Origin of the sequence: Hydrogenophaga aromaticivorans (assembly GCF_013387465.1) — a bacterium.
Taxonomy (GTDB): domain Bacteria; phylum Pseudomonadota; class Gammaproteobacteria; order Burkholderiales; family Burkholderiaceae_C; genus Hydrogenophaga; species Hydrogenophaga aromaticivorans.
Map to the genome: position 1 here is coordinate 242,501 of NZ_VYGV01000001.1, position 57,671 is coordinate 300,171.

Annotated in this window: 46 protein-coding genes and 1 tRNA gene (1 of these 47 cut by a window edge); 19 read left to right on the forward strand and 28 right to left on the reverse strand. The window is 66.3% G+C overall.

The window, feature by feature from the left end; translation table 11 throughout:
- The first annotated feature begins 191 nt into the window (after nt 1–191).
- Nucleotides 192–2,093: an ATP-binding cassette domain-containing protein gene (locus F3K02_RS01165; protein ID WP_177132407.1), complete on the forward strand. Its 1,902-nt coding sequence runs from the start codon at nt 192–194 to the stop codon at nt 2,091–2,093.
- A gap of 42 nt (nt 2,094–2,135) precedes the next feature.
- Nucleotides 2,136–4,301 (forward strand): hybrid sensor histidine kinase/response regulator, encoded by a 2,166-nt coding sequence (locus F3K02_RS01170; RefSeq protein WP_177132409.1) that lies wholly within the window; start codon nt 2,136–2,138, stop codon nt 4,299–4,301.
- On the opposite strand, the gene F3K02_RS01175 is transcribed toward F3K02_RS01170, so the two are convergent.
- The gene (locus F3K02_RS01175; protein ID WP_177132411.1) at nt 4,279–5,748 is read right to left on the reverse strand and encodes an aminotransferase-like domain-containing protein; all 1,470 of its coding nucleotides are present in this window, start codon (nt 5,746–5,748) and stop codon (nt 4,279–4,281) included. The two genes, F3K02_RS01170 and F3K02_RS01175, sit on opposite strands and share 23 nt — an antisense overlap.
- Nucleotides 5,749–5,919: 171 nt before the next feature.
- On the opposite strand from F3K02_RS01175, the gene F3K02_RS01180 reads away from it, so the two are divergent.
- Genes F3K02_RS01180 through F3K02_RS01210 form a run of 7 tightly spaced genes read left to right on the forward strand, consistent with a single transcriptional unit; the run spans nt 5,920 to nt 11,908 of the window.
- Nucleotides 5,920–6,582, forward strand: a complete 663-nt coding sequence (locus tag F3K02_RS01180) for a LysE family translocator (protein ID WP_177132413.1) — start codon at nt 5,920–5,922, stop codon at nt 6,580–6,582.
- Nucleotides 6,579–7,544 (forward strand): DMT family transporter, encoded by a 966-nt coding sequence (locus F3K02_RS01185; protein ID WP_177132415.1) that lies wholly within the window; start codon nt 6,579–6,581, stop codon nt 7,542–7,544. Before F3K02_RS01180 ends, F3K02_RS01185 begins: the two co-directional genes overlap by 4 nt.
- On the forward strand, nt 7,541–8,716 hold the full coding sequence (locus F3K02_RS01190; RefSeq protein ID WP_177132417.1) for an aminotransferase-like domain-containing protein: 1,176 nt from the start codon (nt 7,541–7,543) through the stop codon (nt 8,714–8,716). Before F3K02_RS01185 ends, F3K02_RS01190 begins: the two co-directional genes overlap by 4 nt.
- A gap of 5 nt (nt 8,717–8,721) precedes the next feature.
- Nucleotides 8,722–9,339: a glutathione S-transferase family protein gene (locus tag F3K02_RS01195; RefSeq protein ID WP_177132419.1), complete on the forward strand. Its 618-nt coding sequence runs from the start codon at nt 8,722–8,724 to the stop codon at nt 9,337–9,339.
- Nucleotides 9,340–9,354: 15 nt separating this feature from the next.
- Nucleotides 9,355–10,230, forward strand: coding sequence for a PhzF family phenazine biosynthesis protein (locus F3K02_RS01200; protein ID WP_177132421.1), 876 nt, complete (start codon nt 9,355–9,357; stop codon nt 10,228–10,230).
- Nucleotides 10,227–10,922 (forward strand): VOC family protein, encoded by a 696-nt coding sequence (locus F3K02_RS01205; protein ID WP_177132423.1) that lies wholly within the window; start codon nt 10,227–10,229, stop codon nt 10,920–10,922. Before F3K02_RS01200 ends, F3K02_RS01205 begins: the two co-directional genes overlap by 4 nt.
- Nucleotides 10,923–10,936: 14 nt before the next feature.
- Nucleotides 10,937–11,908 (forward strand): threonine dehydratase, encoded by a 972-nt coding sequence (locus tag F3K02_RS01210; protein ID WP_177132425.1) that lies wholly within the window; start codon nt 10,937–10,939, stop codon nt 11,906–11,908.
- Between the two features lie 98 nt (nt 11,909–12,006).
- Here the strand turns inward: F3K02_RS01210 and F3K02_RS01215 are convergent, their stop codons facing one another.
- A complete protein-coding gene (locus F3K02_RS01215) occupies nt 12,007–14,346 on the reverse strand; it encodes an ATP-binding protein (protein ID WP_177132427.1) in 2,340 nt (779 codons plus the stop codon).
- Between the two features lie 204 nt (nt 14,347–14,550).
- Here F3K02_RS01215 and F3K02_RS01220 point away from each other — a divergent pair, with 204 nt between their 5' ends.
- Entirely contained in the window at nt 14,551–15,222 is a 672-nt protein-coding gene (locus F3K02_RS01220; RefSeq protein WP_177132429.1) for a histidine phosphatase family protein, read from the forward strand.
- On the opposite strand, the gene F3K02_RS01225 is transcribed toward F3K02_RS01220, so the two are convergent.
- Nucleotides 15,223–16,056 (reverse strand): creatininase family protein, encoded by an 834-nt coding sequence (locus F3K02_RS01225; protein WP_177132431.1) that lies wholly within the window; start codon nt 16,054–16,056, stop codon nt 15,223–15,225.
- Between the two features lie 53 nt (nt 16,057–16,109).
- On the opposite strand from F3K02_RS01225, the gene F3K02_RS01230 reads away from it, so the two are divergent.
- Nucleotides 16,110–16,886 carry an alanyl-tRNA editing protein gene (locus F3K02_RS01230; protein WP_177132434.1) on the forward strand — a complete coding sequence of 259 codons (777 nt, stop codon included), beginning with the start codon at nt 16,110–16,112 and terminating at the stop codon, nt 16,884–16,886.
- Nucleotides 16,887–16,982: 96 nt separating this feature from the next.
- Here F3K02_RS01230 and F3K02_RS01235 read toward each other — a convergent pair whose 3' ends face one another.
- Complete coding sequence (locus F3K02_RS01235) at nt 16,983–18,203, reverse strand: SAM-dependent methyltransferase (protein ID WP_177132435.1); 1,221 nt, start codon at nt 18,201–18,203, stop codon at nt 16,983–16,985.
- 271 nt (nt 18,204–18,474) lie between these two features.
- On the opposite strand from F3K02_RS01235, the gene F3K02_RS01240 reads away from it, so the two are divergent.
- Nucleotides 18,475–20,685 (forward strand): protein-disulfide reductase DsbD family protein, encoded by a 2,211-nt coding sequence (locus F3K02_RS01240; RefSeq protein WP_177132437.1) that lies wholly within the window; start codon nt 18,475–18,477, stop codon nt 20,683–20,685.
- 142 nt (nt 20,686–20,827) lie between these two features.
- Nucleotides 20,828–21,454 (forward strand): thioredoxin family protein, encoded by a 627-nt coding sequence (locus F3K02_RS01245; RefSeq protein ID WP_177132439.1) that lies wholly within the window; start codon nt 20,828–20,830, stop codon nt 21,452–21,454.
- 104 nt (nt 21,455–21,558) lie between these two features.
- Here the strand turns inward: F3K02_RS01245 and F3K02_RS01250 are convergent, their stop codons facing one another.
- The 4 genes from F3K02_RS01250 to F3K02_RS01265 form a co-directional block, all read right to left on the reverse strand.
- A complete protein-coding gene (locus F3K02_RS01250; RefSeq protein ID WP_210829822.1) occupies nt 21,559–21,834 on the reverse strand; it encodes a hypothetical protein in 276 nt (91 codons plus the stop codon).
- The gene (locus F3K02_RS01255) at nt 21,831–22,526 is read right to left on the reverse strand and encodes a phytochelatin synthase family protein (RefSeq protein WP_218179316.1); all 696 of its coding nucleotides are present in this window, start codon (nt 22,524–22,526) and stop codon (nt 21,831–21,833) included. Before F3K02_RS01255 ends, F3K02_RS01250 begins: the two co-directional genes overlap by 4 nt.
- Nucleotides 22,527–23,288: 762 nt before the next feature.
- Nucleotides 23,289–23,792, reverse strand: coding sequence for a DUF4396 domain-containing protein (locus F3K02_RS01260; protein WP_177132445.1), 504 nt, complete (start codon nt 23,790–23,792; stop codon nt 23,289–23,291).
- Nucleotides 23,793–24,000: 208 nt separating this feature from the next.
- Nucleotides 24,001–24,810 carry a class I SAM-dependent methyltransferase gene (locus F3K02_RS01265; RefSeq protein ID WP_177132447.1) on the reverse strand — a complete coding sequence of 270 codons (810 nt, stop codon included), beginning with the start codon at nt 24,808–24,810 and terminating at the stop codon, nt 24,001–24,003.
- Nucleotides 24,811–25,052: 242 nt separating this feature from the next.
- Between F3K02_RS01265 and hemE the strand changes: the two genes are divergently transcribed.
- Entirely contained in the window at nt 25,053–26,147 is a 1,095-nt protein-coding gene (gene hemE / locus F3K02_RS01270) for a uroporphyrinogen decarboxylase (protein ID WP_177132449.1), read from the forward strand.
- A 398-nt stretch (nt 26,148–26,545) separates the two neighbouring features.
- Entirely contained in the window at nt 26,546–28,747 is a 2,202-nt protein-coding gene (gene priA, locus F3K02_RS01275; protein ID WP_177132451.1) for a replication restart helicase PriA, read from the forward strand.
- A 75-nt stretch (nt 28,748–28,822) separates the two neighbouring features.
- On the opposite strand, the gene F3K02_RS01280 is transcribed toward priA, so the two are convergent.
- Both F3K02_RS01280 and F3K02_RS01285 read right to left on the reverse strand, forming a co-directional pair.
- On the reverse strand, nt 28,823–29,236 hold the full coding sequence (locus F3K02_RS01280) for a response regulator (protein WP_177132453.1): 414 nt from the start codon (nt 29,234–29,236) through the stop codon (nt 28,823–28,825).
- Entirely contained in the window at nt 29,233–29,733 is a 501-nt protein-coding gene (locus F3K02_RS01285; protein WP_177132456.1) for a GAF domain-containing protein, read from the reverse strand. The genes F3K02_RS01280 and F3K02_RS01285 overlap by 4 nt, the downstream gene beginning before the upstream one ends.
- Before the next feature lie 226 nt (nt 29,734–29,959).
- Between F3K02_RS01285 and F3K02_RS01290 the strand changes: the two genes are divergently transcribed.
- Nucleotides 29,960–30,271 carry a DUF167 domain-containing protein gene (locus tag F3K02_RS01290; RefSeq protein ID WP_210822573.1) on the forward strand — a complete coding sequence of 104 codons (312 nt, stop codon included), beginning with the start codon at nt 29,960–29,962 and terminating at the stop codon, nt 30,269–30,271.
- A 3-nt stretch (nt 30,272–30,274) separates the two neighbouring features.
- On the opposite strand, the gene F3K02_RS01295 is transcribed toward F3K02_RS01290, so the two are convergent.
- The 4 genes from F3K02_RS01295 to F3K02_RS01310 form a co-directional block, all read right to left on the reverse strand.
- On the reverse strand, nt 30,275–30,835 hold the full coding sequence (locus F3K02_RS01295) for a histidine phosphatase family protein (RefSeq protein ID WP_177132460.1): 561 nt from the start codon (nt 30,833–30,835) through the stop codon (nt 30,275–30,277).
- 105 nt (nt 30,836–30,940) lie between these two features.
- The gene (gene katG / locus F3K02_RS01300; protein WP_177132462.1) at nt 30,941–33,157 is read right to left on the reverse strand and encodes a catalase/peroxidase HPI; all 2,217 of its coding nucleotides are present in this window, start codon (nt 33,155–33,157) and stop codon (nt 30,941–30,943) included.
- 31 nt (nt 33,158–33,188) lie between these two features.
- Nucleotides 33,189–33,344: a hypothetical protein gene (locus F3K02_RS01305; RefSeq protein ID WP_177132464.1), complete on the reverse strand. Its 156-nt coding sequence runs from the start codon at nt 33,342–33,344 to the stop codon at nt 33,189–33,191.
- Between the two features lie 22 nt (nt 33,345–33,366).
- On the reverse strand, nt 33,367–34,329 hold the full coding sequence (locus F3K02_RS01310) for an AEC family transporter (RefSeq protein WP_177132777.1): 963 nt from the start codon (nt 34,327–34,329) through the stop codon (nt 33,367–33,369).
- A 124-nt stretch (nt 34,330–34,453) separates the two neighbouring features.
- Between F3K02_RS01310 and F3K02_RS01315 the strand changes: the two genes are divergently transcribed.
- The 3 genes from F3K02_RS01315 (at nt 34,454) to F3K02_RS01325 (ending at nt 38,270) form a co-directional block, all read left to right on the forward strand.
- Complete coding sequence (locus tag F3K02_RS01315; protein ID WP_177132466.1) at nt 34,454–36,526, forward strand: ATP-dependent helicase; 2,073 nt, start codon at nt 34,454–34,456, stop codon at nt 36,524–36,526.
- A complete protein-coding gene (locus F3K02_RS01320; protein WP_177132468.1) occupies nt 36,523–37,041 on the forward strand; it encodes a hypothetical protein in 519 nt (172 codons plus the stop codon). Before F3K02_RS01315 ends, F3K02_RS01320 begins: the two co-directional genes overlap by 4 nt.
- Nucleotides 37,042–37,316: 275 nt before the next feature.
- Nucleotides 37,317–38,270 carry a cytochrome-c peroxidase gene (locus F3K02_RS01325; RefSeq protein ID WP_218179318.1) on the forward strand — a complete coding sequence of 318 codons (954 nt, stop codon included), beginning with the start codon at nt 37,317–37,319 and terminating at the stop codon, nt 38,268–38,270.
- Nucleotides 38,271–38,342: 72 nt separating this feature from the next.
- Here the strand turns inward: F3K02_RS01325 and F3K02_RS01330 are convergent, their stop codons facing one another.
- From F3K02_RS01330 to rplA, 14 genes are all read right to left on the reverse strand, one after another.
- Entirely contained in the window at nt 38,343–38,741 is a 399-nt protein-coding gene (locus F3K02_RS01330) for a hypothetical protein (protein WP_177132471.1), read from the reverse strand.
- 215 nt (nt 38,742–38,956) lie between these two features.
- A complete protein-coding gene (locus tag F3K02_RS01335; RefSeq protein ID WP_177132474.1) occupies nt 38,957–39,919 on the reverse strand; it encodes a hypothetical protein in 963 nt (320 codons plus the stop codon).
- A gap of 173 nt (nt 39,920–40,092) precedes the next feature.
- Nucleotides 40,093–40,168 (reverse strand) — tRNA-Phe (locus F3K02_RS01340).
- Nucleotides 40,169–40,225: 57 nt separating this feature from the next.
- Complete coding sequence (locus tag F3K02_RS01345; protein WP_177132477.1) at nt 40,226–40,918, reverse strand: response regulator; 693 nt, start codon at nt 40,916–40,918, stop codon at nt 40,226–40,228.
- Nucleotides 40,919–40,948: 30 nt separating this feature from the next.
- Nucleotides 40,949–43,198, reverse strand: a complete 2,250-nt coding sequence (locus tag F3K02_RS01350) for a sensor histidine kinase (RefSeq protein ID WP_343066937.1) — start codon at nt 43,196–43,198, stop codon at nt 40,949–40,951.
- 41 nt (nt 43,199–43,239) lie between these two features.
- Complete coding sequence (locus F3K02_RS01355) at nt 43,240–43,917, reverse strand: DUF4390 domain-containing protein (protein ID WP_343066938.1); 678 nt, start codon at nt 43,915–43,917, stop codon at nt 43,240–43,242.
- A 7-nt stretch (nt 43,918–43,924) separates the two neighbouring features.
- Nucleotides 43,925–45,274 (reverse strand): 16S rRNA (cytosine(967)-C(5))-methyltransferase RsmB, encoded by a 1,350-nt coding sequence (rsmB, locus tag F3K02_RS01360; protein WP_246309053.1) that lies wholly within the window; start codon nt 45,272–45,274, stop codon nt 43,925–43,927.
- Nucleotides 45,275–45,299: 25 nt separating this feature from the next.
- Nucleotides 45,300–46,370: a M48 family metalloprotease gene (locus F3K02_RS01365; RefSeq protein WP_177132483.1), complete on the reverse strand. Its 1,071-nt coding sequence runs from the start codon at nt 46,368–46,370 to the stop codon at nt 45,300–45,302.
- A 1-nt stretch (nt 46,371) separates the two neighbouring features.
- Nucleotides 46,372–46,965, reverse strand: a complete 594-nt coding sequence (locus F3K02_RS01370) for a LemA family protein (RefSeq protein ID WP_177132485.1) — start codon at nt 46,963–46,965, stop codon at nt 46,372–46,374.
- A 181-nt stretch (nt 46,966–47,146) separates the two neighbouring features.
- Nucleotides 47,147–51,361: a DNA-directed RNA polymerase subunit beta' gene (rpoC, locus tag F3K02_RS01375; protein ID WP_177132487.1), complete on the reverse strand. Its 4,215-nt coding sequence runs from the start codon at nt 51,359–51,361 to the stop codon at nt 47,147–47,149.
- Between the two features lie 27 nt (nt 51,362–51,388).
- Nucleotides 51,389–55,513, reverse strand: coding sequence for a DNA-directed RNA polymerase subunit beta (rpoB, locus tag F3K02_RS01380; RefSeq protein ID WP_177132489.1), 4,125 nt, complete (start codon nt 55,511–55,513; stop codon nt 51,389–51,391).
- Between the two features lie 345 nt (nt 55,514–55,858).
- A complete protein-coding gene (gene rplL, locus F3K02_RS01385) occupies nt 55,859–56,233 on the reverse strand; it encodes a 50S ribosomal protein L7/L12 (protein WP_177132494.1) in 375 nt (124 codons plus the stop codon).
- Between the two features lie 41 nt (nt 56,234–56,274).
- Entirely contained in the window at nt 56,275–56,841 is a 567-nt protein-coding gene (rplJ, locus tag F3K02_RS01390) for a 50S ribosomal protein L10 (RefSeq protein WP_177132497.1), read from the reverse strand.
- A gap of 254 nt (nt 56,842–57,095) precedes the next feature.
- On the reverse strand, nt 57,096–57,671 hold the 3' portion of the coding sequence (gene rplA, locus F3K02_RS01395; RefSeq protein ID WP_177132498.1) for a 50S ribosomal protein L1. The gene runs 120 nt beyond the window's last position; the window shows 576 of its 696 coding nt (coding positions 121–696); its start codon lies off the right edge, out of view; the stop codon is at nt 57,096–57,098.

Sequence of the window (57,671 nt, forward strand, 5' to 3'; positions counted from 1 at the left end):
CCCTGCAGGAGCGCGGCAGCTGCTGTCTATATATCTGAGGGGAGGACTGTGGCCACAGCCCTTGACCTGGGGTCAACTGCGCACCTCCATACATATAGGGCACGTGATCACTCCGTGCTCAAGACCCGGGTTTGCACGCACCACTTGGAGCGCACAGGGATAATCGCGTCTCCTTTGACTCTGGCTCCTCCATGGCACTCATCACCCTGCAAGACGCTCAGCTGGCTTTTGGCCACGTGGCGCTGCTTGATCACACCGACTTTTCTCTTGAGGCCCAGGAACGGGTTGGCCTCATCGGGCGCAATGGCACGGGCAAGTCCTCTCTACTGAAGATACTGGCGGCATTGGAAAAGCCCGACGACGGCACCCTGCAGACCCAGACCGGTTTGCGCGTCGCTTATGTGCCGCAAGAGCCGGTGCTGGACTTGAAGAGCACGGTGTTCGAGGCGGCCAGTGTGGGTCTGGCCGATGCTCGTGCCGCGCGCGACCTTTATTTGAGCGGTGAAGACGGCCTCGATCTGGACGCCCTGCAGAACCGCATCGAGGCGCTGGACGCCTGGAACTGGGAACAACGGGTGGAGGAGACGCTTCACCGCCTGCATCTGGAGCCCGACGTGACCGTGGGCACCTTGTCAGGCGGCAACAAGAAACGTGTGGCCCTGGCACAGGCCCTGGTGAGCCGACCCGACGTGCTGCTGCTGGACGAGCCCACCAACCACCTGGATCTGGACAGTATCACGTGGCTTGAAGATCTTCTGCTGGAATACAAAAGGAGCGTGGTCACCATCAGCCACGACCGGGCGTTCCTGGACCGCGTCGCAACCCGCATGGTGGAACTGGACCGTGGGCGTCTGCTGAGCTACCCGGGCAACTTCGCCCAGTACCAGCTCCTGAAAGAAGAGCAACTGGCCCAGGAGTCCGTGATCAACGCCCGCGCCGACAAGTTGCTCGCCCAGGAAGAGGTGTGGATCCGAAAGGGCGTGGAAGCCCGGCGCACCCGGGCGCAGGGGCGCATCACCCGGCTGGAAGGCCTGCGCGCCCAGCGCGAGCAGCGCCGCAATGCCCTGGGCAGCGTGAAGTTGGAAGTGGCCAGTGGCACGGCCAGCGGCAAGATCGTGGCGGAGCTGGAGAAGGTCTGCAAGTCCTTCCCCACCGCCGATGGCGGGCAACGCATGGTGGTCCGCGATTTCACCGGCACCATCCTGCGGGGTGACAAGATTGGTCTGATCGGGCCCAACGGCGCGGGTAAAACGACACTGTTGAAGATCATCCTGGGTGAGCTGGCCCCCGACAGCGGCACGATCCGCCAGGGCAGCAAACAAACCGTGGCGTACTTTGACCAGATGCGCGACCAGATCGACCTGGACGCCACGCTGGAAGATTTCATCAGCCCAGGTAGCGAGTGGATCGAGATCGGCAACAAGCGCACCCACGTCAAGAGCTACCTGAGCGACTTCCTGTTTTCGCCCGCGCGTGCCAACGCCCCCGTGCGCACGCTCTCGGGCGGCGAGCGCAACCGCCTGCTGCTGGCGCGCCTGTTTGCCCGCCCGGCCAACGTGCTGGTGCTGGACGAGCCCACCAACGATCTGGACATCGACACGCTGGAGCTGCTGGAAGACCTGTTGCAGCAATACGAGGGCACCGTGTTCCTCGTCAGCCACGACCGGCGCTTCCTCGACAACGTGGTCACCAGCACGCTGGTCTCAGAGGGCGAAGGCCGCTGGCGTGAATACGTGGGTGATGTGCAGGACTGGCTCACGCAGTCGGCGCGTGCCGAAGCGCTGCAACGCGAGCGAGCGCCTGCCGCAACGCCAGCAGCGCCGGTTGCCCCGTCGGTCGCACCTGTTGCGGCCGCCAACTCCGCGTCCCCGAAACGCAAGCTCAGTTACAAGGAACAGCGCGAGTTCGAAGCCCTGCAAGGGAAAATCGCCGCACTGGAGGCCGAGCAGGCCGACATCGACCGCGTGCTGGCGGGTGGTCAACTCTTTGCCACCGATCCGGCCCGCGCCACTCAACTGGGCGCCCGACACGCCGAAATAGAGTCTGAATGGATGCAGGCCTTGGAGCGCTGGGAGCTGCTCGGAGGCAGTTAAACGCCCAAACCGGACGGGCTGCACCCCGCACACCACCCGCTCATGCCCACGACACCCCAACGCCTCGCACACGATTTCCAGCGAGCGCTGCAAGACCTGCAGAAGGAACGGGAACGCACCCGCCAGCTCATGGCCGAGCTGGACCGGCAGAACCACGAACTGGACCGGTTGCGCAGCTCGGTGCACCGCGAATCCAACAGCCGCCTGCTGGCCGAAGAGGCGCTGGACGAAACCAGCGACCGATTGCAACTCGCGGTTGAAGCCGCCGGCCTGGCGCTGTGGGACTGGCAGTTGCCGTCACAACAGGTTTTCCTGACGGCGCGCTGGGGCGAAATGCTGGGCGACATCGCTGTCGATGGCTACTGGGACACATCAGCCCTGATGGATCGGGTACACCCCGACGACCGCGCCCGTGCACAAGCGACCGCAGGCGAACTGCTGCAGGGCCGGCAGCAGCGCACGGTGGTTCAGTACCGCGTGCGCACCGCCGACGGATGGCTGTGGATCGAAAGCCATGGCATGGTCGCCGAGCACGACGCCAAGGGCCGCCCGCTGCGGCTGATGGGATCGCACGCCGACATCAGCGAACGCAAGCGCGTGGAAGCCGAAGGTGCACAAGCCCGCGCCCAGGCGGAGCAGGCGAGCCAGGCCAAAAGCGAGTTCCTGGCCAACATCAGTCATGAGGTACGCACACCGCTCAATGCCCTCATGGGGCTGACCCGCCTGCTGATGGATTCGCCGCTCAACACCGAGCAGAAAAGCTGGCTGGACCTGATGGACAGCTCGGCCCACGCCCTGCTCGACCTGCTCAACGACGTGCTGGACCTCTCGCGCATCGAGGCCGGCAAGCTCAGCATGGAGAACGTGCAGTTTCCGCTGCGCGAAACGCTGGCGGAAGTCAGTGCGCTCTATGCCGAGCAGGCGCGCGCCAAACCGCTGAGCTGGGAACTCCAGTTGTCGGCCCGGTTGCCCGACCACATGCAAGGCGATCCGGGGCGCCTGCGGCAGGTGCTGAACAACCTGCTCTCCAACGCGCTGAAGTTCACTCCCCGCGGCGGGCGCATCCGCCTGACCGCAGACTTGCTGACCGGCAGCGCTGGCGGCGCGCACCAGTTGCGCCTGCAGGTGCAGGACAGTGGTGTGGGCATCGCGAAAAAGCACCAGTCCACCATCTTTGATGCTTTCACCCAGGCCGATGCTTCCACCGCGCGCAAGTTCGGCGGCAGTGGCCTGGGTCTGGCGATCTGTTCGCGCCTGGTCCAGCTCATGGGCGGCCGCATCGACCTGGTGAGCGAACTCGGCCAGGGCAGCACCTTCACCGTCACACTGCCGCTGGGCGAAACCGCGGTGGCCGACACCGGCCCGCTGAGCGCCCCCATGGAGCTCAACGAGGTGGCGCAGGCCGGACAACGCTTTGCCGGTCTGTGCGTGCTGGTGGCCGAAGACCACCCGGTCAACGAACTGCTGATGAAACAACTGTTGCAGCGTCTGGGCTGCAGCGTGCGGCTCGCTCGCGACGGCGAGCAGGCGGTCGCGCAGTGGGAACTGGGTGGCGTGGACCTCGTGCTGATGGACGTTCAGATGCCCGGCAGCAACGGCCTGGAGGCGACGCGGCGCATCCGTGAGCGAGAGATCCAGCTGGGCCGTCCGCACACACCGATCGTGGCGGTCACGGCCAACGCCATGAACGGCGACCGCGAAGCCTGCCTGCTGGCCGGGATGGACGGCTACTCGTCCAAGCCCGTCAGTCCACAAACGCTGATCCGCGCCATGGACGAAGCCCTGATGCGCAGCGCCCGCCGCGTCGTCCCGCGCGCCGCAACGCCGGAGCCTCCCCCTGCGCACCAGCCCGCTGTGGCGGGACCGCTGGACATCGACAAGCTGCGCCGGCGGCTGGATGGCGACGAAACCACCCTGCGCCAGCTCGCCCAGGCCATGCGAACCGATCTGCGCCAGCGCTTGCTGGCGCTGCAACAGGCGCTTCTGGCGCAAGACATCGACATGGCCGTGGCCCATGCGCACGGGCTCAAGGGTTCGCTGGGCAGCATGACAGCCGAGCGCGGCGCCCGCCTGGCCAAGGGACTGGAACTGGCCGCGCGTTCACGCGACTGGCCACTCTTCGGCCGCGCCTTGCCGCTGATGCAGGCCGAGGCAAAGCAGATCGATGGCGCGTTGGCCGCGCTGCTCAGCGCGCCGCCAGTCGCTTGAAAACTTTCCAGAACGCCGCGTCCTGCGTGGTCGCGAAGTTGATGCGCATCAGCGTGCTGGGCGCACGCGCGGCATGGAACAGCGAGCCGGGCGCGATCAGGTAGCCCTCGTCGAGCATGCGCTGCGCCAGCGCCTCGGTGTCCACACCCGTGTCCACCCAGCCAAACAGGCCCGCGGGCTCCGAAACGAAATGGCAGCCCGCCGCCTGCGCGAGCTTCACGCTGCGGCCGCGCGCCTCGTCGAGCCGGCTGCGGATGCGTTCGGCGTGGCGACGCAGCTGGCCCTGCTCGATGCAATGCGCCAGCGCCCGCTCCAGCAGGCTGGGCGTGGTGAGCGTGGTGAGCAGCTTGGTGTCGAGCAGGCGCTCCACCCAGTCGGGCGGCGCCACCAGGTAGCCCACGCGCCAGTTGGGCGCCAGGATCTTGGCAAAACCGCTGACGTAGATGGTGCGCTGCAGACCGTCGAGCACGCTCATGCGGGTGGCGTGCTCGGGTGCGATGTGGCCGTAGGTGTCGTCCTCCACCACATAAAAGCCGTGCTGCTGCGCGAGTTGCAGCACACGGTGCGCGCTCGCCGGCGAGAGGCTGTAGCCGGTCGGGTTGTGCAGCACGCTCACGCTCACGAACAGCTTGGGTGCGTGTTCTTCGCAGTAGCGCGCCATCACCGCCAGATCGGGCCCCGCCGGTCCGCGCGGCACCGGCAGGATGCGCATGCCCATGGCGGCCAGTCGCGCGAACTCGACCGCCCAGCCCGGCTCTTCCACCATCACACAATCGCCCGGCTTGAGCAGGGTGCGGCTCACGATGTCGAGCGCGTGCGTGGCGCCCACCGTGGTGATGATCTGCTGCGGCCCGGCGGGCAGGCCTAGCACCTGCAGGCGGTCGGCCAGCACGCGGCGCAACTGCCCATCGCCCAGCGGTTCGCCGTAACGCAGCGAGTTGTCGGCCAGCGCCGGCCCCGTGGTGACGCGGCGCACCGCCGCCTGCATGAAAGTGGAGACCATCCAGTCCGGCGGAAAGGCGCCCATGCCGGGCTGCGGCCGCGAGCCCGCCGGATGGAACATGCCGCGGATCAGCGCCGCTGCGTTCACCGGAGCGGCCATGCGGTCGGACGACTCGGCGCCCGGTGCCGGAGCCGCACGCCCGGCACCCGTGCCCCGCAGCGGCGTGCGTTCACGCACGAAAAAGCCGCGGTAACGCTGCGCCTGCACCAGGCCCTGCGCCAGCAACAGGTCGTACGCCGCCACCACCGTGGACGGGCTCAGACCCTGCTGGGCGGCGCACTGGCGCACGCTGGGCAGTCGCGCGCCGGGTGCGAGCAGGCGGTCGCGGATGCGGGCGGCAAAGCGCTCGGCCAGCTGCACGGCCAGCGTCTGCGCCGCCGTGCGGCTGAGGGCGGGCGCGCTGGCCAACGCATCGCCGGGACTGGCGTCGGGGGTGTTGAACATGGCAGTGTGTGGGCAGAAAGAACCACACAGTTGTTGAACTGAATGCCCAAACTGTATGGCTTGTGTATTGGTGTGAAAGGATAAAGTGTCTGCCATGCGCCCGCAAGCCCTTTTCACTCACAACCGTCCGTTCAAGGCACTGGACCGGCGTGCACACGCGAAGGGCCGCCCATGAACGCCACCGAGTTCAGCGCCCTGCTGGTGCTGGCCACGGCCACCAGCTTTACCCCGGGGCCCAACACCACGCTGTCCACTGCGCTCGCGGCCAACTTCGGCCTGCGCCATTCGCTGCGCTTTGTCTGCGCGGTGCCGGTGGGCTGGGGTGTGCTGCTGGCGCTGTGCGCCGGTGGTCTGGGCACGCTGATCGTGGCGCAGCCGGCCTTGCGCTGGGCCATCCTCATCGGTGGCTGCGCCTACCTGCTGTGGATGGCATGGAAGCTCTGGGGCAGCCGCTCGCTCAGCCAGGTCAAGGCCGAGCGGCTGCAAGTCACCTTCCTGCAGGGTGTGATGCTGCAGTTCCTCAACATCAAAGCCTGGATGCTGGCGCTGTCCATCGTGGCGGGCTGGATCGCCGGGCGGCCGGACGCGCTGGAGCGCTTCGTGCAGGTGCTGCCGCTGATGCTGGCCTATGCGTTTTTCAGCAACCTGCTCTATGCGTCGGTCGGATCGCTGCTGCGGCACTGGCTGGTCGGGCCGGTGGTGGACGGCGTGCCCACAGGCGCGCGCCTGCTGGTGTTCAACCGCGTCATGGCCAGCGCGCTGGTGCTCACCGCCGCGTGGATGCTGGCGAGCAGCCTGGGCGCCCCCATCGCTGCCACGGTGTCCACGCCATGAGCCACAGCACCGCGCTGCCCGCACTGTTGCCCAGCCACCGCGAACAGACGCTGGGCCTGTGGCTCGGCCTGATTGGCGTGGTGGTGTTCGCGCTCACCCTGCCCATGACGCGGCTGGCCACCGGCACGGCCGACGCGCCCCAGCTCTCGCCCTGGTTCGTCACCTGGGCGCGCGCCGCGCTGGCCGGTGGCCTGTCGGCCATCTACCTGCTGGCGACGCGTTCACCGCTGCCGGCGCCCGAGCACCGCCAGCCGCTCGCGCTCTCGCTGCTGGGCAACGCCATCGGCTACCCGCTGCTGCTGGGCTGGGCGCTGCGCCACGTCACCGCCAGCCACGCCGCCGTGATCACCGCCCTGCTCCCGCTGGCCACCGCCGCAGCCGCGGCCTGGCTGCTGCACCAGCGCGCGCGCCTGGGCTTCTGGCTGTTCGCCGGGCTCGGCAGCCTGCTGGTGGCGGCGTACAGCGTGCTGCGCGCGCACCAGCTCGGCCACGGCTTCGGTCTGGCCTGGGCCGACCTCCTGCTGGTGGGTGCCGTCATCGCGGCCGCGCTCGGCTATGTGGCGGGCGCCAAGGTCACGCCGGTGCTGGGCGCCGAGCGCGTGATCAGCTGGGTCTGCGTGATGGCGCTGCCGCTCACCGTGCCCGGCGCGCTGCTGACCTGGCCCGATCAACCCATCAACACCTCGGCCTGGTGGGCGCTGCTCTACGTCGGCGTGTTCTCCATGTGGGCCGGCTTCTTTGCCTGGTTCCGCGGGCTGGCGCTGGGCGGCGCGCTGCGCGTGAGCCAGCTGCAGTTGCTGCAACCCTTCGTCAGCATCCTGGCCGCCGTGCCGCTGCTGGGAGAATCGCTGGATGCGATGACGCTGGGCTTTGCCGTCGCCGTCGTCGCCACCGTTTTCATGGGGCGCCGCATGGCCGCCCCGCCCATCGCATATCCGAAATCCAACAAGGAGACTTCATGAGCAGCACCTGGACCCTCGCGAAACGCGCCCACAAGATGAACCCGTCGGTGATCCGCGAGATCCTGAAAGTGACCGAGAAGCCCGGCATCATCAGCTTCGCGGGCGGCCTGCCCTCGCCCAAGACCTTCCCGGTCGAGGCCTTCGCCGCCGCCTGCGAAACGGTGCTGCGCACCGACGGCCGCGCCGCGCTGCAGTATGCCGCCAGCGAGGGCTACCGCCCGCTGTGCGAATGGGTCGCGGCCAGCATGCCCTGGGACGTCTCGGCCGATCAGGTGCTGATCACCACCGGCAGCCAGCAGGGCCTGGACCTGGTGGCCAAGGTGCTGATCGACGAAGGCAGCACCGTGCTGGTGGAAACGCCCACCTACCTGGGCGCGCTGCAGGCCTTCACGCCGATGGAACCGAACATCGTGAGCGTGGACAGCGATGCGGAAGGCGTGGACGTGGACGACCTGGCCTCGAAGGCCAAGGGCGCACGTTTCCTCTACGTGCTGCCCAACTTCCAGAACCCCACCGGCCGCAGCATGAGCGAAGCACGCCGCCAGGCGCTGGTGGAACGCGCCGCCGCCATCGGCCTGCCGCTGGTGGAAGACAACCCGTATGGCGACCTGTGGTTCGACCAGCCGCCTCCGAAGCCGCTGACCGCGCGCAACCCCGAAGGCTGCATCTACCTGGGCTCGTTCTCCAAGGTGCTCGCGCCCGGCCTGCGCCTGGGTTATGTGATCGCGCCCAAGGCCATCATGCCCAAGCTCTTGCAGGCCAAGCAGGCGGCCGACCTGCACAGCCCCAGCTTCAACCAGCGCATGGTGTCCGAGGTGCTGAAGGACGGCTTCATCGACCGCCATGTGCCCACCATCCGCGCGCTCTACAAGAGCCAGTGCCATGCGATGCTGGAAGCGCTGCAGAAAGACATGGCCGGTCTGGACGTGGTGTGGAACACGCCCGACGGCGGCATGTTCCTCTGGGTGCGCCTGCCCGAGGGCATGAACGCCGTGGAGCTGCTGCCGAAGGCGGTGGACAAGGGCGTGGCCTTCGTGCCCGGTGCCGCGTTCTACGCGGACCATGCGGACCCGCGCACGCTGCGCCTGTCCTTCGTGACGGCGAGCGTCGAGCAGATCCACATCGGCATCGCGGCGCTGGCGCAGGCCATCCGCGAAGCGGTGAAGGGCTGACCACCATGCTGCGCCTCTGGGGCCGCATCAGCTCGATCAATGTGCGCAAGGTGGTGCTGTGCGCGCAGGTGCTCGGGCTGGAGGTGGAACGCATCGACGCGGGCCTGAGTTTCGGCATCGTGAACACGCCGGACTACCGGACCAGGAACCCCAACGGCCTGGTGCCGCTGCTGGAAGACGGCGACTTCATCCTCTGGGAATCGAACGTGATCGTGCGTTACCTGTGTGCACGCGCGGGTTCACCGCTGTACCCTCAAGACCTGCAACAACGCTTCAACGCCGAACGCTGGATGGACTGGCAGCAGACCGAGCTGAACCCGGCCGGCAGCCCCGCCTTCAAGCAGTGGATCCGCACGCCGGCCGAACAGCGTTGCCCGCAGGTCATTGCCGCGTCGGTGGCCGCGACCGAGCCGCTGTTCGCGCAGCTCGATGAGCATCTGTCAAAACAAGCTTTCATGGCCGGCGACGCGCTGACCATGGCCGACATCCCCATCGCCTGCGAGGTGCACCGCTGGTGGGGCCTGCCGCAGCCGCGCCCGGCCTGGCCAAACCTGGAACGCTGGTACGCGCAGTGGCTCAGTTTGCCCGCGAGCCGCGGCGTGCTCAATCTCCCCCTGTCCTGACACCGGAAGCCCACCATGCAGCAACGCCCTTTCAAACAGGTCGATGTCTTCACCGCCACGCCCTACCGCGGCAACCCACTGGCCGTGGTGCTCGACGGCAGCGGCCTGTCGGCCGACGAGATGCAGCACTTCACCAACTGGACCAACCTGTCGGAGTGCACCTTCCTGCTGCCGCCCACACCCGAGGGCGCTGCCGCCGGTGCCGACTACCGCGTGCGCATCTTCTGCCCCGGCCGCGAGCTGCCCTTCGCCGGCCACCCCACGCTGGGCAGTTGCCACGCTTGGCTCGAAGCCGGCGGTGTGCCGCGCGGTGAACACGTGGTGCAGGAATGTGGTGTGGGCCTGGTGCGGCTGCGCCGCGATGGTCAACGGCTGGCGTTTGCGGCGCCACCCCTGATCAAGAGCGGTCCGCTGCCCGAAGACGACGTGGCGCTGATCGCACGCGGCCTCGGTGTGGCTCGCAGCGAAATCACGGCGCACGCCTGGTGCGACAACGGACCCAACTGGCGCGGCGTGATGTTGCGCAGCGCCGAGCAGGTGCTGGCGCTCAGGCCGGACGGCGCGGTGCTGGCCGGGCTGGACATTGGCGTCGTGGGCCCGCGCGGCAAGGTCGGCGTGGTCGGTGCCCGCGAGGAACACGACACACTGTTCGAAGTGCGCGCCTTTTTCCCCGGCAACAACGGCCTGTGCGAAGACCCGGTGACGGGCAGCCTGAACGCCGCGCTCGCGCAATGGCTGATCGGCGCGGGCCTGGCGCCCGAGCGCTACGTGGCCGCGCAAGGCACGGCGCTGGCGCGCGAGGGCCGCGTGTTCATTGAGCGGGACGCCAGCGGCACGATCTGGGTCGGCGGCCAGTCCGTCACCTGCATTCACGGCCACGTGACACTGTGACCACCCCGCACAGCGCGCAGATCGACCACCTCGTGGTGGCCGCGCGCACGCTGGACGAAGGTGTGGCCTGGTGCGCGGCCACGCTGGGTGTGGTGCCCGGACCGGGCGGCGAACATGCCCTGTTCGGCACCCACAACCGGCTGTTGCGGCTGCACTGCGAACACGCCCCGCGCGCCTACCTGGAAATCATCGCGGTGAACCCGCAGGCCACGCCCACGCGCCCCGCCCCGCTGAAGCGCTGGTTCGATCTGGACGATCCATCCTTGCGGGCGCGGCTGGCGCAGCGCGGGCCGCAGCTGGTGCACTGGGTGGCCAGCGTGCCCGATATCGACGTGGCTGCCGCGGAACTGCGGGTCCTTGGCATCCAGCGCGGCCCGGCCATCGCCGCGTCGCGCCCCACACCGTCGGGCCTGCTGCAATGGCGCATCAGCGTGCGCGATGACGGTCAGCGCCTGTTCGACGGCGCACTGCCCACACTGATCCAGTGGGGTGACGTGCATCCGGCCGACACCATGCCCGCGAGCGGGCTCGCGCTGGAGAGCCTCACGCTCAGCCACCCCGATGCGACTGGGCTGCAACAGGCGCTGGACGCGATCGGCCTGGACCCCAGGGCGGTGGCGCCAGGACCTGCCGCACTCACCGCCTTGTTCGACACACCCCTGGGCCCGCGCACGCTGAGCTCGGCCATCTGAACACGGAACTTTTCATGCCCCTCCAGCTGCCCCACCTGCAAGACATCGAAGCCGCCGCCCAGGTGGTCTACCAATCCTTCCAGGCCACGCCGCAATACCGCTGGGGCACGCTGTCGCAGCGCCTGGGCGCGGACTGCTGGGTCAAGCACGAGAACCACACGCCGGTGGGTGCGTTCAAGATCCGCGGTGGCCTGACCTATTTCGATCAGCTCCAGCAGCGCGGCGAGCTGCCGCGCGAGGTGATCAGCGCCACGCGCGGCAACCACGGCCAGAGCATCGGCTGGGCGGCGCGCGCAAACGGCGTGGCCTGCAGCATCGTGGTGCCGCAGGGCAACTCGCTGGAGAAAAACGCCGCCATGCGTGCGCTCGGCGTGAACCTGATCGAACACGGCGACGACTTCCAAGCAGCGCGCGAACACGCGATGCGCTTGGCCGCCGAGCGCGGCGCGCACATGGTGCCGAGTTACCACAAGGACCTGCTGCGCGGGGTGAGCACCTACTGGTGGGAATTCTTCCGGGCCGTGCCGCAGCTCGATGTGGTCTACGTGCCCATCGGCCAGGGTTCGGGCGCCTGTTCGGCCATCGCGGCCAAGCTCGCTCTCGGGCACCAGGCCCGCATCGTCGGCGTGGTCAGCGCCCACGCCACCACCTACGCGGACTCGATCACCGCGGGCCGGGTGGTCGAAGCCCCCGTGAGCACCGAACTCGCCGACGGCATGGCCTGCCGCGTCGCCGACGCCGCCGCACTCGCCGTGTTGATGCCGCACCTGGAGCGCGTGGTGAAGGTCAGTGACGACGAAGTCGCCCAGGCCATGCGCACGCTGTTTGCCGACACGCACAACGTGGCCGAAGGCGCGGGCGCCGCGAGTTTTGCGGCCGCGTGGCAGGAGCGGGAAAGCCTGAAAGGAAAGATCGTCGGCACCACGCTGTGCGGCGGCAACGTCGACAGTGAAGTGTTCGCCAAGGTGTTGGCCAACACCAACTGAAAACGAGGACCCTCCGGCGCGAGGGTTCGTACCCAGGATGCCGCGGAACCGGCTTTGCCGGGCCGCCAGCATCGCCCCCCTGGGGGGGTGACCCGCCCTTAGGCGGGGCGCGGGGGGGACACCAATCTTGCCACCACCTCGCAAAACGCATCCACCGCGTCCGTCTTGAACACCACTTCGCGCACCCCGCAGGCCAGCGCTTCGGCCTGCAGTTCGTCGGTGATGTACCCCGAGGCCACGGCCACCGGCAGATCCGGGTTGATCGCCAGCACGGCCCTGGCGACTTCCAGACCCGACATGCCGGGCATGTTGTAGTCGGTCATCAGCAGATCAAACCCGGTGGGCTGGCTGCGGACGGCCTCGATGGCCACACTCTGATCGGTCACGGCGGTGACCTTGTAGCCACGACGCTCCAGCAGGCGGCGCACCAGAAACACCAGGGTGTCATCGTCGTCGAGGTAGAGGATATGGCGCGGTTCGGTGATCGCATCAGGAGCCATGACGGGGTTCTCCACTGAAGAGGGGCCGGGCAACTCGGTGTTACCACTTGTGTTGGCCACCATTGTGCCCGCATCCGAGGCAAGTCCGGTATCGGCTACAGCCGCGGGCAGCGCCCGAACTGCGGGGAAATACAGTGTGAAGGTGGTGCCCACGCCGGGCTCGCTGTCCACCTCGATGGCACCCCCGTGGGCCTGCACGATGCCCAGCACCACCGGCAGCCCCAGGCCGGTACCGGCACCCACCACGCGGGTGGTGAAAAACGGTTCGAACATGCGCACGCGCGTGGCCTCGTCCATGCCGCAGCCGTTGTCCTGCACCTGCACCCGGACCGCCCCGTTGCCGGCACACGCCTGCACCATCGCAGCGGGCAGGCGCGGATCCTCGGACGCCAAGGCGTCGATCCGGTATTCGATGCGCCCGGCCCGACCTTCCAGCGCGTGCGCGGCGTTGGTGCCCAGGTTGAGCAGCACCTGGCTCAGTTGCGTGGCGTCGGCGAGGATGGGCAACACGCCGTCCGCACAGGTCTGCACCAGCTCAAAAGGCGATGCTGTGGCCGCCCGCAGCAAACGGCCGGATTCGGCCACCACCTCGGCCACCTGCACCGGTCGGCGTTCCATGGGTTGCTGGCGGCTGAAGGCCTGGACCTGGCGCACCAGCTCGCGACCGCGCCGCGCCGCGGTGCTGATCTCGTGCAGGCTCTCGCGGGCCGGTGCCCCGGGCGGCAGGTCCTGGCGCGCGAGGTCGGCGTTGCCCAGGATGGCGGCCAGGATGTTGTTGAAGTCGTGCGCCACGCCGCCCGCCAGCGTGCCGAGCGCTTCCATCTTGTGCGACTGCGCCAGCTGGTGTTCCAGCGCCTGCTGCTGTTGCTGGGCGAGTTTGAGCGAGGTGATGTCAACGAAGGTGAACACCACGTGGCGCAGGCCGCCGAGGGCGTCGTTCTCGGGGTAGGCATTGCAAAGCACCCAGCTCACCGCGTCGCCCGCCCCGGTCTGCACGCCGATCACGATGTTGCTCAGCGGCTGCCCGGTCGCCAGCACGCGCTCGAACGGTATCTCGTGGCGCGGCAGGGGCCGACCGTCTTCGCGCAGCAAGCGCCAGTCCGGTGCCTGCGGTTCGGGCATGGCGCTGTTGGCGCCGCTGGTGCTCCAGCCCAGCAGGCGGCGCGCCGCGGTGTTGATGGTCGCCAGCGTCTGGTCGGGCCGGAACACCATCACGCCAGCGCTCAGGTTGTCCACCAGCGCGCGCGACTCCGTCTCGCGTGTCAGCACCAGTTGGCGGGCCCGGTCACTCTCCTGCTGCAGCCGCGCCGTCACCAGCGCGAAGCTGACCACCATGCGCAGCAGCAGGTCGACCATGAAGAACACCAGCAGCGAGGGTACCAGGGCACCGAAGCGCGCCGGGGAGGTATCGGGGACGAACCAGACCGCCACCCCCACGAACCCGAGCAACACCAACTCGACCCAGGTCAACCAGCGCAGGAATTGCAGCACGGGCTGGCGGCGCTGCGGGTCGTGCGTCTGTATGTCGCGCAGCGTGCCGATGCGCACCACCACACCGGTCAGGGCAAACAGCGCCTGCCGCGCGGGCGCCGAGTCCCACACCACATAAAACAGCACCTGGCCCAACAGAATGACCAGCATGCCCGCCACCGTCCAGCGCAGCGAACGGTGCAAACCGAGATAGCTCCGCAATCCCAGCCAGGCGAACAACGCCGCACCGCACAACAAAGTATTGGCGACACTGACCGTGAGCAGGTTCAGGCTGTGGATGCGCAGCCCGAAACCGAGCGAGCCCAGCGTGGAAAACACGACGGCCGCAGCCCACCAGCCCGGGCCACCCACCGTGGGATGACGACGCGCCTGGACCACGAAGGCGCCGGCCACGACCAGCTCAACGCACAGCCGCAGCACCAGAATCGTCTGCAGATCAAATGGCATGTGATGTTCTAAAAGAGAGACCCCAACCGGTCGATTGAAGCACAGGGGGAGCACCCGCCATCGCCGGAAATGCACCGCCAATCCGGCGTTGTCCCTGCGGGTCACACATCCGGTGACTGCCACAGACACGCCTGCGACAGCAGCGCAACGGGCAGTCGCTGTCGGGACAAAGCCACACGGCCCTGCGCCCACAGAATCCGGCCCATGGGAACCCTCTACCTAGTGCGCCATGGCCAGGCCTCGTTTGGCGCCGACTACTACGACCAGCTCAGCGCGCTCGGCCAGCGCCAGAGCGAACGCCTGGGCCGCTACTGGGCCGAGCGCGGCCTGCGCTTCGACGCCGTGCTCACCGGCACCCTCAAGCGCCACGCCCAGACCTGGGCCGGCATCGCCAGCGGAGCGGGCCTGGACGCCCAGCCCCTGGTCTGGCCGGGCCTGAACGAATACGACAGCGAGGCGGTGATCCGCAGCATCCACCCGCACCCGCTGCAAAAGCCCGACAGCCCGGAGGCCTACCGCGCCCATTTCCGACTGCTGCGCGACGGCCTGGCCCAGTGGATGGCGGGCACCGTGAGCCCGCAGGGCATGCCGGAGTACACCGATTTTGTGCACGGCATCACCAGCGCCCTGGACCATGTGCGCTCGCACCACCACGGCCAGAACGTGCTGCTGGTCTCCAGCGGCGGGCCGATCGCCACCGCGGTGGGCCATGTGCTGGGCCTGAGCCCGGACGCCACCATCGAGCTCAACATGCGCATCCGCAACAGCGCGGTGACCGAGTTCCAGTTCAGTGCCCGGCGCCACACCCTGCTGACCTACAACACGCTGCCGCACCTCGACGGCCCGGACTACCAAGAATGGATCACGTACGCCTGATCAGTCGAACGCGGTGCGTTCGGTGAGCGTGTCGGGCGGCAGGCGGTCGATCTCACCCAGCAGCTGCGCCAGCGCGCGGCCCGCGGCGTCGAGCACGGCGTGGCCGTTCGCGGCGGTGGCGGCGCCCGCATTGCCCACCGCGCCGTTGGCGTTGTAGTCCTGCATCATCCAGCCGAGCTTGGCGCTCCGGCCGTTGCCGAGGATGGGAAAGTGCATCGCGCGGTCCTGCGAGGTGGAGCGGAAATACTCCGCCTGATCCATGTGCACCCGCTCAGGGCGCAGCGCCAGCATCATGGCCGTTTCGATCTCGCCGGCGTGGATGCCGAAGCGGTGCTCTTCGGCGCTGAAGCGCGCGTTCACGTCCTGCCCCTGCGCATCGGTCAGCGGCAGGTTGAACCAGTTCACGCTGTAGACCAGCATGCCCAGCCGCGCGCGCAGGTCGCGCGCCACCAGGTCCATCAGGCCCACCTGCCCGCCATGGGCGTTGAGCAGCACCAGCTTCTTCACGCCGCTGGCGGCCACGCATTCGCCGATCTCGGTCCACAGGCGCAACACGGTGTCGGCCTTGAGCGTGAGCGTGCCGGCGAAGCGGGTGTGCTCCGGGCTGAAGCCCACCGCCTGCGTCGGCAAAAACAGCGCCGGCAGGTCGTGCGGAATGTGCGACAGCGCGGCGGCGATCACGCCGTTGACCAGATCGGTGTCCACCGACAGCGGCAGGTGCGGCCCGTGCTGCTCGGTGGCGGCCACCGGCAGCACCGCGATGGCGCGCGCGCGGTCGAGCGCGGCGAAGTCGGCGGTGCTGAGGTCGGACCAGTGGCGGGTGGGCGCTTTCATGGCTGGCAGTTTACGGCTTGTGGCGGCCCCGCACGGCCCCGTAAGATGCCGCCATGACCCAGGACCTCTTCCGCCAGGACGCCTACCTCACCGAGTGCAGCGCCACCGTCACCGGCATCCACGAGCACGGCATCGTGCTCGACCGCAGCGTGTTCTACCCGCTCGGCGGCGGACAGGCGGGCGACGCGGGCGAACTGCGGCTGGCCGACGGCACCGTGATCACCATCGCCGACACCCGCAAGGGCAAGGACGCCGAAGGCCGGCCCACGGCCGACATCGTGCATGTGCCCGCCCCGGGCCAGGACGCGCTGCTCGCCACCCTGCAGCTGGGCACGGCCCTGACCGCGCGCATCGACTGGGCGCGGCGCCACCGGCTGATGCGCTTTCACACCACCACCCACCTGCTGTGCCACCTGGTGCCGGTGCCTGTCAACGGCTGCTCGATCACGCCCGACTACGCGCGGCTTGATCTGGCCCTCACCGATCCGCTGGACAAGGATGCGCTCAACGCCGGCATCGCCGCCCTCGTGGCCGCGGCCCACCCGGTGACCATCGGCGCCATCACCGACGCCGAGCTGGACGCCAACCCCTCGCTGGTGAAAAGCATGAGCGTCTCGCCGCCGCGCGGCAGCGGCACGGTGCGCACCGTGCGCATCGGCGAGACGACGCTGGTCGATCTGCAGCCCTGCGGCGGCACGCACGTGGCCAACACCGCCGAGATCGGCCGCATCGTGGTCACCAAGATCGAGAAGAAGAGCGCCACCACGCGCCGCGTGATATTGGGATTTCAGGAAGCACCCCCCGCGTCGCCTTCGGCGCCACCCCCCTGAAGGGGAGCGACACCTGCGGCCCGGCCAAGCCGGTTCCTCGGTGTCCCCGGGATGGGCCACCTCACACAGTGCGTGTCAGCCGTAGCGCTGGGCTAGCTAGCCATACATCCAGTTCCGCGACCACGGCAGCCCCGTCGCCGCCTGCCCGGACGGCCGGCACAGCACCTGGTACAGCGCCACCTCGTCGTTTTCAAACGCCCAGGCGCAACCCGCAAGGTAGATGCGCCAGATGCGCCAGCGCTTCTCGTCCACCAGCGGCCGGATGCCCGCGCTGTGGGCTTCAAAAGCGGCGCTCCAGAGCTGGGTGGTGCGCTGGTAGTGGCGGCGCAGGTTCTCCACATCGAAAGCTTCGAGCCCCCCTTCCTGCAGGGTGCGCAACACGGTGCTGATGTGCGGCAGCTCACCGCGCGGGAACACATAGCGGTCGATGAAATGCCCCCCGCCCAGGCTCGTCTCGCCGTCGAAGGCGTCGGTGCTGGTGATGCCGTGGTTCATCACCCAGCCATCGGGCTTGAGCAGGCGCCGGATGTGGCCGAAGTAGCCCACCAGGTGCTCCAGCCCCACGTGCTCGAACATGCCCACGCTGGTGATGCGGTCGAACGGCGCGTCTTGCACGTCGCGGTAGTCCTGCAGGCGGATGTCGACGCGGTCCTGCAGCCCGGCGGCTTTCACGCGCTCGCGCGCCAGGTCAAACTGGTTCTGCGACAGCGTCACGCCCACACACTGTGCACCAAACCGCTGCGCCGCGCGCAGCACCAGTGCGCCCCAGCCGCAGCCGATGTCGAGCAGGCGCTGGCCCGGCTGCAGGCGGATCTTGCGCAGGATGTGGTCGATCTTTTTCAGCTGCGCTTCGTCCAGCGTCTCGTCGCCATTTTCGAAATAGGCGCACGAATACACCATGCCCTCACCGAGCCACTGGGCGTAGAACGCGTTGGACACGTCGTAGTGGTACTGGATCGCCTCGCTGTCGCTCGCGCGCGTGTGGGCGAAGTGGCGGCGAATGCGCCCCAGCACACCCGCTTCGGGCTGGGCTGTCTCGGCCAGCCGGTGCGCCACGGCGAGGATGTCGGACACCGAGCCGTCCACGTCCACCAGGCCCTCCACATAGGCCTGGCCCAGCGTGTCCAGCCCCGGGTCGATCAGCAGCGGCAGCGCCGACGCATCGCGCACGCGGATTTCCACCATCGGCTGCTCGAAGTCGCCCAGCGCCAGCGACGAACCGCCACCCGCGCCCCAACTCAGGCGCACCGGCAGGTTCACCTGGGTCTTCATCCGCTGCGCCCACGGCAGCAGCGCGCGTTCGACGATCGATCCCATGCACGTTCCTCCATGCAGATCCGTCCAGGATTCGGTTTTTACATAAAGCTTCTGCTTCTGTGAACCCTTTGACCACCCCAAACGTTCCATGATTCCGATAGACGGCCTGCATGACGCCGCCCGGCACCCCCGAGACAAGCCAACAGCCCTGACTTATATTCAGCCGATGCCCGGACACACCGGGTCCCAGGAACTTGGAGCCGGCGGCGCCCTCATACTTCACCGGCACCGCCCGCACACCGCTGCGACGCCCCCACTCACCCCGCTCCCGATGCTCCAGAAGCTGCTTTCCTGCGCCACCCGCTCTGCCCGGCGACTGCTCCCGGCCTTGTCGCTGAGCCTGCTGCTGCCACTCGCCGTGCAGGCGCAGGGCATCCTCGGTGGCGCCACCAGCCAGACCCCGCCCCAGATGGTGCAGGCCGAGCTGCTGGCCCACGCGCCCGACGGCGCCGCGCCCGGCGCCAAGCTCTGGGTCGGCCTGCAGCTCACCCACACCCCCGAGTGGCACACCTACTGGAAGAATTCCGGCGACTCCGGCCTGCCCACCGAACTGCAGTGGACCCTGCCCGAGGGTGTGACGGCCGGTGACATCGCCTGGCCCACGCCGCGCAAGTTCCCACTCGGCACGCTGGCCAACTACGGCTACGACGGCACCGTGCTGCTGCCGGTGCCGCTGACCGTCGCGCCCGACTTCAAAGGCAGCCACGTGGACGTGCAGCTTTACGCCGCCTGGCTCGCCTGCCGCAAGGAGTGCATTCCCGAAGAAGGCCGCTTCACGCTGCGCGTCCCCGTGCAAGGATCCACCGCGCTGAACGGCCTGGCGTTCGAAGCCGCGCTGGCCGCCGGCCCGAAAGACCAGCCCGCCGCCGACAGCACGCTGACGCCCGAACCCGGTTTCCTGAACGCCTCGCTCGCCGGCCTGCCCGCGGCCTGGCAGGGGCAAAAACTGGAGTTTTTCCCTGAAACCACCGGCCTGATCGAACCCGGTGCCGCCTGGACCCAGGCCTGGGACGGCGCTCGCTGGACCGCGCGCGTGCCGCTCTCGCCGCAGCGCAGCGACAGCCCGGCCCAGTTGGCGCTGGTAGTTGCCCAGGCCAACCCGCCCGGTGAAGGCGCGGGCCGTACCGGTGCGCGGATGACCGTGCCGGTGCAGGGCAACTGGCCCGCCGCCGCGGCCCTGCCGGTGGCCGTGCCCGACGCGCTGCAGGCCGCGCTCGACGCCAACGCCGCCCGCGCCACGGCCCCGGCGGGCCCGACGGGCGCCCCGATCACGCTCTGGGCCGCGCTGATCGGCGCCCTTTTGGGCGGTGTGATCCTCAACCTCATGCCCTGCGTGTTCCCGGTGCTCGCGATCAAGGTGCTGGCGTTCGCCAAACACGCCGGCGACCGCAGCGCCCACCGCGCCAACGGCCTGGCCTACACCGCCGGTGTGGTGCTCTCCTTCCTGGCGCTCGGCGGCCTGTTGCTGGGCCTGCGCGCCGCGGGCGAACAGCTCGGCTGGGGCTTCCAGCTGCAAAGCCCGGGCGTGGTGGCCGCGCTGGCCGTGCTGTTCACCCTGATCGGCCTCAACCTCGCCGGCCTGTTCGAATTCGGCAGTGTGCTGCCCAGCGGCCTGGCCAGCCTGCAGGCCAAAAACCCCACAGCCGATGCCTTCCTGACCGGCGTGCTCGCCACGGCCATCGCCTCGCCCTGCACCGCACCGTTCATGGGCGCTTCGCTCGGCCTGGCCATCGGTCTGCCCACGGTGCAGGCGCTGGCCGTGTTCGGCGCGCTCGGTCTGGGCATGGCGCTGCCCTATCTGGTCGCCAGCTGGTGGCCCGCCGTGGCACGCGCGTTGCCGCGTCCCGGCGCTTGGATGGACACCTTCCGCCGGGGCATGGCCTTCCCCATGTTCGCCACCGTGGTCTGGCTGCTCTGGGTGCTGGGCCAGCAGAGCGGCATCGACGGCGCCGCGGCGCTGCTCATGCTGCTGGTGGTGTTGGCGCTGCTGGTGTGGGCGCTCGGCCTGCGCGGCAAGAGCCGCACCGTGCTGGCCAGCCTCTCGCTCGCCGGCCTGCTGTGGCTGGGCTGGAGCGTGGGGCCGAACGTCACGCGCCTGCAGGACGCGAGCCCCGGCGCCGAGGTCGCCACCGCCGTGCAGGGCGTGAGCTGGCAAGCCTGGAGCCCCGAGCGCCAGGCCGCGCTGCTGGCCGAAGGCCGCCCCGTGTTTGTGGACTTCACCGCCGCCTGGTGCGTGACCTGCCAGTACAACAAGCGCACCACGCTCGCCAACGCCGATGTGCTGGGCGAAATCGCCGCCAAAAACGTGGCTCTGCTGCGCGCCGACTGGACCCGCCGCGACCCGGCCGTGACCGCCGAACTCGCCCGCCTGGGCCGCAACGGCGTGCCGGTGTATGCCATCCACCAGAACGGGCAGGCGCCGCAGGTGCTGTCCGAGGTGCTGGGCGTGGACGAGGTTCGCGCCGTGATCGCTGGGCTGTAGGCGCCCCCCCGCGCCGCCTGCGGTGTCACCCTCCCCAAGGGGGCGCACCTGGCGGCCTGGCGAGACCGGTTCCGCGGGTGCCTTGAACCAAAACGTCTCCGCGCTTGTCATAGGTTCTCTGTCATCCCACGGAGCCAAGACCATGCTGCAACGCCGCCAACTCGTCACCCTGGGCACCGGTGCCCTGGTTCTGCCCCACCTGCTGGCCCTGCGCTTGGCCCACGCCGCCGCCAGCGTCGGCCAGCCCGCGCCCGACTTCACGCTGAGCGACACCGCGGGCAAACCCGTCAAGCTCTCGCAATTCAAGGGCAAACCGGTGGTGCTGGAGTGGAACAACCCTGGCTGCCCCTTCGTGCGCAAGCATTACCAGGGCAACATGCAGACGCTGCAGAAAGACTTCACCCGCCAGGGTGTGGTCTGGCTGGCCATCAACTCCACCGAAGACGCCAGCGCCGACTACCTCAGCCCGCCCCAGCTCGCGCGCTGGATGCAGGACAAAGGCGCCAGCCCCAGCGCCACGCTGATGGACGAAGACGGCCAGGTCGGCATGGCCTACGGCGCGCGCGTCACGCCCCACATGTACATCGTCAACGCCCAGGGCCTGCTGGCCTACGCCGGCGCCATCGACAGCATCCCGACCGCGCGCGTGGCCGACATTCAAAAAGCCACCAACCACGTGCGCCAGGGCCTGGGCGAACTGCTGGCGGGCAAACCCCTGAGCACCACCACCAGCCAGGCCTACGGCTGCAGCATCAAGTACAAGAGCTGAGCCCCGGGCGCAGCCTCGGCGGCAGCGCTTTCTTCATGCCGCTGGGCCACCATCCGCTTCAACGGAGATGCCTTGGGTCTCGGCCCAAGCCAGCAGCGCCTCGTTCACGGCCGCTTCCTCGAACGCATACCCGGCCCGCAGCTTTCCTCCAGCGCAGCCAGGACCGGACTGTCGGGATCCACGGGAACACCGGCCTCAAAGCAATGGATCGCCCTGGACGCGGGGCAGACGCAGGCTTCGTTGTCGCCACCTGCGCCGGCGGAGACCCCTTCGTACGCCAGCACCAAGTCGTCGAGTTTCACGCTCATGTCTGCCTGTGTCGAGTGGGTTGCCTCACCCCGTTCGTCCGCCGAACCGGGGAAGCAAGTGGTGTTCTTCATTCATGGGGCGCCGCGGTGGTGACCAGAAGGTAACCCCTGGTTCTCCCGGAATCGGCGTCAACCGTGTTCATCGCGTCCCAGAGTCTGGACACCGGAACCCAAGCGTAAGGGTACTTGTGAGCCGCGACATCGAGGACCAGCAGGCGGTCGGTTGCCGGACTGAAGGCGCCGATGGGCGAAATGTGTCCGGCACCGGACTGGCCAAGCCCCCGGCGGTCGTAGTTGGCCACCAGGAAGGTGTGCGGTTCGGAGAGGGTCGCTTGTGCGGCCGTTCGAAACGAAGCAAGGTCGGTGTTTTCGGCGTGGACGATGCGGACCTGCAGGCCGTGTGCGCGCAGGACCCGGGCGAGTTCCTCGAGGGTGAGCCCGGCAAACGACACCGCCAGTTCGCTCTTGATCGCACGGACCGCGGGGCTGAAGAGCGTCGATTGATTGACCCGGGGTTGGGGACCGAGCGCAGCGTTGATGACCGCCGCACCTGTGGCAGGGCCGCAAAAGGCACGGCGCTTCTGGGGTAGCAGGAAGGGTTCGAGTTGTCCATGGTCGGTCTTGCTCGGAGACGCCAACAGCAGCGCCCGACCGTCCCGCGAAGAGGCGGCGATCAGCTCGGCCCCGAGAGGCAGGTTCTCGACCGGGGGTGCGGAGAACGCGTACCAGGCCACGCCCGCGGCCATCAACAGGGCTGTCGCCAACACCCCAAAAGCCCCCCACCGGAGCACCCGTCTCATGGGTACGCGGCGTCCGTTGTGACGCGTGGTGAGGTGACCGGCTTTGGCATGGCATCGAATTCATTCCGCCGGAGAGCGACACGCCCCACAGCGCTGGTTTCCATCGGGGTCCCGAAAGCAGGCGCTGGCACGATGCCCGCGGTGCTCAGGCCTCGACCCGGCTGACCTTCGGGAGGCTGCCCTTGGGCGGGAGCGCCGCTGAACCGCTCTCGGCAGAAAACGCGAACATGTTGCCAACGCGGGTGGAGGGCGTCAATCTGCGACCCAACGTGGCAAGGGGTCGTCCGCCAGAGAAAACCCTGCAAAAAGGGCATTTGGCAGCGCTCACTTATGCACAAATTCTGTGCCACGGACCCGCAGCGAACGCCAGGAGGAAAAACCACCCTCCCAGGGTGGCGCATCGGGTGCACATCCGCGAAGACCGTTGATTTCATTGGCTTCTGGAGCCTGCTTTTTTTCCGTGCAATTCAAGCAAGCCCTTGATTTAAAAGGCCTCCCGGCCTGTGCCCAGACACTATCAACAAAGTTATCCACAGAAACTCTGGACAGCGGCAAAAGCCAAAGCAAATCAAAGACTTACACCGCATTCCCACAGTTCAACCGAAGAAAGAGACCGCGCGGGGTCTGCTGGCACCCGGGCAGCGAAGCGCGACCGGGCCTTGGCGCGCGGTGGCCCTGCCGGAAGGGACTCTGGATGGAACGCAGGTGCCGGTCTGTGCGCAGCGCTCAATGGTGAGCATGAGCCACTGCGTGGCCCCGACCTCGGGCAATGAGCCAACGGTTGACCGGGTACGCGGCCAGGCCTGCGACGGCGAGTGAAACCGCCATGCTGACCCAGAAGAACAGGGAGTCGATGGAAGCGTCCATGGCGCCGGGAATGGCCAACATGAGGGCGTTGTCAACGATCTCCATGAGGGTGATGGAGGCCGCGTCGGCGGCGAGCGCGATCTTGAGTGCGGCCTTGAGCGGGTATCCCCGGCGGAGGAAGGGGAGCGCGGTGAGCGCAAAGCCGGCAAAAAATGCAAGACCGACCGCCAGGGCGATGGTGGCGCTGTTGCTCCACCCCCAGGCGGTTCCGATGAGCAGGCCCGCCACTTCGCCGATGGCGCAGCCCAGAAGGCAGTGCAGTGTGGCCACCAGCGCCGTGCGGTTCAGTGAGTCGCCACCCTGGCTGGCTGGGCGCTGCCCGCCATGGCCGGCGGGATGAGGAACGGGGTGCGCGTGATCCATGTTGAAGCTCCTTGGTCGAGTCGGGGACCACAGCCTGGACGTTCCCATCATGGGAAGGTCAAGCGGCACGTTCAAAGCAGGGTTATCCGACGCGCGACCTTGGGTCCCACCACACCGTTGCGGCCACGGGTTCAGAGCCCAGGATGAAACGGCGGGCACACAGGACGCAGGCCGCAGCGGGTCCGGGTCCGGGTCCGGTTGGACAAAATCAGGTGTCGCGGCGCACCCTGCCGCGGACGGCCCAGGCCCGCGAACTGAGCGAGATGGCACCGTCCGCTGCCTGCGGCAACGCCGACTTCAGCTGGTCTCTCAGACTGGCGCGTTGTGCTTCGGGCAGTGACATCGCATAGGCTGGCGCGGGCCCCTGTCCGCCGAGAAAGGGACGCCAGTAGTCGTCGAAGTCGGCGAACGCCGCTGTCACTTGGAGAGGGCCCGTTTCCACCTCGGTGAGTCCGGCGAACTCGAAGGCCGCGTTCAGGGCGGATGGCTCGCACAGTGGGAAGCGCGAACCTTCGTGGAGGGGTGCGGCCGCTGGATCCAGAGACACCGCAACGTCCCAGAAGACCCTGATGATCTCCATGCCATCGGCGTAGTCCCAGACATAGGCGGCGATGGTGCCACCGCTGGCAGCGACCCGTTGCATCTCCGCGAGGGCGGCCGGCAACGCAGGAACAAAGTTCAGCACCAGCCCCGAGACGACGACGTCACATGCGGCGTCATCCAGCGGGAGCGCTGCCGCATCGCCAGCCAGGAAGCGGGCTCGGCCGGCGAGGTTCTGGGCCGCCAGCTGGAGGAATCCCTCAGAAGGTTCGACGCCCACCAGACTGCTGGGGCGGCAGTGATCCAGGATGGCGGCGGACAGCGCGCCCGTGCCGCAGCCGACATCCAGCCACCGCTGGCCGGCGGGCTGGTCCAGCCAGGCCAGGAAGAGCGGGGCCATCCTGCGGCTCCAGCGGCCGATGTACTGTTCATACGGGTTGCCGCGTGCCCAGGTATCGGAAACAGGGGGGGTGTTCATCGCTTGCGACCTCCGCGGATTCGATTTGCGAGGGCTGGCGAGCTGATTGGCGAGCAGCGGGCATCAGCCGCGAAACGGGCGGTTTGTTTTCTTCTTCTGAACAGGCAGTGTAAGTTTCAACCACCGATCCGGGCAATGGCCGATACCGCCTGACCCGCCTGCCTGCGCTGGCTCAAAGTGCGGACAAAGCCCAGGCGGGATAATCGCGGCTTCCCTTTGACGCCACCGCACCGGACACCCCCATGAGCTTTGCCCCCCTGCAGAACGACACCTTCCTGCGCGCCTGCCTGCGCCAATCGACCGACCACACGCCGGTGTGGCTGATGCGCCAGGCCGGCCGCTACCTGCCGGAGTACTGCGCCACGCGCGCCCGGGCGGGTTCGTTCATGGGGCTGGCGACGAATGTGGACTACGCGACCGAGGTGACGCTGCAGCCTCTGGAGCGTTATGCGCTGGACGCGGCGATCCTGTTCTCGGACATCCTGACCGTGCCGGACGCGATGGGCCTGGGCCTGTCGTTCGCGCAGGGTGAGGGCCCGAAGTTTGCCAAGACGGTGCGCACCGAGGCCGACGTGGCCACGCTGGCCGTGCCGGACATGGCCAAGCTGCGCTACGTGTTTGACGCCGTGACCAGCATCCGCAAGGCGCTGAACGGCCGGGTGCCGCTGATCGGTTTTTCGGGCAGCCCCTGGACGCTGGCCTGCTACATGGTGGAGGGCGGCGGCTCGGACGACTACCGCGCCGTGAAGAGCCTGATGTACAGCCGTCCGGACCTGATGCACCGCATCCTGGCCATCAACGCCGACTCGGTGGCGACGTATCTGAACGCGCAGATCGAAGCGGGTGCGCAGGCCGTCATGATTTTCGACAGCTGGGGTGGCGTGCTGGCCGACGGCAAGTTCCAGGACTTTTCGCTGGCCTACACAAAGCGCGTGCTGGCGCAGCTGAAGACCGAGAAGGACGGCGTGAAGATCCCGCGCATCGTGTTCACCAAGGGCGGCGGCCTGTGGCTGGACGACATGAAAGACCTGGACTGCGAAGCCCTGGGCCTGGACTGGACGGTGAATCTGGCCAAGGCGCGCGCGGCGGTGGGCGACTCGAAAGCCCTGCAGGGCAACATCGACCCCAATGTGCTGTTCGCCCCGCCGGAGGCGATCGACCGCGAAGTGGCGGCCGTGCTGGAAAGTTTCGGCCCGCCGCACCAGGGCGCCGGCACCGGCCCCACGCACATCTTCAACCTGGGCCACGGCATCAGCCAGTACACCCCGCCAGAGAACGTGAAGGTGCTGGTGGACGCGGTGCACACGCACTCGAAACGCCTGCGCACGCAAGGCTGAACACGGTCCTGGCCAGACCGGCCGGGCGGTCCCGGACCGTCACAGGTGGGTCCAAAAACCGGCCGGCGACAAGCCCTTAGCACAAAAGCCGGAAAAAAACCGCTTGACACATCTCACTTATGCACAAATCTTGTGCTGCGGCGCCGCAACAATTTTTCAGCGCTGGCGAATCGGTTCGGCGCCAGTCAACTCCCGCAAGTTGTTGATTTGATTGACTTTTGATTTCTGCTTTTTTTCCGGGCAGTCTAAGCAAACCCTTGATTTACAAGGCTTCCCGGCCCGCAAAACGCACCTATCAACAAAGTTATCCACAGAAAGTCTGGATAGCCCCGGAAGCCATGACAAATCAAAGACTTACATCGCTTTCCGACAGTTGAACTGAGGAAATCCCGCTAACCATGGTTTTTTGGCCCAGCATCGTCGTCGCCACCCCGGCCCACAGCGGCGTGGGTGCGACGCTCACCTACCGAAGTGAGTTGTCGCTCGCACCGGGCGCGCTGGTGCGCGTGCCGCTGGGCTCCCGCGAGGTGCTGGGCGTGGTCTGGGACTGCCCGGATACCCCGCCAGAAGGGCTCACCGAAGCCCGGACCAAGGTGGTCGCGGGCGTGCTGGAGGGCCTGCCGGCATTGAACGGGTGCTGGCGCCAGCTGGTGAAATTCAGCGCCCAGTATTACCAGCGCAGCCTGGGCGAGGTGGCGCTGGCCGCCCTGCCGCCCCAGTTGCGCGAGCTCGACAGCACCCAGCTGGCGCGTCGGCTCAAGCGCCGCGCCAAGGCGGCGGCAGGGGTGCCGCCCACAGCGCCCGAGGCGCTGCAGGGCCACGACCTGAGCGCCGAGCAGGCCGAAGCGCTGCAGGCGCTGGCCGCGGCCACCGCGCCGGTGCTGCTGTATGGCGCCACCGGCAGCGGCAAGACCGAGGTGTATTTGCGCGCCACGCAGGCGGTGCTGGAAACCGCCGCGCCCGAAAACGAGGCACCCACCCAGGTGCTGGTGATGGTGCCCGAGATCAACCTCACGCCGCAGCTGGAGGCGCGTTTTCGCGAGCGCTTCGAACCCGCATTTGGCGCCGGCTCGGTGGTCTGCCTGCACAGCGGCATGACACCGGCGCAGCGCCTGACCAGTTGGCTGGCCGCGCACACCGGCAGCGCGCGCATCGTGCTGGGCACGCGCATGGCCGTGTTCGCCAGCCTGCCGGGGCTGCGGCTGATCGTGGTGGATGAGGAGCACGACCCGAGCTACAAGAGCCAGGAGGGGGCGCGCTATTCGGCGCGGGATCTGGCGGTGTACCGGGCGAAGGTGGAGAGCGAGGCGCTGGCGGCTGGCGGGGCACTACTTCAAGCGGGCCCTCACCCCCGCCCTCTCCCAGAGGGAGAGGGGGCAAGAGGGGGAGGCGTCGTCAACCCGCGTTGCCAGGTGCTGCTGGGCTCGGCCACGCCTTCGCTGGAGAGCTGGCACGCGGCGGACCAGGGGCGCTACCTGCGACTGGAAATGCCGGGTCGCATTGGCGGCGGGGCGCTGCCGCGCCTGCGCCTGGTGGACATGAACCACCAGCCCAAGGGCGCGGTGCTGGCGCCCCCGCTGGTGGCGGCCATGGGCGAGCGCATCGCGCGTGGCGAGCAGTGCCTGGTGCTGCTCAACCGCCGCGGCTACGCACCGGTGCTGGCCTGCCACGACTGCGGCTGGAAGAGCGGTTGCCCGCACTGCAGCGCCTACCGCGTGTTCCACAAGCTCGACCGCACCCTGCGCTGCCACCACTGTGGCTTCACCGAACGCGTGCCGCGCGCCTGCCCGGACTGCGGCAACCTCGACATCGCACCCGTGGGCCGCGGCACCGAGCAGATCGAAGAACAGCTCGCCGGCCTGCTGGTCGACGTGAAACGGCCCGACGGCCAGCCCGCGCGCGTGGCCCGCATGGACGCCGACTCGACCCGCCTCAAGGGCAGCCTGGAAGTGCAGCTCGCGGCGCTGCACAGCGGCGAGGTCGACGTGCTGGTGGGCACGCAGATGATCGCCAAGGGCCACGACTTCCGCCGCATCACGCTGGTGGCCGGCATCAATGCCGACTCGGCCCTGTTCGCCAGCGACTACCGCGCACCCGAGCGCCTGTTTGCCCTGCTCATGCAGGCGGCGGGCCGCGCCGGGCGCGACGCCGCGCAGAGCGGCGCGAGCGAGATGTGGATCCAGACCTGGTACCCGCAGCACCCGCTGTTTGTCACGCTGAAAAAACACGACTACCCGGCCTTCGCCGCCGAGCAGCTGACCGAACGCGAGCAGGCCGGCATGCCGCCCTACGGCTTCCAGGCGCTGCTGCGCGCCGATGCACGCACCCAGCAGGCGGCGCAGGCGTTTCTGAACATCGCCGCCGAGCAGGCCGCCGGCCTGCCGCACCGCGACCAGATCACGCTCTACCCCGCGGTTCCGCTGACGATCCAGCGCGTGGCCAATGTGGAGCGCGCGCAGATGCTGGTGGAGACCGATTCGCGCGGTGCGCTGCAGCGCTTTCTGTCGGCCTGGCAGCCGGTGCTGCACGCCTGCCGCAGCGCGCCGGAGGCCAAGGGCCTGGTGCGCTGGGCGGTGGATGTGGACCCGCTGTCGATTTAGGGCGACGCCGCAGACCGCCCGAGAGCGGGATGCCCGCGCCACGAGGGACTTTTTCAGCGTTGCCTTAGGGGCTGTTCACGCCGGGAGCGCTTCCCGCGCAGGCCAGAGCTGCTCCAGCGTGTGGATCACGTCGTGCAACCTGAACGGCTGCAGCAGCAATCGGCGCACATCGAGCTCCTTGAGCCGGGCCACCAGCGCCGCGTCAACCACACGCGTCATCGCCACCACCGGCATGTCCGCCTCGCAGCGGAACGCGCCGGCCCGCAGCCGGGACAGGAAATCCAGCGCGGCGTCGCCTTCGACCAGCGAAATCAACACGGCCTGCGGCGCTCCGGTCTTGAGCCATTGTTCGGCCGACGCGACGCTGATCGTCTGGCGCACGCGCGCAATCTGCATCTCGCGGCACACCGAAGCCACTGTGCCGCGCACCAGGCCGTCGGGTTCGATCAGCAGCACCTTGCGAGCGAGGGCGCCTCCCGGGGTGGTCATGCTGCAGCCTCCTCACGACGGAACAGTTCCTCCACCACCATGTCGCGCAAGCCGCCCAGGATGGCCACATCGAGCCGGTCGAACTCACGTGGTCGCCGGTCCATGATGCACAGTGTGCCGACCACCTGGCCGTAGGGCAGGCGCAATCCTGCGCCGGCGTAGAAGCGGACGAAAGGGTGGCCGGTCACCAGCGGGTTGTCGACAAAGCGCGGGTCCTTCAACGCGTCGGGTACCACCAGCGTTTCCGACTTGGCGATGGCATGGCCGCAGAAGGAGACGTCTCGCGGCGTCTCGCACACCTCCAGGCCGAAGTGGGACTTGGACCACTGCCGGTCCCGATCGACCAGAGACACGAGCGCGATCGGCACGTCGAATTCCTTCGCGGCGAAGGCCGAGATGCGGTCGAAGCGCTCTTCGGGCGCGGTGTCCAGAATCAACAGGGAGCGAAGCGCCACCAGGCGCTTGGCCTCGTTTCGGGGCAAGGGAGCAAAGAGCATGGGATCTCCGGGGTCTGTACACACCCCTCATCGGCACGCCAACGCCAAACGTGAGCCTGAACCCGCACAAAACACAAGCCAGCGGCGATGCCCGCGGAAAACAGCACAATGCCCCCGATGGAAACACCCCCTGCGAGGGAACACCATGGCACGCAAATCCAAAACACAAGCCCTGACACCAGCGCCCGACGACGAAGCCGAAGAGCCGGGCTCGGCCGCGCCGCGCATGAAGATGAACACGCCCTGTGCGTGGGATGGCGACACGCTGGTGGTCAACATCCTGGGCACGCCGGCGGCCAAGCGCGACGCGATCGGCAAGACCAAGGGCCACCAGCTCAAGGTGAGCGTGACGGCCACGCCGGTGGCGGGCAAGGCCACGGATCACATGGTGAAGTTCCTGGCGGAAGAATTCGACGTGCCGGCCAAGGCCATCACCGTGGTGTTCGGCCGTTTCAACGTCAACAAGCAGCTGCGCATCCTGGCGCCGAAAAAGATCCCGGCGGTGCTGGCCAAGCTGCTGGAAGACACGGGCCCGTAGGGCTCAGGGCAGCTGTCGCGTCAGGAAGGCGCCGTTCGGGATGCGCTCGGCTTCAAAAAAGGCCGCATCGCTCAGACCGTCGATCAGGTAACGCAGACAGCGCACCACGAAGCCGTGCGACACCAGCAACACGGTCTGGCCGTCGTGCATCGCGCGCAGCAGTTGCAGCCCGCGCTCGACCCGGTCCACCACCGCGCGGGTGGCTTCGGCACCGGGGGGTTCTGCGTCCCAACGATAGGCCACATTGCGCACGGCGAGTTCGGGGAACTGCTGCGCGACTTCGTCGGCGGTGAGGCCTTCGAAGAGGCCGAAATCGCGCTCGCGGAAATCGGCGTCCATACGCGGCACCATCCCGCGCGCGAGCGCCACCGGTTCGGCCGTCTGGCGCGCCCGCAACATGGGCGAGACCACCAGTGCGTCGATGCCACCGGGCAGAGACAGCGCAAGCTGCTCGGCCTGGGCCAGGCCGGTGGCGTTGAGCGGCAGGTCGAGCCGACCCTGCCAGCGCTCGTCGGTGTTGAGGTCGGTCTGGCCGTGGCGGGCCAGCAGAAGGGTCAGGGCCATTCGGAGGGGGTCGGGTGGAAAGCCCTGATCTTCGCACCGGCACAAAAAAGCCCCCGGAGCCAAAGCTGCGGGGGCCGGGGCAAGACAACCTGCCGGATCAATGCATCACTTCTTCAGATCAAAGCGGTCGAGGTTCATGACCTTGCTCCAGGCAGCGACGAAGTCTTTGACGAACTTCTGGCCGCCATCGTTCTGCGCGTAAACCTCTGCAATCGCCCGCAGTTGCGAGTTGGAGCCGAAGGCCAGGTCCACACGGGTCGCCGTCCACTTCACAGTGCCGGTCTGGCGGTCGCGGCCTTCGTAGGCGTTGTCGCCGCTGGGCTTCCAGGCGGTGGACATGTCCACCAGGTTGACGAAGAAATCGTTGCTCAGCTGACCCGAGCGGCTGGTGAACACGCCCGCCTGGCTGCCACCGTGGTTGGCGCCGAGCACACGCAGGCCGCCGACCAGCACCGTCATCTCGGGTGCGCTGAGCGTGAGCAGCTGCGCCTTGTCGAGCAACAGGGCTTCGGGCGAGACGCTGTAGGCGGCCTTGCGGAAGTTGCGGAAGCCGTCGGCCTGCGGCTCCATCACGCTGAAGGACTCGACATCGGTCTGTTCCTGCGAGGCGTCGCTGCGACCCGGGGTGAAGGGCACTTCAACGGTCTGGCCCGAGGCCTTGGCCGCGGCTTCCACCGCGGCGCTGCCGGCGAGCACGATCAGGTCGGCCATCGACACCCGTTTGCCACCCGCCTGCGCGCTGTTGAAAGTGGCCTGGATGCCTTCAAGCACAGCCAGCACCTTGGCCAGCTGCGCCGGCTGGTTGGCTTCCCAATCCTTCTGCGGCGCCAGGCGGATGCGGGCACCGTTGGCGCCGCCGCGTTTGTCACTGCCACGGAAGCTGGACGCCGAGGCCCAGGCCGTGGACACGAGCTCGCCCACCGACAAGCCGGAGGCCAGCACCTGCGCCTTGAGCGCAGCGATGTCCCTGGCGTCGACCAGCGGGTGGTCCACGGCGGGCACCGGGTCTTGCCAGATCAGGTCTTCGGCGGGCACTTCGGGACCGAGGTACAGCCGTTTCGGCCCCATGTCGCGGTGGGTCAGCTTGAACCAGGCGCGGGCGAAGGCGTCGGCAAACTCGTCGGGGTTCGCGGCGAAGTGGCGCGAGATTTTTTCGTAGGTCGGGTCGAACTTCAGCGACATGTCGGCTGTGGTCATCGTGGGTGCGTGTTTCCTGGACGGGTCGTGCGCGTCGGGGATCATGTCTTCCGGCGCCACGTCCTTGGCGCGCCACTGGTGGGCGCCGGCCGGGCTCTTGACGAGCTCCCACTCGTACTTGAACAGCACCTTGAAATAGCCCATGTCCCAGGTGGTGGGGTTGGGTTTCCAGGCGCCTTCGATGCCACTGGTGATGGTGTCGCCGCCTTTGCCGCTGCCGTGCTGGTTGATCCAGCCAAAACCCATCTGCTCAAGGGGCGCGGCCTCGGGCTCGGGGCCCACATTTTTGACATCCCCCGCGCCATGGGATTTGCCGAAAGTGTGGCCACCGGCCGTGAGGGCCACGGTTTCGTAGTCGTTCATGGCCATGCGGGCAAAGGTTTCGCGCACGTCGCGGCCGGAGAGCACCGGGTCGGGGTTGCCGTCCGGGCCTTCGGGGTTCACGTAGATCAGGCCCATCTGCACGGCGGCCAGCGGGTTCTCCAGATGCCGCTCGCCGCTGTAGCGGCTGTTAGCCTTGTCGCTGGTGGCGAGCCACTCCTTTTCGGCGCCCCAGTAGACGTCTTCTTCGGGTTGCCAGATATCGACCCGGCCGCCACCGAAGCCGAAGGTCTTGAAGCCCATGGATTCCATGGCCACGTTCCCGGCCAGGATCATGAGGTCGGCCCAGGAGATGGCGTTGCCGTACTTCTGCTTGATCGGCCAGAGCAGGCGGCGCGCCTTGTCGAGGTTGCCGTTGTCGGGCCAGCTGTTGACGGGTGCAAAACGCTGGTTGCCGGTGCCCGCGCCGCCGCGGCCGTCGGCCGTGCGGTAGGTGCCGGCGCTGTGCCAGGCCATGCGGATGAACAGGCCGCCGTAATGGCCCCAGTCGGCGGGCCACCAGTCCTGGCTGTCGGTCATGAGCGCGGTCAGGTCATGCTTGAGCGCGGCGAAGTCGAGCTGCCTGAAGGCTTCGGCGTAATCAAAGTCGGGGTCCATCGGATTGGACGCCGGGGTGTGCTGGTGCAGGATGCCCAGGTTCAGCTGGTTGGGCCACCAGTCGGCGTTGGACTGGGCGCCTTGCGTGGCGCGCGCGCCAGCGGCGGCGTGGAAGGGACACTGGGATTCGGGGGCGGGGTTGCTCATGGGGAGTCTCCGGTGGGTTGAGCGGACGGATTCAGTGCGCGAGAGCCAGTGCAGCGAAACGTTCCACACAGTCGGCCAGGAAGCTGGTGAAGGTGTCGGGGGATGTCATGGCAGGGCTCCAGCGGGTGATCGAAGCCTCACTGTAGATCTCGACCACCCATTTGACCACTTGATTGTCACTAGACAATCGATAGTCAATCTCTATATCGTCAAGTCATCAGCGCAACGGCGCCCGAGAACGTGAGGAAGGCCGCCGCGGTGGTCACCAGGATGATGCGGGCGATGCGCCCGTTGTCGGCGCCGAAGCGCTCGGCCAGCAGCGACACGTTGCTGGCGCTGGGCAGTGCCGACACCAGCACCATCACCGTGAGCGCGAACGGCGTCAGTGGCACGCCGAGCTGGATCGCCGCCGTGCCCACCGCGAGCACCAGCAGCGGGTGCAGCAGCAGCTTCATGATCGCCACCGGCAGGTAGTCGCTGGTGGGCATGGGGTGGCTGGACTGGATCTGCGAGCGCGCCAGCACCGCGCCGATGGTGAACAGCGCCACCGGCGAGGCCGCATCGGCCAGTAGCCAGACGGTTTTTTCCACCGGCCCGGGCAAGGTGAACTGCAGCGCCGAGGCCACGCCACCCAGCATGATGGCCCAGGGCATGGGATTCACCACCACGCCGCGCAGCGCCTTGCGCCCCGCCACCAGCATGGCCTGGCCGCCATGGCCCTCACCCTCGTCCAGCCGCGAGAGCGCGATGCACAGCGAACTGGTGATGACCATGTCCACGACGATCAGCACGATCACCGGACCCGCGCTCTGCGGCCCCAGCAGCGCCGCCAGCAGCGGCACGCCCATGAAACCGGTGTTGGGAAAGGCCGCCACCAGCGCGCCCATGGCCGCGTCGTTCCAGCGGATGCGGCTGTTCATCGTCATGACGATGGCAAACGCCACCATCACCAGCGCACACAGCAGATAGACACCGGCCACCGAAGCGTCGAGCAGCTGCGCGATCGGCGTGGTCGAGCCGAAGCGGTACAGCATGCAGGGCAGCGCGAAGAACAGCACAAAACCGTTCAGGCCCGGGATCGCCTCCAGCGGCAGCATGCGTCGGTGGGCGGCCAGAAAACCGGCCAGCACGAGCGCGAAGAAGGGGAAGGTGACGAGCAGGATGTTGAGCACGGTGGGCGATTGTCTCAGGATCACATCGGGCCCCCGGCATGCCGGCGACATGGCCGGCCCCCGCGCCCGGCCGGTGCCGCCGGTATCATCAGACGCTTTGCCGAATGCCTGCGATGAAGTTCCCATGTCCCACGGCCTGAACCTTGCCCAACTCGAAGCCGTGAACCACCTGGGCGGCCCCTGCCTGGTGCTGGCCGGCGCGGGTTCGGGCAAGACGCGGGTGATCACACACAAGATCGGCCGCCTCATCAACGCCGGACTCGCGGCAGACCGCATCGCCGCCATCACCTTCACCAACAAGGCCGCCGCCGAAATGCGCGAACGCGCCAAGCAGCTGGTGGGCCGCGACGCCAAGAAGGTGCTGATCTGCACCTTCCACGCGCTGGGCGTGCGCCTGCTGCGCGAGGACGGCGCGGCGCTGGGACTGAAAAAGAACTTCAGCATCCTCGACACCGACGACATCACCAGCATGCTCAAGGACTGCGGCGGCACCACCGACGCCAACACCGCGCGCGGCTGGCAATGGGGCATCAGCGCCTTGAAGAGCGCGGGCCTGAATGCGGCCCAGGCACTGGCGCAGGCGAAGGACGAGAACGAGCGGGTCACCGCAACCATCATGGCGCGCTACGAAGAGCGCCTCACGGCCTACCAGAGCGTGGACTTCGACGACCTGATCAGTCTGCCGCTCAAGCTGCTCACCGAGCACCTCGATGTGCGCGAGCGCTGGCAGAAGAAGATGGGCCATGTGCTGGTGGACGAGTACCAGGACACCAACGCCACGCAGTACGAGCTCTTGAAACTGCTGGTGGGTGAACGCGCGCGCTTCACCGCCGTGGGCGACGACGACCAGTCGATCTACGGCTGGCGCGGCGCCACGCTGGACAACCTGAAACGCCTGCCGCAGGACTTTCCCGAGCTCAAGGTCATCAAGCTGGAGCAGAACTACCGCTCCACCAGCGCCATCCTGCGCGCGGCCAACAACGTGATCGGGCCCAACCCCAAGCTGTTTCCCAAGACGCTGTGGAGCGACCTCGGCGAGGGCGAGCCGGTGCGCGTGGTCGACGCCGACAACGAGGAGCACGAAGCCGAGCGCGCGGTGGCGCGCATCCAGAGCCTGCGCACGATCTCGCCGCACAAGGAGTGGCGCGACTTCGCCATCCTCTACCGCGCCAACCACATGGCGCGCTCGTTCGAGCAGTCGCTGCGTCGCGCGCAGATTCCGTACAAGGTCTCGGGTGGCCAGAGCTTTTTTGACAAGGCCGAGATCCGCGACCTCTGTGCCTGGCTGCGCCTGCTGGTGAACAACGACGACGACCCGGCCTTCCTGCGTTCGGCCACCACGCCCAAACGCGGCATCGGCCACACCACGCTGCAGCAGCTCGGCAACTTCGCCACGCAATACAAGCTCAGCCTGTTCGAGGCCCTGTTCTCCAACTCGCTGGGCGCCACGCTGCCCGCGCGCGCCGTGGCGACGCTGCACGAGTTCGGCCGCGCGGTGAACGATTTGGAGTACCGCGCCAAACACACGGTGGGCCACGAGGCCGCGCGTGCCTTCCTCACCGAGTGGCTCAAAGACATCGCCTACGAAAAGCACCTGGTCGACAGCGAAGACAACGAGAAGGTGGCGGCGGCGCGCTGGACCAACGTGGTGGAGTTCTGCGACTGGGTGGCCGGGCGCTGCGGCGGCCAGATAGAAGACGAAGCCGGTGTGCAGACCGAAACCGAGCGCAAGACCCTGCTCGAAGTTGTGCAGACCATCGCACTGCTCTCCACCTTGAGCGAACGAGAGAAAGACCAGAACGTGGTGACGCTCTCCACCCTGCACGCATCGAAAGGCCTGGAGTGGCCGCACGTGATGCTGGTGGGTGTGAACGAAGGCCTGCTGCCGTTCAAGATGGACGAAGAGAGCAACCGCGACGCCAGCGCCGAAAGCCTGGCGCAGCGCCTGCAGGAAGAGCGCCGCCTGATGTACGTGGGCATCACGCGCGCGCAGCGCACGCTGGCCGTGAGCTGGCTCAAGCGCCGCAAGAAGGGCCGGGAAAGTGTGCCCGGCATGGCCAGCCGCTTCATCAAGGAGATGGCGCTCGACCAGAACACGGTCAAGGAAGACCCGCGCGAAAAACTGCGTGCGCTGCGCGCCGAGTTCGCCCAGCGCGCCACCGACCAGGCCGCGCAGAAAGCCGCGGAAACACCATGAGCCTGTACCGCTCGCCCAGGGATCGCGCCAAGGCCGCGTGTATCGGCACCACGCTGCTGGCCTTGTTGGCGGCAACACCCTCACCCGATGCCACCGCCCAGAGCCGGCCCACCCCGCCGGCAGCCGCCTGCGCCGAACCGGCTGACATGACGCCGGCCCATCTCTATGGCCTGTGGCAACTCACGTTGTGGCCACTGGACGGACGGGAGTCCGAGCCGCAATCCCGCGGCGCCGTGCTGTTCGAGCGCCACCCCGACTATCCCGGCAGCGTGCGAGGTCACATCCGGCGATCCACCATCGGTAACGATGTGCAGGCCCAGGTGTCAGGCGATGTGGTGGACGGTGAGTTCAACCTCGACGAATCCGCCGACGGCGTGACCATGCAGGCGGTCTGGACGGGCGCGCCTCTGGCGTGCGGACAGGTCCTTCGTGGCATTCGCCGTCCGGCAGAGGGCAGCGCCACGGCCCAGCCCAGCCTGTATTTCCGACTGGACAAGACGCCCGGCTGGCGCTGATCCCACCGCGCGCGCCACCCGGTGGACGCGGAAAAAAGCGATAGTCCACGGCTAAAACACACATAGCCAAGACCTATTGATACCGCCGATCACGTTGATCGAGGTCAAACGTTCTAGGTGAATACCCCATACATTGAAGCCGTCACAAGCCAGCGTCTGCGGACGGTCATCCCGCCACCCTGCCGTGATTCTTCTGACACTTTGAAAGTATGGACATCATGAAAACCACGAAATCTCTCGCATGGGCTCTGCGCGCCGTCGCTGTTGCGGCCCTCATGACCACCGGTTCCGCCATGGCTCAAAACCAGGAGCCCGTTTCCCCGGTGCCCGCACCCAAAGCGGTCAATCCCGCGGCGGTTGAGCTGGGCAAAAAACTGTTCTTTGATCCCCGCCTGTCCAAGTCCGGCTTCATCTCCTGCAACAGCTGCCACAACCTGAGCATGGGCGGCACCGACAACCTCAAGACCTCCATCGGCCACAACTGGCAACAAGGCCCGATCAACTCACCCACCGTGCTGAACTCGCGCCTGAACCTGGCCCAGTTCTGGGACGGCCGCGCAGCCGACTTGAAAGCCCAGGCCGGCGGCCCGATCGCCAACCCCGGTGAGATGGCCTTCACGCACGAACTCGCCCTCGAAACCCTGAAGTCCATCCCCGGCTACGTCGAAGAATTCAAGCAGGTCTTCAAGACCGACCAGCTCACCATCGACGAAGTGACCACCGCCATCGCCGCCTTCGAGGAAACCCTGGTGACGCCGAACGCGCGCTTCGACCAGTGGCTCGACGGCGACAAGAAGGCCCTGACCAAGGACGAACTCGCCGGCTACCAGCTGTTCAAGGACAGCGGTTGTGTCGCTTGCCACAACGGCCCCAACCTCGGCGGCAATTCGTTCCAGAAAATGGGCGTGGTGCAGGCCTACAAAACCGCCAGCACGGCCGAAGGCCGCAAAGGTGTGACCGGCAAGGACGCCGACCGCCTGAACTTCAAGGTGCCGACGCTGCGCAACATCGAACTCACCTACCCCTACTTCCACGACGGCGCCGCGGAAACCATGACCCAGGCCGTGGACCTGATGGGCCGTCTGCAACTGGGCCGCGAGTTCAGCAAGAACGAAAACGCCAAGATCGTGGCCTTCCTCAAGACCCTGACCGGCCAACAACCGCAGATCGCGCTGCCGATCATGCCGCCCTCGACCGACAAGACGCCGAAGCCCCGTCCGTTCAACTGAGCATCGGCGGATGCCCCATGAAAAAACCGGCCTCGCGCCGGTTTTTTTCATGTCAACGGTCGGAACCGCCTGTCAGGATGCGATCCCGGCCGCCAGAGCGGGCTTGTCGACGAACCAGGCCTGCAACAGACCGCCCAACTGCTCGGGCACATCGTTGTCAAAACTCATCAACACATCGGGCGCCAGCTTCTCGGCGGCCGAGGACAGAACCGCCGCGACGCAGTCCCGGTGCTCGCCCGTGGCCTCCCGCTGGAGCCCGGCCTCCAGCACCGCCACGGTGGCGTCGCGCATCCGGTCCGAGCCCAGGACATGCCAGGCGTAGTCGATCTCATAGCGGTCGAGCGCGTCTTTCAGGCTTTCCCCATCCAGGCGGGATTCTTCGGCAAAGCGGTTCAGGGTGCGGGTGCTGAGCTGGCTCACAAACTGGGTGACCAGTTCGGTGTGCGCATGCACAAAAGTTTCAATGGCCACAGGGAGTCCTTGAATGATGGTGAGCCGGAGCCCGGCGGGTTCGGTCGTCCCTAACGTGAATCCTGAGCGGCCATGGACCGGTTGAAAACCGAACCGGTCCGGGGCACACCGCCCCGAAAGGACGACCCAGAAAGTCAAAAGCCCATCTCGAAGGATGGGCTTTTGCGAGGTGTTGGTTGGCCTGGGACGAAAACGAGGGAGAAGCGGAAGGCCATTCAAGCCGCAAAGTCCTGAAAGCACATTTTAGCAGTTTCCGCATGCGTGCTGCCTTGTGTGAACCAAGGGAGGTGGGGGCGGGGATTGCCGTGGTCAAAGCCGATTCGGTGCAGGGCTCCGTACAGCAACCACCCGTGGTTGGCATGCCGGCAGGCGCGATCAAAATAGGCCCGCGCCGCGGGCTCATAGTGCGCCGCCGCGTCCCACGCGTCGACCTGATCGCCGAAAAGAGTGATCAGGTCCCGTTCAAACGGGTAGAGACAACAATCGAGCACCTGCTGCCGTGTTCTTGGGTAAAACGCCGATGACTGCGGAAACGCGCTGGTGATGTAGAGACTGGTGGCCCGTTCCAGCAAGAAAGGCAGTGCGCCGGGCCTGTGCCTGGCGTCACCGTAGTACTGCATCGGACGGTACAGGAAATCGTGAAGCTCACTGCCGAGTTCATTTCGGCTCAGGTGAATGACCGGCTCGACAAGCTCGGAGAGAAAGCGCTCCCAGAACATGGGCGTACCGAACCAGTAGCTGCAAAGCCCGTAGTTGCCGTTGTGCTGCCGTGCCGACGTCAGAAAATCCAGTGCAACGCCTGCCTTGTCCAGAACCGCTTGGAACCGGTGCAGCACCTCAGGATCCCCATGAATGATCGGCGAACGGTCATTGCTGCTGAAATTGCAGTAACTCATCTGCGGCAACGGATTGGTGACATACACCTCATACCCTGGATTTGCCTCGATCCACTGGCGCACATCGTTGCCGTCGAGCAGGCCTTTGGCGTGAAAGCGGCTGGAAACAGCACCCAGCACATCGGCGGTGCGATGCACACCGCTCGCAACAATGTGCTCAAAAATCTGGAACTCACGCCATTCGGGATGGGGGTTGTGGCTGAAGTCAAAGGCATCGAAGCCCGCGATCAGCGGATTCTCATGGCTGGGATCGATACGGTTCTGAAGCAGGCGAATTTTCATGATCTGCCGGTACGCATCCTCGGGCACGCCATGTGGCGATGACTGGGCACTGTGTCCAAATATCGCCAGACCCGCTGCAAGAGGCCAGGCGCCCGAATCCATTGGCACGGTGGACCACACAAAGAAAAACGGGCCACGCCGCTAAGCATGACCCGTTGATTTTTCCAAAATTTTGGTGGCCTGGGACGGAATCGAACCATCGACACGCGGATTTTCAATCCGCTGCTCTACCAACTGAGCTACCGGGCCAAACAGAAGCGGAATTATAGCAGGGAATCTGGCGCTGTTCTTTTCGGGCCAGCGCCCTCAGAGCGCGTTGCGCTTGCTGCGGGCGAGGTCGACGCCGAGCTGCTTGAGTTTGCGGTACAGGTGCGTGCGCTCCAGACCCGTCTTTTCAGCCACGCGCGTCATGGAGCCGGACTCCTTGGCCAGGTGGTATTCGAAATAGGCCTTCTCGAACTCGTCGCGCGCTTCACGCAACGGCCCTTCCAGATTGAAGGCCTGCGAAGACTGGGGACCGATGTCAAACACGACTTCGGGCTGGCTGCCACCGGTCATGGCCACTTCCACGGTCAGTTCCATCACGGGCGCAAGCGCACCATTTTTCAGGGGCAACGCCGCGCCGACCTTGGCCACGGGTTTGTTCAGCCCCATGTCCACGGCTTTGAGCAGCTTCTGCAGGGTGATGGGTTTTTCGAGGAAAGCGGTGGCGCCGATGCGCGTGGCTTCCACGGCGGTGTCGATGGTGGCGTGTCCGCTCATCATGATCACTGGCATGTTGAGCAAGCCACCACTGGCCCATTCCTTGAGCAGGGTCACGCCGTCGGTGTCGGGCATCCAGATGTCCAGCAACACCAGATCCGGACGCATCTGGGCGCGCAGAACACGGGCCTGGGCGGCGTTTTCTGCCAGTTCGACCGTGTGGCCTTCATCGTTGAGAATTTCGGAGAGCAGGTCCCGAATGCCCAATTCGTCGTCTACGACCAGAATAGTTGCCATGGCGTGAAATGTTTCCCTCTGTCCGTGTTGTCAATTTGCAACTGCGAATGATAACGACACTTGGGCGCCCACCACTTTGCCGTCGATCAACCGGTTGCTGATATCGACGCGTCCACCGTGCTCTTCCATGATTTTTTTGACCACCGCAAGGCCCAGGCCGGTGCCTTTGGTCTTGGTCGTGACATACGGTTCAAACGCCCGCTTCAGGATGTTCTCGGCGAATCCGGGGCCCTGATCGATCACCGACAGGCGCACCCACTGGCCCGAGCCTGAGCGCCGGGTGTGGAGCAGCACCTCGGCACCGGCCTGCCCGGCCATGGCGTCCTGCGCGTTCTGCACCAGGTTGTGCAGGATCTGCCGCAGTTGCTGCGGATCGGCCATCACGCTGGGGCAGTCGTTTTCCAGATCGGTCTTCACGGGCACGGCCGAGCTGTCGTACAGGACAAGGATGTCACGCACCAGGGCATTGAGGTCGATGGGGGTGAGCTGCGCCGCAGGCAGCCGCGCGTAGTCGCGGAATTCGTTGACCAGGTGCTTCATGGCGTCGACCTGATCGACGATGGTGCGGACCGATTTGTCCAGCAGGGCCTGCTCGGTCGGCTGGATCTTGCCCTGCAGTTTCATGGCCAGGCGCTCTGCCGACAGCTGGATCGGCGTGAGCGGGTTCTTGATCTCGTGCGCCAGGCGCCGGGCCACCTCCCCCCAGGCCCGGGCGCGCTGGGCGGACACCATTTCCGACACGTCGTCGAACACCAGCAAGCGCTCGTTGTTGGGCAGCAGCGCGCCGCGCGCGATCAAGGTGATGCCCTGGTTGTTGCCGGTGTCGCCGTGGGCGCCGAGTTCGAACGATTGTTGCCAGTGGCCGCCTTCGTGGGGGGTGTCGTCGGACAGGAAGCGGTCGAATTGCTGCAGCACCTGCGCCGCAAAATTCTCCAGACCGACCACGGCCGCCAGCGGTTGACCCAGGTGCAGCCCCAGCGGGGTGCGCAGAATGCGGGCCGCTCCGGGATTGACACTGAGCACGCCCCCGCGTTCGTCGAGCACGACCACCCCGGCCGTGAGGTTGTCCAGGATGGTCTGCAGGTTTTCCCGGGCAGCGTCCACCTGCTCCATGCTGTGCTGAACCGCCGAGCGCGCATCGGCCAGGTCTTGTGTCATGTGGGCGAAGGTGCGGGTCAGACCCGCAAGCTCGTCGCGCGAGGCCAGCTCCACCTTGGGCGCGAGGTTGCCTTGGGCGACCTCGCGCATGCCTTCGGCCAGGACGAGCAGAGGACGCACCAGATGGTTGCCCAGCAGCACGGCCAGCAACACGGCGCCGAAGATGGCCAGAAAGAGGGCCAGCGTGAGCGTGCCGATGTACATGCGTTGCAGCCCCTGGCGTCCGAGCGCGCGCTCCTGGTATTCGCGGTTGGCCACCTGAACGGCCAGGGCATCAGCGACCAGCGCCCGCGGCAGGGGCACCACGACCTGGAGGTAGCGAGGGCTGTCACTGAATCCGAATCCGGTCGCCTCCACAAGGGCCAGCACCTTGATGTGCGCCTGTGCCACCGCCAAGCCAGCCTGCACCGGTTCTTCCCCCACCTCCTCAAGCCCCTCGACCAGCACCATCACCCGGTTCGCGCGCACGCTGCGCAGCTGGGCCATGGCAGGGCGGTTGGGTGAAAAGTCGAAGCGCGAAGCACCGGCGCTGGCGATGGCCTGGCCGGAAGCATTCCAGAGCACCAGATCGCTCGCCGACAGGTTTTCGCGCAGTCGCTCCAGCGCCAGCACCGCCGAGGCGTCGGGTACCCGCGCCAGCTGTTCGGCAGCCAGGCGGGTCTTCGCGCCGAGATCGGCACTCAGGGTGTCCAGCGTGGTGCGCCCCAGGTTCAGCCCCGCCGTCAATGCGGATTCGACCCGCACGTCAAACCAGCTCTCGATGGAACGCGAAACAAACTGGTAGGACACTGTGTAGATCAACAGCCCGGGCAACACCCCGACCAGCCCGATGATGGCGGCCAGCTTGAGCAGCAACTGGCTACCGAACTTGCCCCGCCGCAGTCGCTTGACCAGCCGCACCGCCAGCCAGACGATGGCCAGGAACAGCAGCGAGGCCACCGCCACGTTGACACCGACCAGCCAGGTGAAGTTCTCTTCGTAAAGCACCCGGTTGCGCGTCGCCAGCGTGAGCAGGAACAGCAACACCATGCCCAGACCGGTCATGAAAACCAGCGCAACGACCACCGCCCAGCGCCGCGAAGTGCGTTGCTTTTCCGGGGATCGGAGGTGGGGGTCGCTCACGGTTCAACAGCAGTGGGAGAGGCGCAGCAGGCGATCGCGCATCAACGCGCCGGCTCGCCGGGTTTGACCTCAACAGCGATTTCCGGGGGTGGCTCGACCGGTGCGCGCGCGGGCACGTCGAGGCGGCCATCCACCTCGATGTTCCAGTCAGACTGGGTCGCCATGCCGATCTGGAACGGGCGGGGCAGCAGGGAAAGATCCAGACTGAACCGCCATTCGACCCGGTGTTCGACGTCGTTGTCCAGCCGGGCGGTATCGGCAATCGCCCAGTTGGAAACGCGGCCCACCACCGCCAGCACCTCATCAAGGCTCTCGAAGTTCTGGTGCAGCGCATATTGCAGTGCCGCCGCGCCAGCGCCTGTCACACCATCGTGGGCCTGACTCAGTCGCCAGCGCCGGGTCAACGGCTGGTAGGCGAGCCGGAAAGTGCGCACCACCGAACTCACGCGCTTGTCGGTCCAGTACCAGCGGTCGCGGTACACGTCGGCTTGCCAGACGAAGTACATCGGCACGCCCTTGAACAAGGCGTCTTCAACCGCCGACGTGGCCACCGATCCCAGTCGCACGGTGAGGGTCAGTGCGTCCGTGTTCCGTTGCAGGCTGACAAACTGAATCTCGGGCTCGCGCGCCATGGCCGGCCCTGCCAGGCAGGCGAGCGCAAACACCCAGACCAGCGCACAAACACACCGCAGCGACAGGCGCCCTACCACCCGGCGCACCGCCCCATCAAGGACCGGCCTTGTCGATGCGTGCGTAATAAAAACCGTCGTATCCACCGGGCACATTGTCGTTGAACTCCCCATTGGCAACGACAGTTCCCGGGAGCAAATGGCCCGGGGAGGGCTGCAGAACGGCGTCGGTGTGGCGCTGCAGAAACGCATTGACCTGTTCCGATCCTTCGGCATGAAACACCGAGCAGGTGCAATACAGCAGGCGACCGCCCGGTTTGAGCAGCGGCCACAGCCGCTCCAGCAACTGCCGCTGCACGGCCACGAGCTGGGCCACGTCGCTGGCGCGGCGCAGCCAGCGCACGTCGGGGTGCCGGCGCACGATGCCCGAAGCCGTGCAGGGCGCGTCGAGCAGGATGGCGTCAAAGGGGCGCCCATCCCACCAGCCCGCGGTGTTGGCTGCATCGGCGCACTGCACCTCGGCGCTCAGGCCCAGGCGCTGCAGGTTGTCGTGGATGCGGGTGCAGCGCCGGGCGTCGACGTCCAGCGCGAGCAGGTCGAGATCGGCGCGTTCGAGCAGGTGCGCGGTCTTGCCGCCGGGCGCGGCACAGGCGTCGAGCACGCGGTCAGCGGTGCTCCAGGCGCGGCCGTCGAGCAGCAGGCTGGCGGCCATCTGGGCCGCTGCGTCCTGCACGGAGACATGCCCTCGGGCAAAGCCGGGCAGGCGCTCCACCGGCTGCGCGGCCGACAACACCAGACCGTCATCGCCCACCGGGCTGGCCGACAGCCCGGTGGCCTCCAGCTGGGCGCGGTAGTCGTCCCGCGCGGCGCGGCGCCGGTTGACCCGCAGCGCCATCGGGCCGGGCACGTTGTTGGCCTCGAGGATCGCGGCCCAGTGCTCGGGATGGTCGTGCTGCAGCCGCTCCACCCACCACAGCGGGTGGTTCCAGCGCGCGACCGGATCGTCCACCAGCTGCGCACTCAAGGCCTCTCGCTCGCGCAGAAACCGGCGCAGGCAGGCGTTGAGAAAGCCGGCCTGCATGCTGGTGCTGCGCTGCTGCTTGGCCGCCTCCACCGCCTGATCCACCACGGTGTGGGGCTGGTAGTGCTGCCCGTTTTCATCTCCCAGCAGCACGGCCAGCGCACTGTGCAGCAGGGCCAGCACCGGCGCGGCGGGCGCACGCTGGGCCAGCAGCCGACCGAGCGCGCGCGCAGCGCCGAGCTGACGCAGGGTCTGGAAGGTGAGCGCCTGCACGCCCGGCCGCAGCGCCGATGCGATTTGCGGCAGCACCTCGCTGAGCGAGTGGCCCTGCTCGACCGCGAGCACGCAATGGGCGGTCCAACGCAGCTGGGTGGCCAGCGTGGGCGCGTTGGGCACCGGGCGGTCTGCGGAGCGGGTAGAAGTCAATGAGGTTCCTGCTTGAAGTTCACGGTCAGATGAGTGTCCAGCCCGGAGCCTGAGGTCCTGAAGACCCGGTCGTCGGGTTCTGGGCGGGGGTGGTGGCATCCAGTGTGCGGTCGCGCTCCAGAAGCAGCGCGCCCATGGGGCGTCCATAGATCCGGCGAATGCGCTGCTCCAGTGTGGGGTGCGAATCGAGCCAGTGGGCCACCTGACCGACCTCGTTCCCCACCAGCAGCATGTGCTGCACCGTGGAGCCAACCTGGCGGGGCTCAAAGTCCGCCTGGCGCTCGCTCATGGCCTTGCGCAGCACGCCGCCGAGGCCATCGCGGCTGCGCGTCCACTGCACAGCACGTGCGTCGGCCAGGTATTCGCGCTGGCGCGACACCGCCGCCTGCAAAGCGTGCCCGGCCACCCAGCCCAGCCAGCCCGCGGCCATGATGGCCAGACCCAGCAAGGCCGCGGCCATGCGCCGACCCCGCTCATCGGGCTCAAACAGGTGCTGGCCCATGCGGTAGAGCATCTCCAGACCAAACACCATGCCAATCAACCGCATGTTGAGTCGCGTATCGCCCTCCCGGATATGGCTGAACTCGTGGGCCACGAGCCCCTGCAACTCTTCGCGTGTCAGGAACTCCAGCGCACCCCGGGTGACAGCGACGACCGCATCGTCCTCGTCCCATCCGGTCGCAAAGGCGTTGATGCCCTGGTCGCGCGCGACCACCATGGCGGTCGGTCGCTTCAGCCCGGACGAGATGGCCATCTCGTCAACGATGTTGCAGAAGCGTCGCTCGTCGAAATCGCCCGATGGCTGCACGGGCCGTGCGCCCATCTGCTCGGCCAGGCGCTGACCGCCACCACTGGCCAGGCGCGAGGTTTCCACCCACCAGCCCCCCAGCACGAACAGCAACACCACAGCGGTGTTGACGGCGAAAAAGTGCCGAGGGAATCCGGCACCCGGGAACCAGAAGCTCCACGTCAACCCCCAGGCCAGAGCCAGAGCGGCATTGACCGCCAGCACCAGCAGCAACACGGTGAGCGCGAACACCAGCAGCAGTTGGCGCGTCTGGCCCCGCGCCTCGCGTTGCGATTCGAAAATCAGCACGTCAGAACGCAACTTTCACGGGCTGGCGTTCAACTTCGCTGCTGGTGGATTCCAGCATCGACTGGGTGGAGAAATTGAACAGGCGCGCCACGATCAGCGTCGGAAACTGGGCCGCCGCATCGTTGAATTCGAGCACGTGGTCGTTGTAAGCCTGGCGTGCGAAACCAATGCGGTTTTCGGTGCTGGAGAGCTCTTCACTGAGCTCCCGCATGGTCTGGTCGGCCTTCAGGTCGGGGTAGGCCTCGGCCACCGCAAACAGGCGGCCGAGCGCGCCACCGAGCACCTGCTCGGCACCGGCCAGCGCACCCAGCGCGCCCGCGTTCAGGGGGCTGGCGGCAGCGCCTTGTTCGGCGCTGCGGGCCTGGTTGCGCGCGGCGATCACGGCTTCCAGGGTCTGCGCTTCGTGCGCCAGGTACTTGCGCGCGACCTCAACCAGGTTGGGGATCAGGTCGTAGCGCCGTTTCAGCTGCACATCGATCTGGCCAAAAGCGTTGGCGATGGCATTTTTCAACCGCACCAGGCGGTTGTAGGCGCCCACGGCCCAGAACACCAAAGTCAGCCCAACGGCCAGCAAAACCCACAAAGTAGCCGACATGTGTGTGAACTCCGGTTGTTGAACAAGCGCGCCCGATCCGGTGCCAGGGCGCAGGCAATATACCCCAGTGCCTGTCGGCGCTGTCAGGGGCGTTGGCCATCACACAAGAAAAAACGCCTCCGGCCAGATGGCCGGAGGCGTTCAGGAACCCAGCGGTGACGCAGGGTTCAAGTGAGTTGGCTTATTCAGCCGCTTCGTTGGTGCTCGAAGCGTCGGCCTGATCGGCCGCCAGCGACACGGCGTCGGCTTCGGCGATGGCACGGCGCTCTTCGTCGTCCATCTTCTCCTTGACCTTGCGCGCTTCGTGGTACGCCATGCCGGTACCGGCCGGGATCAGACGACCGACGATCACGTTTTCCTTCAGACCACGCAGCTCGTCGCGCTTGCCCATGATGGCCGCCTCGGTGAGCACGCGGGTGGTTTCCTGGAAGGAAGCCGCCGAGATGAAGGAGTCGGTGGACAGCGAGGCCTTGGTGATACCCAGCAGCACGTTGCTGTAGACCGCGGGCAGCTTGCCCTCGGCGCGCAGCGCGTCGTTGGTGTTGAGGATCTCCGAACGCTCGACCTGCTCGCCAGCGATATACGACGAATCGCCCACGCTGTCGACGATCACGCGGCGCAGCATCTGGCGAACGATCACCTCAATGTGCTTGTCGTTGATCTTCACGCCCTGCAGACGGTACACGTCCTGCACTTCGTCAACGATGTAGCGCGACAGCTCTTCGATGCCCAGCAGGCGCAGGATGTCCTGCGGATCGGCCGGGCCGTCGACCACGCTCTCGCCCTTGTTGACCACCTGGCCTTCGTGCACCAGGATGTTCTTTTCCTTGGGGATGAGTTCGTCCCAGATCTTGCCTTCCGGATCGGTGATCTGCAGGCGGACCTTGCCTTTGGTTTCCTTGCCGAACGACACGGTACCGGTCATCTCGGCCAGCATGCCCTTGTCCTTCGGGCTGCGGGCTTCGAACAGCTCGGCCACTCGCGGCAGACCGCCGGTGATGTCGCGCGTCTTCTGGCCTTCGACCGGGATGCGGGCGAGCACGTGGCCGGGGCCGACGTCCTGACCGTCGCGCACTTCCAGCAGCGCGCCGATCTGGAAGCCCACCGTCACCGAGTGGTCGGTGCCGGGGATCTTCACTTCGTTGCCCTGGGCGTCGAGCAGCTTGACCAGCGGACGAACCACCTTGGTCGAACCGCGGTGCTTGGGATCGATCACCACCAGCGAGGACAGACCGGTCACGTCGTTGACCTGCTTGGCCACCGTCAGACCTTCTTCCACGTTCTCGAACTTCACCTGACCGGCGAATTCCGTGATGATGGGTCGAGTCAGCGGGTCCCAATTGGCCAGAATCGCGCCGGCCTTGATCTGCTGGTCGGCCTTGACCGCCAGGATCGCGCCGTAGGGCACCTTGTGGCGTTCGCGCTCACGACCGATTTCGTCGTGGATGATGATTTCGCCAGAACGCGCGATCACCACCAGCTCGCCCTTGGTGTTGGTCACATAACGCATGGTGGCGTTGAAACCGATCGAACCGCTGGACTTGGCTTCCACGCTGGAGGCCACGGCCGCACGCGACGCCGCACCACCGATGTGGAAGGTGCGCATGGTCAGCTGCGTTCCGGGTTCACCAATGGACTGGGCGGCGATCACACCGACGGCTTCGCCGATGTTCACCAGGCCACCGCGGCCCAGGTCGCGGCCATAGCACTTGGCGCAGATGCCGAAGCGGGTTTCGCAGGTCAGTGCGGTGCGCACCTTGACCTCGTCCACGCCAGCGGCTTCCAGCTCGTCGAGCATGTCTTCGTCCAGCAGGGTGCCGGCCGGCAACAGGACCGCGCGGGTCTCCGGGTGGATCACCTCATCGCAGGTGGTGCGGCCCAGGATGCGGTCGCGCAGCGACTCGATCACTTCACCACCTTCGACGATGGCGCGCATCACCGTGCCGTTGCTCGTGCCGCAGTCCTGGCTGTTGACCACCAGATCCTGCGTCACGTCCACCAGACGTCGGGTCAGGTAACCCGAGTTGGCGGTCTTCAGCGCCGTGTCGGCCAGACCCTTTCGGGCGCCGTGGGTGGAGATGAAGTACTGCAACACGTTCAGACCTTCACGGAAGTTCGCCGTGATGGGGGTCTCAATGATGGAGCCGTCGGGCTTGGCCATCAGGCCACGCATGCCGGCCAGCTGGCGAATCTGGGCCGCGGAACCGCGGGCACCCGAGTCGGCCATCATGTAGATGGAGTTGAAGGACTCCTGGTCCACTTCCTTGCCGTGGCGGTCGGTGGTCTTCTGCTTGGCCAGCTGGGCCATCATGACCTTGGAGATCTCGTCACCGGCCTTGCCCCAGATGTCCACCACCTTGTTGTAGCGCTCGCCCGCGGTCACCAGACCCGAAGCGTATTGCTGGGCGATTTCCTTCACCTCTTTTTCCGAACGCTCGATGATGGCCGGTTTTTCCTTCGGCACCAGCATGTCGTCCACCGCGATCGAGATGCCGGCACGGGTCGCCAGGCGGAAACCGTTCTGCAGCAGCTTGTCGGCGAAGACCACCGTTTCCTTCAGGCCGCACTTGCGGAAGGACACGTTGATCAGCTTGGAGATTTCCTTCTTCTTCAGCGGCTTGTTCAGCACTTCGAAAGGCAGGCCCTTGGGCAGGATCTCGGACAGCAGCGCACGGCCAACCGTCGTGTCCACCAGGGACACGAAGGGCGTGAATTCGCCCGTCGCCTTGTCCAGCGTGTACTGCTGCAGACGCACGCTGATCTTGGCGGTGATCTCGACTGCGCCATTGTCCAGCGCGCGCTGCAGCTCCAGCAGGTCGGCGAAGATCATGCCTTCGCCCTTGCCGTTGATGCGCTCGCGGGTCGCGTAGTACAGACCCAGCACCACGTCCTGCGACGGCACGATGGAGGGCTCGCCGTTGGCCGGGAACAGGATGTTGTTCGAGGCCAGCATCAGGGTGCGGGCTTCGATCTGCGCTTCCACCGACAGCGGCACGTGAACGGCCATCTGGTCACCGTCGAAGTCGGCGTTGAAGGCCGCGCAAACGAGGGGGTGCAGTTGGATCGCCTTGCCTTCGATCAGGATGGGTTCGAAGGCCTGGATGCCCAGGCGGTGCAGCGTGGGTGCGCGGTTCAGCATCACCGGGTGCTCTTTGATCACCTCTTCCAGGATGTCCCACACCACCGGCGTGCCGGCTTCCACTTCCTTCTTCGCGGCCTTGATGGTGGTCGCGATGCCCATGGCTTCCAGGCGCGAGAAGATGAAAGGCTTGAACAACTCCAGGGCCATCAGCTTGGGCAGGCCACACTGGTGCAGCTTGAGCGTGGGGCCGACCACGATGACCGAACGGCCCGAGTAGTCGACGCGCTTGCCCAGCAAGTTCTGGCGGAAACGACCGCTCTTGCCCTTGATCATGTCGGCCAGCGACTTGAGCGCGCGCTTGTTGGCGCCCGTCATCGCCTTGCCACGGCGGCCGTTGTCCAGCAGCGAGTCCACGGCTTCCTGCAGCATGCGCTTCTCGTTGCGCGCGATGATCTCGGGCGCTTTGAGTTCGAGCAGGCGGCGCAGACGGCTGTTGCGGTTGATGACGCGGCGGTACAGGTCGTTCAGATCGGAGGTCGCGAAGCGGCCACCGTCCAGCGGCACCAGCGGACGCAGGTCCGGCGGCAGCACGGGCAGCACGTCGAGCACCATCCACTCGGGCTTGATGCCCGACTTCTTGAAGGCTTCCAGCACCTTCAGGCGCTTGGCGTTCTTCTTGATCTTGAGCTCGGAGCCGGTCAGGTCGTTGCGCAGCTTCTCGATCTCGATGTCGAGGTCGATCGCCTGCAGCAGCTCCTTGATGCCTTCGGCGCCCATCTTGGCGATGAATTCGTCGCCGAATTCCTTGCGCTTGGCGTCAAAGTCATCCTCCGACATGATCGCGAATTTCTTCAGCGGCGTCATGCCCGGATCAACGATCACATAGGCTTCAAAGTACAGCACGCGTTCGATGTCGCGCAGCGTCATGTCGAGGATCAGGCCCAGACGCGACGGCAGCGACTTCAGGAACCAGATGTGGGCGCAGGGCGCGGCCAGGTCGATGTGACCCATGCGTTCGCGGCGCACTTTGGTCTGCGTGACTTCAACGCCGCACTTCTCGCAGATCACACCGCGGTGCTTGAGGCGCTTGTACTTGCCGCACAGGCATTCGTAGTCCTTGATGGGACCAAAAATCTTGGCGCAGAACAGACCGTCGCGTTCGGGCTTGAACGTGCGGTAGTTGATGGTCTCGGGCTTCTTGACTTCGCCGAAAGACCACGAGCGGATTTTTTCCGGCGAAGCCAGGCCGATGCGGATGGCATCGAAATGCTCGTCGGGCGTGAACTGCTTGAACAGGTCGAGTAATGATTTCATGGGTTCAATCCTTGTCTTGCCGGCGAATTAGGAGCGTTCGAGTTCGATGTCGATACCGAGCGAGCGAATTTCCTTGACCAGCACGTTGAACGACTCGGGCATGCCCGCTTCGATCGAGTGCTCGCCCTTGACGATGCTTTCGTACACCTTGGTGCGGCCCTGCACGTCGTCGGACTTGACGGTGAGCATTTCCTGCAGGATGTAGGAAGCGCCGTAGGCTTCCAGCGCCCACACTTCCATCTCGCCGAAACGCTGACCACCGAACTGCGCCTTGCCGCCCAGCGGCTGCTGCGTGACCAGGGAGTACGGACCGGTGGAACGGGCGTGCATCTTGTCGTCAACCAGGTGGTGCAGCTTCAGGAAGTGCATGTAGCCCACGGTGGTCTTGCGCTCGAAAGCGTCACCGGTGCGGCCGTCGTACAGCTGCGCCTGGGTGCGGGTTTCGGTCAGGCCCTTCTTGGCGGCGATGTCGTCCGGGTACGCCAGCTTCAGCATGGCGCGGATTTCGTCTTCCGAAGCACCATCGAACACCGGGGTGGCGAACGGCACACCGTTCTGCAGGTTCTCGGCCATTTCCATCACGTCAGCGTCGCTGAGGTCGGACAGGGATTCTTTCTTGCCGGTGTGGTTGTAGACCGTTTCGAGGAACGTGCGCATTTCAGAAGCCTTGGCTTCCTGTTGCAGCATGTCGCCGATGCGCTGACCAATGCCCTTGCCGGCCCAGCCCAGGTGGACTTCCAGCACCTGACCCACGTTCATGCGCGAAGGCACGCCCAGCGGGTTCAGCACGATGTCGGCGGGGGTGCCGTCGGCCATGTAAGGCATGTCTTCGACCGGAACGATCTTGGAGACCACACCCTTGTTGCCGTGGCGGCCGGCCATCTTGTCACCCGGCTGCAGGCGGCGCTTGACGGCCAGGTAAACCTTGACCATCTTCAGCACGCCAGCGGGCAGCTCGTCGCCCTGCGTGAGCTTCTTGCGCTTCTCTTCGAACGCGAGGTCGAAGCTGTGGCGCGTCTGCTCCATGGAGTTCTTGATCGACTCCAGCTGGGCGGCGACTTCGTCATCGGCCGGGCGGATGTCGAACCAGTGGTACTTCTCGACGTCGGCCAGGTAGGCCTTGTCGATGGTCGTGCCCTTGGACAGCTTCTTGGGGCCACCGTTGGCGATCTTGCCGGTCAGCAGCTTCTCGATGCGGTCGAAGGCGTCGGCTTCCACGATGCGCAGCTGGTCGTTCAGGTCCAGGCGGAAGCGCTTGAGTTCGTCATCGATGATCTGCTGGGCGCGCTTGTCGCGCGTGATGCCTTCGCGGGTGAAGACCTGCACGTCGATCACGGTGCCTTGCGAGCCCTGGTCCACGCGCAGCGAGGTGTCTTTCACGTCGCTGGCCTTCTCGCCGAAGATGGCGCGCAGCAACTTCTCTTCAGGCGTCAGCGTGGTCTCGCCCTTGGGCGTGACCTTGCCGACCAGCACGTCGCCGGGCAGCACTTCGGCGCCGACGTAGATGATGCCGGAGTCGTCCAGGCGGTTGAGCTGCTGCTCGGCCAGGTTGGGGATGTCGCGGGTGATTTCTTCCGCGCCCAGCTTGGTGTCGCGCGCCATGACCACCAGTTCCTCGATGTGGATCGAGGTGTAGCGGTCTTCGGCGACCACGCGTTCGGAGATCAGGATCGAGTCTTCGAAGTTGTAGCCGTTCCAGGGCATGAAGGCGATCAGCATGTTCTGGCCGATGGAGATTTCTCCCAGGTCGGTCGAAGCGCCGTCGGCGATCACGTCACCCTTGCCCAGCTGATCGCCCTTCTTGACGATGGGACGCTGGTGGATGTTGGTGTTCTGGTTGGAACGCTGGTACTTGATCAGGTTGTAGATGTCCACACCGACTTCGCCGGCCACGGCTTCGGCGTCGTTCACGCGGATCACGATGCGGGTCGCGTCCACGTAGTCGACCACGCCGCCGCGTTTGGCGGTGACCACGGTGCCGGAGTCGATCGCAGCCACACGCTCGATGCCGGTGCCGACCAGCGGCTTCTCGGGACGCAGCACGGGCACGGCCTGGCGCGACATGTTGGCGCCCATCAGCGCGCGGTTCGCGTCATCGTGTTCCAGGAACGGAACCAGCGAGGCGGCCACGGACACGATCTGCGCCGGCGACACGTCCATGTACTGGATGGTGTCGGCCGAGGTCAGGATGGATTCACCCTTTTCACGCGCGGAAATCAGGTCGCCGGTCAGGCGGCCTTCGGCGTCCAGCGTGGCGTTGGCCTGGGCGATGACGTACTTGCCTTCTTCGATGGCCGACAGGTAGTCGATCTGGTTCGTCACCTGGCCGTCGATCACGCGACGGTACGGGGTTTCGATGAAGCCGTATTCGTTCAGACGCGCGTACAGGGCCAGCGAGTTGATCAGGCCGATATTCGGACCTTCAGGCGTTTCAATCGGGCAGACGCGACCGTAGTGGGTCACATGCACGTCACGCACTTCGAAGCCGGCACGTTCGCGGGTCAGACCGCCCGGGCCAAGGGCCGACACGCGGCGCTTGTGGGTGATCTCGGCCAGCGGGTTGGTCTGGTCCATGAACTGCGACAGCTGGGAGGCACCGAAGAACTCCTTGAGGGCCGCTGAAATCGGCTTGGAGTTGATCAGGTCGTGCGGCATCAGCGGCTCTTGCTCGGCCTGGCCCAGACGCTCCTTCACGGCCTTTTCGATGCGAGCCAGACCGGTGCGGTACTGGTTCTCGGCGAGTTCGCCGACGCAGCGCACGCGGCGGTTGCCCAGGTGGTCGATGTCATCGACTTCGCCACGGCCGTTGCGCAGGTCCACGAGGATCTTGACCACGGCCAGGATGTCTTCGTTGGACAGCACCATGGCGCCGGTGGATTCGTCGCGGCCCACGCGGGCGTTGAACTTCATGCGGCCCACGCGCGACAGGTCGTAGGTGTCCGGGTTGTAGAACAGGCGGTGGAACAGGGCTTGCACCGCGTCTTCGGTCGGCGGTTCGCCGGGGCGCATCATGCGGTAGATGGCGACACGGGCGGCGAACTCGTCAGCGGTTTCGTCGCTGCGCAGGGTCTGGCTGATGTAAGCGCCCTGGTCGAGTTCGTTGGTGTAGAGGCACTGCAGGTCCTGCACGCCCGAGGTGCGCAGTTTCTTCAGCAGCACTTCGGTCAACTCGTCGTTGGCCTTGGCGATGATCTCGCCGGTGTCGGCGTCAACGATGTTGCGCGCGACCACGCGGCCGATCATGAAGTCTTCGGGCACGCTGATGTGCGTGGTGCCGGACTGTTCCATTTCGCGGGTGTGGCGCACGGTGATGCGCTTGTCCTTGGCGACCACGACCTTGCCCGACTTGTCGGTGATGTCGAAACGGGCCACCTCGCCACGCAGGCGCTCGGGCACGAAGGCCATCTGGGCGCCGCTGTCCATCAGGCGGAAGTGGTCGTTGACGAAGAAGTTCGCCAGGATGGTTTCCGGCGTCAGGCCGATGGCCTTGAGCAGGATGGTCACCGGCATCTTGCGGCGGCGGTCGACACGGAAGAACAGCACGTCCTTGGGATCGAACTCGAAGTCGAGCCACGAACCGCGGTAGGGGATGATGCGGGCCGAGAACAGCAGCTTGCCCGAGCTGTGGGTCTTGCCCTTGTCGTGTTCGAAGAACACACCGGGTGAACGGTGCAGCTGCGACACGATGACACGCTCGGTGCCGTTGATGATGAAGGAACCCTTGTCGGTCATCAGGGGCACTTCGCCCATGTAGACCTCCTGTTCCTTGACTTCCTTGATGACCTTGGACTGGCTGGTCGAGGACTCGCGGTCGTAAATGATGAGCTGGACGCGGGCGCGCACAGCCGAAGCAAACGTCAGGCCACGGGTCTGGCATTCGCGCACGTCAAACGCCGGCTTGGCCAGGTTGTATTCGACGAACTTCATCTCCACAAAACCGTTGTGCGAGACGATGGGGAATGCCGCTTCGAACGCCGCCTGCAGGCCCTCGTTGGTACGCTTCTTGGGAGCCGAATCGGCTTGCAGGAACGCGGTGTACGCGTCCTTTTGCATCTGCAAGAGGTAAGGGATCGCGATGACGGTTTCGCGGGTGCCAAAACTCTTTCGGATGCGTTTGCGTTCGGTATATGAATAATTCGATGCTGTGGCCATGAGATCTCCGGGCTTGAGGTCTGCGGCGACTGTCTGCCTACCAGGGATGGACTCCTGGTGACTTGCTTGGTGGCTGGCCTCTACCAACCATTGGCGGACGGCCTGTGCGTTGCACACAGGCCCGAACCAAGTCGTTTTCTGCAGTCGGGGTCAGAAAACACTGCTAAGCAGACTGTGAAAATCTGCTTAGCGGTGTTTCGCTAAAACACTGACAAGGGGACTCGTCAGAGTCGACATATCAGCGCTTATTCAAAACACTGCACCAGTGCATCGGCACTGGCGGCTCAGAAAGCACCAAAGGCTGGAGGCTCTTTCGAGCACTCCAGCCCTGGCCTGGCGAGTGAATTACTTCAGCTCGGCCTTGGCGCCGGCATCCACCAGCTTCTTCACTGCGGCTTCGGCGTCGGCCTTGGCAACAGCTTCTTTCACGTTCTTCGGAGCGCCGTCGACCAGGTCCTTGGCTTCTTTCAGGCCCAGACCGGTGATTTCGCGCACGGCCTTGATGACGGAGACCTTGTTGGCGCCGGCTTCGAGCAGCACGACGTTGAATTCGGTCTTCTCTTCAGCAGCAGCAGCGGCACCGCCACCACCAGCGGCAGGAGCGGCCATGGCGGCAGCGCTCACACCAAACTTCTCTTCGATGGCTTTCACCAGGTCGTTGAGTTCCATGACCGTCATGCTGTCCAGCGCGGTCAAAAATGCGTCTTTATCGAATGCCATTTTGATTTCCTAACAATTGGTTAAACGAATCTGCCGCGCGCTCAGGCGGCGGCAGCGTCTTCTGCCGGTGCGGCGGGTTCAGCTGCGGGTTCTGCAGCTGCTTCTGCCGGAGCGGCAGCGCCTTCGCCTTTTTTCGCCGCCAACGCGCCCAGCACAACGGCCGTACGCGAAATAGGCGACATCAGCAAGCCACACAGCTGAGCCAACAACACTTCCTTGGAAGGGATGCTGGCGAGCTGCTTGACGCCCTCGATGTCCAGGACTTTGCCACCGTAGACGCCAGCGCGAATCACCAACTTGTCGTTGGTTTTCGCGAATTCGGCCACCACTTTCGCGGCGGCCACGGCGTCTTCGGAGAAGCCATAGATCAGCGGACCGGTCATCTGGTCGGCGACCACTTCAAAACTGCTGCCAGCCACCGCACGGCGGGCCAGGGTGTTTTTCAACACGCTCAGGCTCACACCGCTGTTGCGGGCTGTGACACGCAATTTGTCCATGTTCGCGACCGTGATGCCACGGTATTCCGCCATCACGAGCGTTTGAGCTTTAGCGGCGAGGCTGGTCACTTCGGAAATGACCGCTTCTTTCTCACTGCGATTCAGACTCAAGGTCTACTCCTTAAATGTGCCCTCGGCCCCAAAGCCTCCGGCACGCCTCATTGCAGCGACCAACTGTTTCAGGAACTCATTCCATCTGCAGCGGGATCGCCATCTGCGTTGGCTTGTCACAATTAAGTCGGTCGGCGTTCTTTCGAACACTCCCCGACACCAACGGTCTTGGATGGCCCCGTGGACTGACGGTGTTGTCAAACCACGGACCCACCACACCCGGGCCACCGGAGTGGCCCGAATTCTTTTCGCGATCAGGCCGCGATGGACTGCATGTCGACGCGAACGCCCACACCCATGGTCGAAGACACGGCCACTTTGCGCAGGTAAACACCCTTGCTGGTAGCAGGCTTGGCCTTGGTCAGGGCGTCGAGCAGGGCCACCAGGTTGCCCTGGAGCTTGTCGGCTTCGAACGAACGGCGACCGATCGTGCCGTGCACGATGCCGGCCTTGTCGACACGGAACTGCACCTGACCAGCCTTGGCGTTGCGCACCGCCTGCGCCACGTCGGGCGTCACGGTACCCACCTTGGGGTTGGGCATCAGGCCGCGCGGGCCCAGGATCTGACCCAGGGTACCGACCACACGCATGGCATCGGGCGAAGCGATGACGACGTCAAAGTCCATCTTGCCGGCCTTGACTTCAGCAGCCAGGTCGTCCATGCCGACAATGTCGGCACCAGCGGCCTTGGCTTCTTCGGCCTTGGCGCCCTGGGCGAACACGGCCACGCGCTTGGTCTTGCCGGTGCCGTTGGGCATCACGACGGCGCCACGCACCACCTGGTCGGATTTCTTGGCGTCCACGCCGAGCTGGATCGCCACGTCGATGGA

Bases quoted from the DNA above. Each gene is read 5' to 3' on its own strand.
- F3K02_RS01165 (WP_177132407.1), top strand. From the start codon at position 192: ATGGCACTCATCACCCTGCAAGACGCTCAGCTGGCTTTTGGCCACGTG.
- F3K02_RS01170 (WP_177132409.1), top strand. From the start codon at position 2,136: ATGCCCACGACACCCCAACGCCTCGCACACGATTTCCAGCGAGCGCTG.
- F3K02_RS01175 (WP_177132411.1), bottom strand. From the start codon at position 5,748: ATGTTCAACACCCCCGACGCCAGTCCCGGCGATGCGTTGGCCAGCGCG.
- F3K02_RS01180 (WP_177132413.1), top strand. From the start codon at position 5,920: ATGAACGCCACCGAGTTCAGCGCCCTGCTGGTGCTGGCCACGGCCACC.
- F3K02_RS01185 (WP_177132415.1), top strand. From the start codon at position 6,579: ATGAGCCACAGCACCGCGCTGCCCGCACTGTTGCCCAGCCACCGCGAA.
- F3K02_RS01190 (WP_177132417.1), top strand. From the start codon at position 7,541: ATGAGCAGCACCTGGACCCTCGCGAAACGCGCCCACAAGATGAACCCG.
- F3K02_RS01195 (WP_177132419.1), top strand. From the start codon at position 8,722: ATGCTGCGCCTCTGGGGCCGCATCAGCTCGATCAATGTGCGCAAGGTG.
- F3K02_RS01200 (WP_177132421.1), top strand. From the start codon at position 9,355: ATGCAGCAACGCCCTTTCAAACAGGTCGATGTCTTCACCGCCACGCCC.
- F3K02_RS01210 (WP_177132425.1), top strand. From the start codon at position 10,937: ATGCCCCTCCAGCTGCCCCACCTGCAAGACATCGAAGCCGCCGCCCAG.
- F3K02_RS01215 (WP_177132427.1), bottom strand. From the start codon at position 14,346: ATGCCATTTGATCTGCAGACGATTCTGGTGCTGCGGCTGTGCGTTGAG.
- F3K02_RS01220 (WP_177132429.1), top strand. From the start codon at position 14,551: ATGGGAACCCTCTACCTAGTGCGCCATGGCCAGGCCTCGTTTGGCGCC.
- F3K02_RS01225 (WP_177132431.1), bottom strand. From the start codon at position 16,056: ATGAAAGCGCCCACCCGCCACTGGTCCGACCTCAGCACCGCCGACTTC.
- F3K02_RS01230 (WP_177132434.1), top strand. From the start codon at position 16,110: ATGACCCAGGACCTCTTCCGCCAGGACGCCTACCTCACCGAGTGCAGC.
- F3K02_RS01235 (WP_177132435.1), bottom strand. From the start codon at position 18,203: ATGGGATCGATCGTCGAACGCGCGCTGCTGCCGTGGGCGCAGCGGATG.
- F3K02_RS01240 (WP_177132437.1), top strand. From the start codon at position 18,475: ATGCTCCAGAAGCTGCTTTCCTGCGCCACCCGCTCTGCCCGGCGACTG.
- F3K02_RS01245 (WP_177132439.1), top strand. From the start codon at position 20,828: ATGCTGCAACGCCGCCAACTCGTCACCCTGGGCACCGGTGCCCTGGTT.
- F3K02_RS01250 (WP_210829822.1), bottom strand. From the start codon at position 21,834: ATGAAGAACACCACTTGCTTCCCCGGTTCGGCGGACGAACGGGGTGAG.
- F3K02_RS01260 (WP_177132445.1), bottom strand. From the start codon at position 23,792: ATGGATCACGCGCACCCCGTTCCTCATCCCGCCGGCCATGGCGGGCAG.
- F3K02_RS01265 (WP_177132447.1), bottom strand. From the start codon at position 24,810: ATGAACACCCCCCCTGTTTCCGATACCTGGGCACGCGGCAACCCGTAT.
- hemE (WP_177132449.1), top strand. From the start codon at position 25,053: ATGAGCTTTGCCCCCCTGCAGAACGACACCTTCCTGCGCGCCTGCCTG.
- priA (WP_177132451.1), top strand. From the start codon at position 26,546: ATGGTTTTTTGGCCCAGCATCGTCGTCGCCACCCCGGCCCACAGCGGC.
- F3K02_RS01280 (WP_177132453.1), bottom strand. From the start codon at position 29,236: ATGACCACCCCGGGAGGCGCCCTCGCTCGCAAGGTGCTGCTGATCGAA.
- F3K02_RS01285 (WP_177132456.1), bottom strand. From the start codon at position 29,733: ATGCTCTTTGCTCCCTTGCCCCGAAACGAGGCCAAGCGCCTGGTGGCG.
- F3K02_RS01290 (WP_210822573.1), top strand. From the start codon at position 29,960: ATGAAGATGAACACGCCCTGTGCGTGGGATGGCGACACGCTGGTGGTC.
- F3K02_RS01295 (WP_177132460.1), bottom strand. From the start codon at position 30,835: ATGGCCCTGACCCTTCTGCTGGCCCGCCACGGCCAGACCGACCTCAAC.
- katG (WP_177132462.1), bottom strand. From the start codon at position 33,157: ATGAGCAACCCCGCCCCCGAATCCCAGTGTCCCTTCCACGCCGCCGCT.
- F3K02_RS01315 (WP_177132466.1), top strand. From the start codon at position 34,454: ATGTCCCACGGCCTGAACCTTGCCCAACTCGAAGCCGTGAACCACCTG.
- F3K02_RS01320 (WP_177132468.1), top strand. From the start codon at position 36,523: ATGAGCCTGTACCGCTCGCCCAGGGATCGCGCCAAGGCCGCGTGTATC.
- F3K02_RS01325 (WP_218179318.1), top strand. From the start codon at position 37,317: ATGACCACCGGTTCCGCCATGGCTCAAAACCAGGAGCCCGTTTCCCCG.
- F3K02_RS01335 (WP_177132474.1), bottom strand. From the start codon at position 39,919: ATGAAAATTCGCCTGCTTCAGAACCGTATCGATCCCAGCCATGAGAAT.
- F3K02_RS01345 (WP_177132477.1), bottom strand. From the start codon at position 40,918: ATGGCAACTATTCTGGTCGTAGACGACGAATTGGGCATTCGGGACCTG.
- F3K02_RS01370 (WP_177132485.1), bottom strand. From the start codon at position 46,965: ATGTCGGCTACTTTGTGGGTTTTGCTGGCCGTTGGGCTGACTTTGGTG.
- rpoC (WP_177132487.1), bottom strand. From the start codon at position 51,361: ATGAAATCATTACTCGACCTGTTCAAGCAGTTCACGCCCGACGAGCAT.
- rpoB (WP_177132489.1), bottom strand. From the start codon at position 55,513: ATGGCCACAGCATCGAATTATTCATATACCGAACGCAAACGCATCCGA.
- rplL (WP_177132494.1), bottom strand. From the start codon at position 56,233: ATGGCATTCGATAAAGACGCATTTTTGACCGCGCTGGACAGCATGACG.